The 56,868-nt window shown below is 73.9% G+C and carries 47 protein-coding genes, 1 tRNA gene and 2 pseudogenes; 35 read left to right on the forward strand and 15 right to left on the reverse strand.

Annotated features, from left to right (window positions below):
• Window positions 1-681 (forward strand): annotated as a pseudogene (locus ACZ4W5_RS09260) (tetratricopeptide repeat protein); the annotation flags it as partial.
• A gap of 156 nt (window positions 682-837) precedes the next feature.
• On the forward strand, window positions 838-1,713 hold the full coding sequence (locus ACZ4W5_RS09265) for a tetratricopeptide repeat protein (RefSeq protein ID WP_465653778.1): 876 nt from the start codon (window positions 838-840) through the stop codon (window positions 1,711-1,713).
• Window positions 1,714-1,842: 129 nt separating this feature from the next.
• Here ACZ4W5_RS09265 and ACZ4W5_RS09270 read toward each other — a convergent pair whose 3' ends face one another.
• Window positions 1,843-3,213, reverse strand: a complete 1,371-nt coding sequence (locus tag ACZ4W5_RS09270; protein ID WP_360238487.1) for a DUF1015 domain-containing protein — start codon at window positions 3,211-3,213, stop codon at window positions 1,843-1,845.
• 92 nt (window positions 3,214-3,305) lie between these two features.
• Between ACZ4W5_RS09270 and ACZ4W5_RS09275 the strand changes: the two genes are divergently transcribed.
• On the forward strand, window positions 3,306-3,869 hold the full coding sequence (locus ACZ4W5_RS09275; RefSeq protein WP_465653706.1) for a tetratricopeptide repeat protein: 564 nt from the start codon (window positions 3,306-3,308) through the stop codon (window positions 3,867-3,869).
• A 72-nt stretch (window positions 3,870-3,941) separates the two neighbouring features.
• Window positions 3,942-4,988 carry an HAD-IIA family hydrolase gene (locus ACZ4W5_RS09280; RefSeq protein WP_402479637.1) on the forward strand — a complete coding sequence of 349 codons (1,047 nt, stop codon included), beginning with the start codon at window positions 3,942-3,944 and terminating at the stop codon, window positions 4,986-4,988.
• A gap of 180 nt (window positions 4,989-5,168) precedes the next feature.
• Here the strand turns inward: ACZ4W5_RS09280 and ACZ4W5_RS09285 are convergent, their stop codons facing one another.
• Window positions 5,169-5,516: an alkyl sulfatase C-terminal domain-containing protein gene (locus tag ACZ4W5_RS09285; protein ID WP_360238481.1), complete on the reverse strand. Its 348-nt coding sequence runs from the start codon at window positions 5,514-5,516 to the stop codon at window positions 5,169-5,171.
• 165 nt (window positions 5,517-5,681) lie between these two features.
• Here ACZ4W5_RS09285 and ACZ4W5_RS09290 point away from each other — a divergent pair, with 165 nt between their 5' ends.
• The 4 genes from ACZ4W5_RS09290 (at window position 5,682) to ACZ4W5_RS09305 (ending at window position 8,683) form a co-directional block, all read left to right on the forward strand.
• Entirely contained in the window at window positions 5,682-6,560 is an 879-nt protein-coding gene (locus ACZ4W5_RS09290; protein ID WP_465653707.1) for a hypothetical protein, read from the forward strand.
• Complete coding sequence (locus tag ACZ4W5_RS09295; protein ID WP_465653708.1) at window positions 6,544-6,840, forward strand: hypothetical protein; 297 nt, start codon at window positions 6,544-6,546, stop codon at window positions 6,838-6,840. Before ACZ4W5_RS09290 ends, ACZ4W5_RS09295 begins: the two co-directional genes overlap by 17 nt.
• Window positions 6,841-6,876: 36 nt before the next feature.
• Window positions 6,877-7,683, forward strand: a complete 807-nt coding sequence (locus ACZ4W5_RS09300) for a TlyA family RNA methyltransferase (protein WP_360238501.1) — start codon at window positions 6,877-6,879, stop codon at window positions 7,681-7,683.
• A gap of 91 nt (window positions 7,684-7,774) precedes the next feature.
• Window positions 7,775-8,683 (forward strand): NAD kinase, encoded by a 909-nt coding sequence (locus tag ACZ4W5_RS09305; RefSeq protein ID WP_360238475.1) that lies wholly within the window; start codon window positions 7,775-7,777, stop codon window positions 8,681-8,683.
• A 25-nt stretch (window positions 8,684-8,708) separates the two neighbouring features.
• On the opposite strand, the gene yczR is transcribed toward ACZ4W5_RS09305, so the two are convergent.
• The gene (gene yczR, locus ACZ4W5_RS09310; RefSeq protein ID WP_465653709.1) at window positions 8,709-10,211 is read right to left on the reverse strand and encodes a MocR-like transcription factor YczR; all 1,503 of its coding nucleotides are present in this window, start codon (window positions 10,209-10,211) and stop codon (window positions 8,709-8,711) included.
• Between the two features lie 131 nt (window positions 10,212-10,342).
• Here yczR and yczE point away from each other — a divergent pair, with 131 nt between their 5' ends.
• From yczE to ACZ4W5_RS09325, 3 genes are all read left to right on the forward strand, one after another.
• Window positions 10,343-11,110, forward strand: a complete 768-nt coding sequence (gene yczE / locus ACZ4W5_RS09315) for a membrane protein YczE (RefSeq protein WP_465653710.1) — start codon at window positions 10,343-10,345, stop codon at window positions 11,108-11,110.
• An 88-nt stretch (window positions 11,111-11,198) separates the two neighbouring features.
• Window positions 11,199-12,932 (forward strand): DNA repair protein RecN, encoded by a 1,734-nt coding sequence (recN, locus tag ACZ4W5_RS09320; protein ID WP_360238497.1) that lies wholly within the window; start codon window positions 11,199-11,201, stop codon window positions 12,930-12,932.
• Between the two features lie 181 nt (window positions 12,933-13,113).
• Window positions 13,114-14,280 carry a glycosyltransferase family 4 protein gene (locus ACZ4W5_RS09325; protein ID WP_360238471.1) on the forward strand — a complete coding sequence of 389 codons (1,167 nt, stop codon included), beginning with the start codon at window positions 13,114-13,116 and terminating at the stop codon, window positions 14,278-14,280.
• Between the two features lie 7 nt (window positions 14,281-14,287).
• On the opposite strand, the gene ACZ4W5_RS09330 is transcribed toward ACZ4W5_RS09325, so the two are convergent.
• Window positions 14,288-16,294, reverse strand: a complete 2,007-nt coding sequence (locus tag ACZ4W5_RS09330; protein WP_465653711.1) for a glycoside hydrolase family 15 protein — start codon at window positions 16,292-16,294, stop codon at window positions 14,288-14,290.
• A gap of 719 nt (window positions 16,295-17,013) precedes the next feature.
• On the opposite strand from ACZ4W5_RS09330, the gene ACZ4W5_RS09335 reads away from it, so the two are divergent.
• The 10 genes from ACZ4W5_RS09335 (at window position 17,014) to ACZ4W5_RS09380 (ending at window position 29,801) form a co-directional block, all read left to right on the forward strand.
• Window positions 17,014-18,693 carry a CTP synthase gene (locus tag ACZ4W5_RS09335; RefSeq protein WP_402479622.1) on the forward strand — a complete coding sequence of 560 codons (1,680 nt, stop codon included), beginning with the start codon at window positions 17,014-17,016 and terminating at the stop codon, window positions 18,691-18,693.
• Between the two features lie 104 nt (window positions 18,694-18,797).
• The gene (locus tag ACZ4W5_RS09340; RefSeq protein ID WP_465653712.1) at window positions 18,798-19,445 is read left to right on the forward strand and encodes an NUDIX domain-containing protein; all 648 of its coding nucleotides are present in this window, start codon (window positions 18,798-18,800) and stop codon (window positions 19,443-19,445) included.
• A gap of 220 nt (window positions 19,446-19,665) precedes the next feature.
• Entirely contained in the window at window positions 19,666-21,744 is a 2,079-nt protein-coding gene (locus tag ACZ4W5_RS09345) for a tetratricopeptide repeat protein (RefSeq protein ID WP_465653713.1), read from the forward strand.
• 261 nt (window positions 21,745-22,005) lie between these two features.
• Window positions 22,006-23,121, forward strand: coding sequence for an alanine dehydrogenase (gene ald / locus ACZ4W5_RS09350; protein WP_360238463.1), 1,116 nt, complete (start codon window positions 22,006-22,008; stop codon window positions 23,119-23,121).
• Between the two features lie 436 nt (window positions 23,122-23,557).
• Window positions 23,558-24,625 (forward strand): ParA family protein, encoded by a 1,068-nt coding sequence (locus ACZ4W5_RS09355; protein ID WP_030245868.1) that lies wholly within the window; start codon window positions 23,558-23,560, stop codon window positions 24,623-24,625.
• A complete protein-coding gene (locus ACZ4W5_RS09360) occupies window positions 24,622-25,224 on the forward strand; it encodes a hypothetical protein (protein WP_465653714.1) in 603 nt (200 codons plus the stop codon). The genes ACZ4W5_RS09355 and ACZ4W5_RS09360 overlap by 4 nt, the downstream gene beginning before the upstream one ends.
• Before the next feature lie 127 nt (window positions 25,225-25,351).
• Window positions 25,352-26,230, forward strand: coding sequence for a segregation and condensation protein A (locus ACZ4W5_RS09365; protein ID WP_465653715.1), 879 nt, complete (start codon window positions 25,352-25,354; stop codon window positions 26,228-26,230).
• A 341-nt stretch (window positions 26,231-26,571) separates the two neighbouring features.
• Window positions 26,572-27,165 (forward strand): SMC-Scp complex subunit ScpB, encoded by a 594-nt coding sequence (gene scpB, locus ACZ4W5_RS09370; protein WP_465653779.1) that lies wholly within the window; start codon window positions 26,572-26,574, stop codon window positions 27,163-27,165.
• A 62-nt stretch (window positions 27,166-27,227) separates the two neighbouring features.
• Complete coding sequence (locus ACZ4W5_RS09375; protein ID WP_360238457.1) at window positions 27,228-28,568, forward strand: pseudouridine synthase; 1,341 nt, start codon at window positions 27,228-27,230, stop codon at window positions 28,566-28,568.
• Window positions 28,569-28,793: 225 nt separating this feature from the next.
• Window positions 28,794-29,801, forward strand: a complete 1,008-nt coding sequence (locus tag ACZ4W5_RS09380) for a helix-turn-helix domain-containing protein (protein WP_360238455.1) — start codon at window positions 28,794-28,796, stop codon at window positions 29,799-29,801.
• A gap of 43 nt (window positions 29,802-29,844) precedes the next feature.
• Here the strand turns inward: ACZ4W5_RS09380 and ACZ4W5_RS09385 are convergent, their stop codons facing one another.
• From ACZ4W5_RS09385 to ACZ4W5_RS09395, 3 genes are read right to left on the reverse strand one after another with little or no spacing between them, the layout of a single operon-like run.
• A complete protein-coding gene (locus ACZ4W5_RS09385; protein WP_360238453.1) occupies window positions 29,845-30,207 on the reverse strand; it encodes a DUF952 domain-containing protein in 363 nt (120 codons plus the stop codon).
• Window positions 30,208-30,260: 53 nt separating this feature from the next.
• Entirely contained in the window at window positions 30,261-31,880 is a 1,620-nt protein-coding gene (locus ACZ4W5_RS09390) for a DUF4139 domain-containing protein (RefSeq protein WP_465653716.1), read from the reverse strand.
• 3 nt (window positions 31,881-31,883) lie between these two features.
• A complete protein-coding gene (locus ACZ4W5_RS09395) occupies window positions 31,884-34,154 on the reverse strand; it encodes a DUF4139 domain-containing protein (protein WP_465653717.1) in 2,271 nt (756 codons plus the stop codon).
• Window positions 34,155-34,694: 540 nt separating this feature from the next.
• On the opposite strand from ACZ4W5_RS09395, the gene ACZ4W5_RS09400 reads away from it, so the two are divergent.
• The 5 genes from ACZ4W5_RS09400 to der all read left to right on the forward strand — a co-directional run bounded on the left by ACZ4W5_RS09400 (window position 34,695) and on the right by der (window position 40,887).
• Window positions 34,695-35,780, forward strand: a complete 1,086-nt coding sequence (locus ACZ4W5_RS09400) for a prephenate dehydrogenase (RefSeq protein WP_402479606.1) — start codon at window positions 34,695-34,697, stop codon at window positions 35,778-35,780.
• A 115-nt stretch (window positions 35,781-35,895) separates the two neighbouring features.
• A complete protein-coding gene (locus ACZ4W5_RS09405; protein WP_465653718.1) occupies window positions 35,896-37,014 on the forward strand; it encodes a DUF4419 domain-containing protein in 1,119 nt (372 codons plus the stop codon).
• Window positions 37,011-38,402, forward strand: a complete 1,392-nt coding sequence (locus ACZ4W5_RS09410) for a DUF4419 domain-containing protein (RefSeq protein WP_465653719.1) — start codon at window positions 37,011-37,013, stop codon at window positions 38,400-38,402. The genes ACZ4W5_RS09405 and ACZ4W5_RS09410 overlap by 4 nt, the downstream gene beginning before the upstream one ends.
• A 117-nt stretch (window positions 38,403-38,519) precedes the next feature.
• The gene (gene cmk / locus ACZ4W5_RS09415) at window positions 38,520-39,257 is read left to right on the forward strand and encodes a (d)CMP kinase (RefSeq protein ID WP_402479601.1); all 738 of its coding nucleotides are present in this window, start codon (window positions 38,520-38,522) and stop codon (window positions 39,255-39,257) included.
• A 178-nt stretch (window positions 39,258-39,435) separates the two neighbouring features.
• Entirely contained in the window at window positions 39,436-40,887 is a 1,452-nt protein-coding gene (gene der, locus ACZ4W5_RS09420) for a ribosome biogenesis GTPase Der (protein ID WP_360238439.1), read from the forward strand.
• Between the two features lie 136 nt (window positions 40,888-41,023).
• Here der and ACZ4W5_RS09425 read toward each other — a convergent pair whose 3' ends face one another.
• Both ACZ4W5_RS09425 and ACZ4W5_RS09430 read right to left on the reverse strand, forming a co-directional pair.
• A complete protein-coding gene (locus tag ACZ4W5_RS09425) occupies window positions 41,024-41,779 on the reverse strand; it encodes a hypothetical protein (protein ID WP_465653720.1) in 756 nt (251 codons plus the stop codon).
• Between the two features lie 134 nt (window positions 41,780-41,913).
• Complete coding sequence (locus tag ACZ4W5_RS09430) at window positions 41,914-42,750, reverse strand: hypothetical protein (RefSeq protein WP_465653780.1); 837 nt, start codon at window positions 42,748-42,750, stop codon at window positions 41,914-41,916.
• 636 nt (window positions 42,751-43,386) lie between these two features.
• Between ACZ4W5_RS09430 and ACZ4W5_RS09435 the strand changes: the two genes are divergently transcribed.
• From ACZ4W5_RS09435 to ACZ4W5_RS09465, 7 genes are all read left to right on the forward strand, one after another.
• On the forward strand, window positions 43,387-44,184 hold the full coding sequence (locus ACZ4W5_RS09435) for a transglycosylase family protein (protein WP_465653721.1): 798 nt from the start codon (window positions 43,387-43,389) through the stop codon (window positions 44,182-44,184).
• Between the two features lie 239 nt (window positions 44,185-44,423).
• Complete coding sequence (locus ACZ4W5_RS09440) at window positions 44,424-44,924, forward strand: transglycosylase family protein (protein WP_465653722.1); 501 nt, start codon at window positions 44,424-44,426, stop codon at window positions 44,922-44,924.
• The gene (locus ACZ4W5_RS09445) at window positions 44,914-45,603 is read left to right on the forward strand and encodes an alpha-ketoglutarate-dependent dioxygenase AlkB family protein (RefSeq protein ID WP_465653781.1); all 690 of its coding nucleotides are present in this window, start codon (window positions 44,914-44,916) and stop codon (window positions 45,601-45,603) included. Before ACZ4W5_RS09440 ends, ACZ4W5_RS09445 begins: the two co-directional genes overlap by 11 nt.
• Before the next feature lie 219 nt (window positions 45,604-45,822).
• Window positions 45,823-46,683 (forward strand): acyl-CoA thioesterase II, encoded by an 861-nt coding sequence (gene tesB, locus ACZ4W5_RS09450; protein ID WP_402479592.1) that lies wholly within the window; start codon window positions 45,823-45,825, stop codon window positions 46,681-46,683.
• Window positions 46,684-46,839: 156 nt separating this feature from the next.
• On the forward strand, window positions 46,840-47,628 hold the full coding sequence (locus tag ACZ4W5_RS09455; RefSeq protein WP_465653723.1) for a DUF1684 domain-containing protein: 789 nt from the start codon (window positions 46,840-46,842) through the stop codon (window positions 47,626-47,628).
• A 155-nt stretch (window positions 47,629-47,783) separates the two neighbouring features.
• Window positions 47,784-49,118, forward strand: a complete 1,335-nt coding sequence (locus tag ACZ4W5_RS09460; RefSeq protein WP_465653724.1) for an MFS transporter — start codon at window positions 47,784-47,786, stop codon at window positions 49,116-49,118.
• Window positions 49,119-49,267: 149 nt separating this feature from the next.
• A tRNA-Pro gene (locus ACZ4W5_RS09465) sits at window positions 49,268-49,344 on the forward strand.
• Window positions 49,345-49,436: 92 nt separating this feature from the next.
• On the opposite strand, the gene ACZ4W5_RS09470 is transcribed toward ACZ4W5_RS09465, so the two are convergent.
• Entirely contained in the window at window positions 49,437-50,138 is a 702-nt protein-coding gene (locus tag ACZ4W5_RS09470) for a site-specific integrase (RefSeq protein WP_465653782.1), read from the reverse strand.
• On the opposite strand from ACZ4W5_RS09470, the gene ACZ4W5_RS09475 reads away from it, so the two are divergent.
• Window positions 50,043-50,444 (forward strand): hypothetical protein, encoded by a 402-nt coding sequence (locus ACZ4W5_RS09475; RefSeq protein ID WP_465653725.1) that lies wholly within the window; start codon window positions 50,043-50,045, stop codon window positions 50,442-50,444. The two genes, ACZ4W5_RS09470 and ACZ4W5_RS09475, sit on opposite strands and share 96 nt — an antisense overlap.
• Here the strand turns inward: ACZ4W5_RS09475 and ACZ4W5_RS09480 are convergent.
• Both ACZ4W5_RS09480 and ACZ4W5_RS09485 read right to left on the reverse strand, forming a co-directional pair.
• Complete coding sequence (locus ACZ4W5_RS09480) at window positions 50,439-50,753, reverse strand: hypothetical protein (RefSeq protein ID WP_465653726.1); 315 nt, start codon at window positions 50,751-50,753, stop codon at window positions 50,439-50,441. The genes ACZ4W5_RS09475 and ACZ4W5_RS09480 overlap by 6 nt on opposite strands.
• A 345-nt stretch (window positions 50,754-51,098) precedes the next feature.
• Window positions 51,099-52,247 (reverse strand): hypothetical protein, encoded by a 1,149-nt coding sequence (locus ACZ4W5_RS09485; protein ID WP_465653727.1) that lies wholly within the window; start codon window positions 52,245-52,247, stop codon window positions 51,099-51,101.
• Window positions 52,248-52,672: 425 nt separating this feature from the next.
• On the opposite strand from ACZ4W5_RS09485, the gene ACZ4W5_RS09490 reads away from it, so the two are divergent.
• Complete coding sequence (locus ACZ4W5_RS09490) at window positions 52,673-53,416, forward strand: DUF6083 domain-containing protein (protein ID WP_465653728.1); 744 nt, start codon at window positions 52,673-52,675, stop codon at window positions 53,414-53,416.
• A 289-nt stretch (window positions 53,417-53,705) separates the two neighbouring features.
• Here the strand turns inward: ACZ4W5_RS09490 and ACZ4W5_RS09495 are convergent.
• The 3 genes and pseudogenes from ACZ4W5_RS09495 to ACZ4W5_RS09505 form a co-directional block, all read right to left on the reverse strand.
• Window positions 53,706-54,269, reverse strand: a pseudogene (locus tag ACZ4W5_RS09495) (IS256 family transposase); the annotation flags it as partial.
• 160 nt (window positions 54,270-54,429) lie between these two features.
• A complete protein-coding gene (locus tag ACZ4W5_RS09500; RefSeq protein ID WP_465653729.1) occupies window positions 54,430-55,461 on the reverse strand; it encodes a YihY/virulence factor BrkB family protein in 1,032 nt (343 codons plus the stop codon).
• A gap of 608 nt (window positions 55,462-56,069) precedes the next feature.
• Window positions 56,070-56,417 carry a helix-turn-helix domain-containing protein gene (locus ACZ4W5_RS09505; protein WP_465653730.1) on the reverse strand — a complete coding sequence of 116 codons (348 nt, stop codon included), beginning with the start codon at window positions 56,415-56,417 and terminating at the stop codon, window positions 56,070-56,072.
• Window positions 56,418-56,868: the final 451 nt, after the last annotated feature.

Raw genomic sequence — 56,868 nt, forward strand, 5'->3', positions numbered from 1 at the left:
GGTGGGTTCCGTCGTGACGACCGCCCGAGTGGGTTCCGTCGCGATGACCGTGACGACCGTCCGCGTCGGGATGACCGTCCGTCGTTCCGCGACCGTGACGACCGCGGTGGCGACCGTGGCGGCTTCCGCCGTGACGACCGCCCGCAGGGTGGTGGCTTCAACCGCGACCGCGGTGACCGCCCCCAGGGTGGTGGCTTCAACCGCGACCGTGGCGACCGTCCCCAGGGTGGTGGCTTCAACCGCGACCGTGGCGACCGTCCCCAGGGTGGCGGCTTCAACCGGGATCGTGACGACCGTGGTGGCTTCCGTCGTGACGACCGTCCGCAGGGTGGTGGGTTCCGTCGTGACGACCGCCCGAGTGGGTTCCGTCGCGATGACCGTGACGACCGCGGTGGCTTCAACCGCGACCGCGGTGACCGCCCCCAGGGTGGCGGTTTCAACCGTGACCGGGACGACCGTGGCGGCTTCCGTCGCGACGACCGTCCGCAGGGTGGTGGGTTCCGTCGCGACGACCGCGGCGACCGTCCGCAGGGCGGTGGCTTCAACCGGGACCGTGACGACCGCGGCGGCTTCAACCGCGACCGTGGCGACCGCCCGCAGGGTGGTGGCTTCAACCGCGACCGCGGTGACCGGGGCGGCGACCGCGGTGGCTTCCGCCGTGACGACCGCCAGGGCGGTGGCGGCTTCCGTCGCGACGACCGTCCGTCCTACCGCGACCGTGACGACCGTGGAGGCGAGCGCGGCCGTGGGGACTACGACGACCGTCGTGGCAACTACGAGCCGGTCAAGCGTCTGCCGATCCCGGAGGACGTCACCGGCTTCGAGCTGGACGCGGACGTGCGTCAGGAGCTCAAGAGCCTGCCCAAGACCCTCGCGGACGACGTCGCCCGCAACCTGGTGATGGTGGCCCGGCTGCTCGACGGTGACGCGGAGGAGGCCTACCAGTACTCGCGCGTCGCGCTGCGGCTGGCGTCCCGCGTGGCCGCCGTCCGTGAGGCGGCCGGCTTCGCCTCGTACATGACGCAGCGTTACTCCGAGGCGCTGACCGAGTTCCGCGCCGCCCGTCGGATGACCGGTCGTGCCGACCTGTGGCCCGTGATGGCCGACTGCGAGCGCGGTCTGGGCCGTCCGGAGCGGGCGCTGGCGATGGCCGGCGAGCCCGAGGTGAAGCAGCTGGACAAGGCCGGCCAGGTGGAGATGCGCCTGGTCGCGGCCGGTGCCCGCAGCGACATGGAGCAGTTCGACGCGGCCGTCGTCACCCTGCAGAGCCCGGAGCTGGCCTCCAGCGCCGTGCACCCGTGGACCGCGCGCCTGCGCTACGCCTACGCCGAGGCGCTGATCGCGGCCGGCCGTGGCGACGAGGCCCGTGACTGGTTCGCCAAGGCCGCCGAGGCCGACACCGACGGTTCGACCAACGCCTCGGAGCGCCTGGCCGAGATCGACGGTGTGGAGTTCACCGACGCGCTCGACCCGGAGCTGGCCGACGAGGACGCCGACCAGGCCGAGGCCCCGGCGAAGAAGCGCGGCGGCGACGTCTCCGACGACCGCGTGATCTTCGAGGACGAGGAGGACGTCGAGGAGTTCTACGACGAGGACGACCTCGAGATCGACGAGGACTTCGACGGCGTGGTCCCCGAGCGTGCCGCGGACGCCAAGGCTGACGAGGCCGAGAAGGCTGACAAGGCCGAGGCCGAGGGCGACGCCCAGGCCTGAGCGCCCTGAAACACGCCGTGAGGCCCTGCCGATGCCCCTTCGGGGGAGATCGGCAGGGCCTCACGGCGTCCGGGGGTTCCTGCTGCCCGGCGGGAACGGTCGGAAGGCGCTAGCCCAGGTCGAAACGAGCTAGCCCAGCGGAAGACTGCGCAGCACCAGCCCGGTGGCGGGCTTGGGCCCGAACGAGGTGGACTTGCGCGGCATGGTGACGCCCTGTTCGGCCAGCCGTCGCACCACGCTCTCCCGGACCGGGTGCAGTAGTACGGCGGTGCCCCCGGTGCGGGCGGCCTCGCGCTCGGCGGCCACGGCGGTGTGCAGGTAGCCGATGTCGTCGGGGCCGTCGGGGACGTGCCAGGTGTGGTCGAGCAGGGTCGCGTGCAGCACGGTGGCGTCCAGACGGCGCCACTCCTCGGGCCGGTCGTGCGGCACGGTGGCCCCCAGCAGGGCCTCCTCGGGCTCGCCGAGCAGCCAGAACACGCCGTCGCCGCCGGTGAGGACGAAGCCGTTGCCGCCGTGCCGCTTCTGCTCGGCGAGGGCCTGGAGGGCGGCGGTCAGCGGACCGGGGACCTCCTTGACCTGCCACTGGTCGCCGAGCTTCTCCAGGGCCTCGGCCACCGGCAGCCGGTACAGCACCCGGTGGATGGCCCGGACCCGCAGCGGGTAGCGGGCGGTGTCCACCAGCAGCACCATGCCGCGGTCCCACGGGCTGCGGGGCAGGTGGCGGTGTTCGCGCTGGAGCCGCAGGTACATCTCCCAGCGGTGGTGGCCGTCGGCGATCAGGGCCCGGCAGGTGGCCAGGTCGCGGCTGATCTCGCCGAGCTCGGCGGGGTCCGTGACGGCCCACAGGCGGTGGTGGGTGCCGTCGGTGGTGGCGGTGGAGAGCAGCGGCTCGCCCTCGACGGTCCGCTCGATGACGCCGGAGGCGCCGCCGTTGCCGCGGTAGGTGAGCAGCAGCGGTTCGAGGTTGGCCCGGGTGGTGCGCATCAGTCCGACCCGGTCGGCGACCGGCCGGGGCATCACGTCCTCGTGGGGGAGGACGACGCCGGCCTCGGGGCCGCTCACCGCGAGGGCGCCGATCAGGCCGCGCTGGAGCAGTTCGGGCGCGTCACCGTTGCCGGGGACCCGCTGCTCGTAGACGTAGATGGCCGGCTCCGGGTCGGCGGCGAGGATGCCCTCGCGCTGCCAGGCGGCCAGCAGCCGGGCGGCGTGCCGGTACTTGGTGTCACGGTCGGAGCGGTCGCCGGCGTCCTCGGGCTCCGGGCGGGGCAGGATCAGCCGGACCACGTTGTGCGGATCGGCGGTCTCCAGGTCGAGCCGGCGCCCCGGGTCGACGACGTCGTACGGCGGGGACATCACCGAGGCCAGCGCGCCGACCCGGTCGGGGACGTAGCGCAGGCCACGGAAGGGGGACAGGGACAGGCCTGCGGTGGCGACGTGCCCGGGATCGCCGGGGCCGCCCACGGGAGTCTCGACTCCGTCTTCTGCACTGGGTGTGCTCATTCTGGGCATCGTAACCGGGTACGCGTTGTTGAGAGATCGGAATCCCCGTGCCGAACGGTCGGGCGGGTGTACGACCGAGGGCGAGGTACGGCATGCAGGACGGGCAGGAACAGCTGGACGGCGGTGCGCCGGGGGAGCGCGTGCCGACGGGCGGCGTGCCCGCCCAGGGGCGGCCCGGGGAGCCGGCCGGGGACGTCTACGACTGGTTCCGGCGGGGCGCGGAGCTGCTGGCCCAGGGGCATCCGGCGGCGGCCGAGCAGTTGCTGGCCCGGGCGGCGGCGGCCGAGCCGCACTCGCGCAGCATCCGGGAGGCGCTGGCCCGGGCGCAGTTCGACGCCGGTTCGTACGCGGCGGCGCTGGAGAACTTCCGGGCGGTGGCGCTGGCCGATCCCTCGGACGACTACGCTCAGTTCGGGTGGGGGGTCGCGGCGGCCAGGCTGGGCGACTTCGAGACCTCCGCCGAGCACCTGGCGCTGGCGGTGGCCATGCGGCCGGAGACCGACCACTACCGGGCGGCGCTGCGGCAGACCAGGGCGACCCTGGCGGCCCGCGCCGGAGCCTACGGCCCGCTGCTGCCCGGAGCGCCCGGCTACCGTGAGCCGGGGGTGCACGGGCAGGTCGGGGGAGAGCCGGGCGGCGTCGACGAGGACGCCTGACCGGGCGGGCAGTGACGAGCAGACGAACCGCGGAGAACGCGGACGAACCGCAGTGAATGAGGTAGGGCAGGCATGACCGAGACGGCCACCCCCGCGCGACGGACCGCCCCCGGCGGCAGCGACCGCCCGCTGACCGAGGCGTACGACACGGCGCTGCTGGACCTGGACGGCGTGGTCTACGCCGGCCCGCACGCGATCGAGCACGCGGTGGACTCGCTGGCGGCGGCCCGGACGGCCGGGATGCGGCTCGCGTACGTGACCAACAACGCCTCCCGCCCGCCGCGCGTGGTCGCCGAGCACCTGACCGAGCTGGGCGTGCCGGCCGAGCCCGCGGACGTGATCAACTCGGCCCAGGCGGCCGCCCGGGTGGTCGCCGAGAAGGTGCCGGCCGGGGCGAAGGTGCTGGTGGTGGGCGGGCTGGGACTGGAGGAGGCGCTGGCCGAGCGCGGGCTGGTCGCCGTCCGCTCGCTGGCCGAGGAGCCGCTCGCGGTGGTGCAGGGCTTCGACCCGTCGGTCGGCTGGGCCCAGCTGGCGGAGGCCGCGTACGCGGTGCGCGGCGGGCTGCCGTGGGTCGCCTCCAACACCGACATGACGGTGCCGACGGCGCGGGGGATCGCGCCCGGCAACGGGACGCTGGTGGCGGCGGTGCGGGCGGCGGCCGGAGTGGACCCGGAGGTGGCGGGCAAGCCGCTGCCGCCGATGCACCGGGAGACCGTGCTGCGGACGGGTGCGCGGCGGCCGCTGGTGGTCGGGGACCGGCTGGACACCGACATCGAGGGCGCCTTCAACGGCGGGGTGGACAGCCTGCTGGTGTTCACCGGGGTGACCACCCCGGCGCAGCTGCTGGCGGCCCCGGTCGAGCACCGGCCGACGTACCTGGCGGCCGACCTGCGAGGCCTGCTGGTCGCGCAGCCGGCCGTGACGGCGGTGACGGCGGCGGGCGGCGGTTTCGCGTGCGGCGGCTGGACGGCGGTGGCGGAGGGCGGTGCGCTGCGGCTGACCGGTGCCGGGGACCGCTGGGACGGCCTCCGGGCGCTGTGCGCGGCGGCCTGGACGGCGCTGGACGCGGACGGCGGGCCGGTGGACGGGCGGAAGGCGCTGGCCGAGCTCGGGTTCTGAGGTGGTTCGGGACGGTCGTCTTGGACGGTTGTCCGAGACGACCGTCTGAGTCGTACGTCCGATTAAGACGTCCAGGGCAAGGTGTCCAGGACGGGGCGTCCGGATCGGGCGTCCGACACGGACGTACGAACCGGACCTCGATACGGACGTCCGTCTCAGACGCCCGGCCCGGCCACGACCTCAGAGCAGGGTGCGCAGCCGCAGCAGGTCGCGGAAGCCGGCCTCCAGCTTGATCCGGCCGCTCGCCCAGGCGGAGGCGAAGTTGAGTTCGCCGCCGACCAGGGCGAGCAGGTCGTCGCCGGTCATGGTGAGCCGGATCGCGGCCTTCTCGGCGGGCGAGCCGGGCACGGCGACCACGTCCTGGATCCGGCCGTCGCGCAGCTGCCCGGTGAAGGTCAGGTCGAGGTCGGTGATCCGGCAGCTCAGCGAGCGGTCGAGGGCGGCGGCCTTCCGGACGTCGCCGGTGGCCTTCGCCATGTTCCGGCTGAGCTGCTCCAGCGCCTCCCGGCACTCCTCGGCGTTCGCCACGGCGCTCGCTCCATCCCCAGGTCACTACGGTGCGGACTGCCGGGCCACGGTACCTCAGGAGGGTTTTGGCGGTAGCGTCGTCAGTGGGGTGCCCGGAATCGCCCGGGTGCCGAGGGCGACGGAGCGCGGCGCGCGGGCGCGTGCAGGCGCGGAGGAGGCACCCGGATGCTGCCGAGGACGGTGCGGGGAGCGGTGGCGGCCGCCGCCGTGGTGGTGGAGGAGGTCGGCAAGCGGGTCGTCGACACGGCGGCCGCGGTCCTGGAGAAGACCGGCGTCGACGTGGCCGAGGTCGAGCGCAGGCTGGGCGGCCAGTTCCCGCCGTCGGCGAAGACGCTGCAGACCCTGGCGGAGGAGGCCGTCACCGCCGGGCGGGCCGGGGTGGACCTGGCGGTCGGGGTGGCGCGCAACGAGGTGGAGAAGGCCTTCGAGAAGGTCGGCGACCAGGTGACCAAGGTCGGCGTGGTGCTGGCGTACCTGGAGAGCAAGCTGCGCGAGGTCGAGGAGGATCCGGCCGTGGCCAAGGCCGGGTCGGGCCCGGCCGGGTACCCGGCGGAGGAGCCGGTGCCGGCGCCCCGGGCGGACGACCTGTTCGGGCGCGGCTGGGAGTTCGAGGACGAGCGCGTGGCGGCGGAGCCGATAGTGGCCGAGCGGGTGGAGGTGGACGAGCCGGTCGAGGTCGATCCGCCGGTGGCACCGCGGCGGCCCGTGGCGGCGGCCGGGCACCCGGCGGCGGAGGGGGCGGCGGCGGAGGCGGAGAAGGCCGCAGTGGTGAAGAAGGCCACCGCCGCCAAGAAGACCGCTGCCGCCAAGAAGACCACCCCGGCGAAGAAGACCACCCCGGCCAAGACGGCCACCCCGGCGAAGAAGGCCACCGCGGCGAAGAAGACCGCTGTCGCCAAGAAGGCCACGGTGAAGAAGACGGCCGCTGCGAAGCCGACCGAGGCGGTCGGCCGGGCCGGGACGGCGGCCAAGCGCACGGCGACGAAGAAGACCACCGTCCGCAAGGCCAGCAGCACGAAGAAGCCCGATGTCCGGGACGAGTGAGCCGGGCGCACCGGCCGAGCCCGCCCAGCTCGTAGAGCCGACTGAGCCCGCCCAGCCCCCCGAGCCGGCCCAGCCCACCCAGCCCCCCGAGCCCGCCCAGCCCGCCGCAGCGGTCGGGCCGCTCGGCGTCGAACTGCTGCCCACCGGGCACCCCGGGGTGGATGCCGGGCTGGCCCGGCTGGAGGCTCTGGACGGGGTCCCGGCCGAGGCACACGTCGCGGTGTACGAAGATGTTCACCAGCGGCTCGCCGACGCGTTGGCCGCACTCGACCGGGAATGATCCGCAGGACCCGTAGGAGCTGAAACACCAGTGGCAGTGGCACGACGCCGACTCGACGCGGAGCTGGTCCGCCGCAAGCTGGCCCGGTCGCGTGAGCACGCGTCCGAGCTGATCGCGGCCGGCCGGGTGACCGTCGGTGGCACCACCGCGACCAAGCCGGCCACCCAGGTGGAGACCTCGGCGGCGGTCGTGGTGGCGAAGGACGACAACGACCCCGACTACGTCTCGCGCGGCGGGCACAAGCTGGCCGGGGCGTTCGCGGCCTTCGTGCCGCAGGGCCTGGTGGTCGAGGGCCGCCGGGCGCTGGACGCGGGCGCCTCCACCGGCGGGTTCACCGACGTGCTGCTGCGGGCCGGGGCGGCCCACGTGCTGGCGGTGGACGTCGGCTACGGGCAGCTGGCCTGGTCGCTGCAGAGCGACGAGCGGGTGACGGTGATGGACCGCACCAACGTCCGTGAACTGACCCTGGAGTCGATCGGCGGCACCCCCGTCGACCTGGTGGTCGGCGATCTCTCCTTCATCTCGCTGGGCCTGGTGCTGCCCGCGCTGGCCGCCTGCGCGGCCCCGGACGCGGACCTGGTGCTGATGGTCAAGCCGCAGTTCGAGATCGGCAAGGAGCGGCTCGGCAGCGGTGGGGTGGTGCGCAGCCCGCAGCTGCGTGCCGAGATGGTCCGGCAGGTCGCCGGGCAGGCGTGGGAGCTGGGGCTGGGCGTGCGCGCGGTCACCGCGAGCCCCCTGCCGGGGCCGTCCGGGAACGTCGAGTACTTCCTCTGGATGCGCCGGGACGCCCCGCAGCTGGACCCCGCGGACGCGGACCGGGCCGTCGCGGAGGGGCCCCGATAGGGTGCTCTGCGAGCGTCCGGCCCGTCATGCTGGATGGCGCGGCCGCACCGGGCCGAGGGCGACCCGGCAGGCGTAGGGAGAGGGCAGCGGCATGAGCGATGAAGAACGCACGGTCTTCCTGATCGCGCACACCGGCCGGGAGGCGGCGCTGCGCAGCGTCGAGGCCCTGGTGCACGGGCTGCTGAAGTCGGGGCTGCGGATCAGGCTGCTGGAGGCGGAGGCGGTGGACCTCGACCTGCCGGACGGGGTCGAGAAGGTGGCCGAGGGGCCGGGGGCGGCGGACGGCTGCGAGCTGATCCTGGTCGCCGGCGGGGACGGCACGCTGCTGCGCGGCGCGGAGTTGGCGCGCTCGCACGGGCTGCCGATGCTGGGCATCAACCTGGGCCGGGTCGGCTTCCTGGCCGAGGCGGAGCGGGACGACCTGGCCGTGGTGGTCGAGCGGGTGGTGGACGCCGACTACGAGGTCGAGGAGCGGATGACGATCGACGTCATCGTCCGCACCAACGGCGACGTGGTGCACGAGGACTGGGCGCTGAACGAGGCGTCGATCGAGAAGGCGTCCCGGGAGCGGATGCTGGAGGTGGTGACCGAGGTGGACGGCCGTCCGGTCTCCAACTTCGGCTGCGACGGGGTGGTCTGTGCGACGCCGACCGGTTCGACGGCGTACGCCTTCTCGGGCGGCGGGCCGGTGGTGTGGCCGGAGGTGGAGGCGCTGCTGATGGTGCCGATCTCCGCGCACGCGCTGTTCGCCCGGCCGCTGGTGACCTCGCCGGACTCGGTGCTGGCGGTCGAGGTGCAGCCCAAGACCCCGCACGGGGTGCTCTGGTGCGACGGGCGCCGCTCGGTCGAACTGCCCGCCGGGGCGCGGGTGGAGGTGCGCCGGGGGAGGACGCCGGTGCGGCTGGCCAGGCTGCACCGGGCGCCGTTCACCGACCGGCTGGTCGCCAAGTTCGCGCTCCCGGTGACGGGTTGGCGCGGCCGCTCGAACACCCCCTGCTGACGGCCGGCCGGAGCGTCCGGGCGGCTCAGACCGCCAGCGCCTGGCCCTCGTCGGCCGAGCCGAGCCGGCCGCCCGCCGTGGCGCGGGCGGCCAGCGCGGCCAGCCGCCGCACGGCGGCGGGGACGGCCGGGGCGGGCACGGTGAGCGGGATCCGGATGTGGTGCTCGAAGGCGCCGTCCGAGCCGAACCGGTTGCCGGCGGCGATCCGGATCCCGGCGTGCTCCCCGGCCTGGGCGAGCGCCGCGCCGGACAGGCCGCCGGTGGTCACCCAGAGCGCGAGGCCGCCGGGCGGCAGCCGGAAGCTCCACTCCGGCAGTTGCTCGGGCAGTGCGGCGGCGAAGGCGTGCGCGGTGGCCCGCAGCCGGTCCAGCTGGTGGGCGCGGACGGCGGGGAGCGGTTCGCCCAGCAGCTCGGCGGCGATCAGCTGGTCGAGCACCGGAGTGCCGACGTCGCTGTAGACCCGCTCGGAGGCCAGCCGCCGGACCAGCGCGGGCGCGGCCCGGACCCAGCCGATCCGCAGGCCGCCCCAGAGCAGCTTGCCGGCCGAGCCGACGGTGACCACCTGGGCGGCCCGGTCCAGCGCCGCCACCGGGCGCGGCAGCGGTGTGGACTCCGGTACGCCCCAGCCGAGTTCGGCGGTGGTCTCGTCCACCAGCACGATGCTCCCGACGGCCCGGGCGGCGGCCAGCAGCCGACGGCGCTGGTCCTCGTCGATCAGCGCGCCGGTCGGGTTGTGGAAGTCGGGGATGACGTACGAGACCTTGGGGGCGGCCCCGCGCAGCACCCGCTGCCACTCCTCCAGGTCCCAGCGCCTGCGGGCGCCGGAGGCGTCGTACGGGACCGGCACCAGGCGTGCCCCGGTGAGGCGCAGCGCCTGGAGGGTGTGGGCGTAGCTGGGGGCCTCGACGGCGACCCGGTCGCCGCGGCCGACCAGTACCCGCTGGACCAGGTGCAGTCCGCCCATCGCGCCGGTGGTGACGAGGATCTGGTCGGGGGTGGTGGGCAGGCCGCGCTCGGTGTAGCGGCGGGCCACGGCCTCGCGCAGCACCGGGACGCCGGTGGGGTAGTGGCCGTGCCCGGCGGCGTACTGCGGCAGCAGTTCGACGGCCCGGGCGGCGGCCCGGCCCAGCCAGGGCTGGGGGGCGGGCAGGGCGGCGACGCCGAGGTCGAGGATCCGTTCCTGTTCGTCCGGCGGGACGGGGTGCAGGGCGTTGCTGGGCGGCGGGGCGCCCTCGGGCAGGGCGGTCCAGCTGCCGGCGCCGCGGCGGCTGAGCAGGTAGCCGTCGCCGCGCAGGGCCTCGTAGGCGGTGGTGACGGTGGTGCGGCTGAGTTCCAGGGCGGAGGCGAGTTCGCGTTCGGCGGGCAGCCGGGCGCCGACCGGCAGCCGGCCCTCGGTGACCAGCAGCCGGATCTGCCCGGCCAGGGTGCGGTAGGCGGGGCGGCGGGCGGTGGCCGGTTCGGGCAGTCGCGCGGTGGCGAGCAGCCGGGCCAGCGCGGGCGGGGTGACGGTGGTGTGCCAGTCGGCCATCGCTGATCAGTCCACTTGCTCGGAATTGGCCCTGTCATGAGCCACTTTGGCCTCTTCATGATGGCAGGGCGGCCACCGCGCCGCCACCACCGGGGCCGGCCCGGGGTGCAGCACCACCCGCAGGAGCAGCAGTGGCCAGCACGACCGCGTCCACCTCCCCGTCCACCTCGACCGCGTCCACCTCGACCGAGCCTGCCTCGACCGCGCCCGCCTCCCCGACGGCCGCCGCGTCCGGCGCCCCCGGTCCGCAGCCCGCCCGGCCGGGCCTTGCCGTCCGGATCCTCGGCGACACCCACGCGCTGGGCCGCCGGCTCCCGCAGCTCGCCGTCGGCCTCGCCCTGTACGGGACGAGCATGGCGCTGATGCTCCGCTCCGGCCTCGGCCTCGACCCCTGGGACGTGTTCCACCAGGGCCTGCAACGTGTGTTCGGCCTCACCGTGGGCGCCTGGGTGACCATCTGCGGCGCCCTGGTGCTGCTGCTGTGGATCCCGCTACGCCAGCGCCCGGGCGTGGGCACCGTCGCCAACGTGCTGGTGATCGGCGCGTCGATGGACCTCACCCTGCGGGTGGTCGACGGCCCGCAGGGCCTGCCCGCCCGGGCCGCGCTGATGGCCGCCGCGGTGCTGCTCAACGGCGTGGCCTCCGGCCTCTACATCGGTGCCCGGCTCGGCCCGGGCCCGCGCGACGGCCTGATGACCGGACTGCACCGGCGCACCGGGCGTTCGCTGCGGCTGATCCGCACCGGCATCGAGGTCACCGTGCTCGCCGTCGGACTGCTGCTCGGCGGCACCGCCGGGGTCGGCACGGTGGTGTACGCGCTGCTCATCGGTCCGCTGGTGCAGTTCTTCCTGCCGTGGTGCACGGTGCCCACCACTGCCGAAACGCCCCGGAAGGAGTGAACCCGGCGGCACGGAGTTGCCGCGCGCCGTTGCCGCTCGTCGCGCTCCGGGGGCGGAACCTCGTAAGGTCGTCTCCGTGTTGGACGAGATGCGGATACGGGATCTTGGGGTCATCGACGACGCGGTGGTCGAGCTGGCTCCCGGCTTCACCGCCGTGACCGGTGAGACCGGCGCCGGCAAGACCATGGTGGTGACCAGCCTCGGCCTCCTGCTCGGCGGCCGCGCCGACCCCGGCCTGGTGCGCCACGGGGCCGGCCGCGCCGTGGTGGAGGGCCGGCTGGAACTGCCCGCGGACTCCCCGGCGGCGGTCCGGGCCGTCGAGGCCGGGGCCGAACTGGACGACGGAGCGCTGCTGATCAGCCGGACCGTCTCCGCCGAGGGCCGCTCCCGGGCGTACGTCGGCGGGCGGGCCGTCCCGGTCGGGCTGCTCACCGAACTCGGCGAGGACCTGATCGCCGTGCACGGCCAGACCGACCAGCAGCGGCTGCTGCGCCCGGCCCGCCAGCGCGGCGCGCTGGACCGCTACGCGGGCGCGGCGGTCGCCGAGCCGCTGGCCCGCTACCGGGAGACCTACCGGGCCCTGCGCGAGGTCGCGGCCACCCTGGAGGAGCTGACCACCCGGGCCCGCGAGCGCGCCCAGGAGGCCGACCTGCTGCGCTTCGGCCTGGACGAGATCGCCGCCGCCGAGCCGGTGGCCGGGGAGGACGTCGAGCTGGCCGCCGAGGCCGAGCGGCTCGGCCACGCCGACGCGCTGTCCTCCGCCGCGACCCTCGCCCACGCCGCCCTGGCCGGCGACCCGGCCGACCCGGAGGCGCTGGACGCGGGCACCCTGCTCGCCCAGTCCCGGCGCGCCCTGGAGGCCGTGCGCCACCACGACGAGCGGCTGGCCGCCCTGGCCGACCGGCTGAACGAGGTCGGCTACCTGCTGGCCGACGTCGCCGGGGACCTCGCGGGCTACGCCGACGACCTGGACGCCGACCCGGTGCGCCTCGCCGCGGTCGAGGACCGCCGGGCCGTGCTGGCCCAGCTGCTGCGCAAGTACGGCGGCGAGCGGAACGACCTCGCCGAGGTGATCGCCTGGGCCGAGGCCGGCTCCGCCCGGCTCGCCGAACTCGACGGCGACGACGAGCGGATCGACCAGCTCGGCGCCCAGGAGACCGAGCTGCGGGCCGAGTTGGCCGAGCTGGCGGCCGAGGTGTCGGCCGCCCGGCAGGCCGCGGCCGGGCGCTTCGCCGAGGCCGTCTCCGCGGAGCTCGCCGAACTCGCCATGCCGCACGCCCGGGTGACCTTCTCGATCACCCGGGTCGACGACCTGGCCGGCATCGAACTGGACGGCCGTACCGTCGCGTACGGGCCGCACGGTGTGGACGAGGTCGAGGTGCTGCTCGCCCCGCACCCGGGCGCCCCGCCGCGCCCGATCGCCAAGGGCGCCTCGGGCGGTGAGCTGTCCCGGGTGATGCTCGCCGTCGAGGTGGTCTTCGCGGGCGCCGATCCCGTCCCCACCTACCTGTTCGACGAGGTGGACGCGGGCGTCGGCGGCAAGGCCGCGGTAGAGATCGGCCGCCGGCTGGCCAAACTGGCCGAATCCGCCCAGGTCGTGGTGGTCACCCACCTCCCGCAGGTGGCCGCGTTCGCGGACCGGCACCTGGTGGTGGAGAAGACCGTCGACGGCACCGTGACCCGTTCCGGGGTCAAGGTGTTGAACGACGAGGAGCGAGTGCGGGAACTCTCCCGGATGCTGGCCGGCCTGGAGGACTCGGAGCTGGGCCGGGCCCACGCCGAGGAGCTGCTGGCCACCGCCCGGGCCCCTCGCCACCGGTAGCCCGAACCGGCGGCCCTCCCCGTCGGGACGGCGACGCGCCCCCGGTGGCGCCGACTGTCCAAGAGGGCCGCCGACCTGGCATGGTGGCGGCTGGACACTGGCTTTCCAGTCCCGAGCGCCGCCGGGCGGGCAATCCTCGCGAAGCGGCGCGCGAACCTGATCGAGTCGGATGCGAGACGACGTGGACCATTCCGCTGCCCGGGCCACCGCGGCCGCCCCGGAACCGGGGCAGCTGCACGTGGTACTCGTTCTGGCCGCCAGCACCGGCGGCATCGGTGCGCACGTGCGTTCCCTGGCCCAGGGCCTGGTCGCGCACGGGGTGATCGTGACGGTCTGCGCACCGGCCGGTACGGACGCGCTGTTCGGCTTCTCCCGCACCGGCGCGCGGTTCCACACCGTCGACATCACCCCCACCTCGGGGGCCCGCAGCGACGCCACCGCGATCGGCGAGCTGCGCCGGGCCTTCACCGGCGCCGACGTGGTGCACGCCCACGGGCTGCGGGCCGGCCTGCTGTCCGACCTCGCGCTGCGCACCGCCGGCCGCTTCCCGGGCCTGCGCCCGGAGACCCCGCTGGTGGTCACCTCGCACCACGCGCTGCTGGCCACCGGCATGGAGCGGCGGCTGCAGCGGCTGATGGAGCGCCGGGTGGCGCGCGCCGCCGACCTGGTCCTCGGCGCCTCCTCCGACCTGGTCGCCAGGGCCCGCGAACTGGGCGCCACCGACGCCCGGCTGGGCCCGGTGGCCGCCCCGCCGATGCCCGAGGGCCGGCTCGGCCGGGCCGAGGCGCGGGCCGCGCTGCTCGGCGACGGCCCGGACCGCCCGCTGGTGCTGGCGGTCGGCCGGCTCGTCCCGCAGAAGGCCTTCGGGGCGCTGCTGGACGCCACCGCCGAGCTGTCCGCGCTGGACCCGGAGCCGCTGCTGCTGCTCGCCGGGGACGGCCCGGAGGCGGGCCCGCTGCGCGAGCGGGTCGCCGCCGAGAAGCTGCCGGTGCGCCTGCTCGGCTACCGCACCGACGTACCCGACCTGTTGGCCGCGGCCGACGTGGTGGTGGTCTCCAGCCGCTGGGAGGCCCGTTCGCTGGTGGTCCAGGAGGCGATGCGGGCCGGCGTGCCGGTGGTCGCCACCGCCGTCGGCGGCATCCCCGAACTGGTCGGCGACGCCGCCCTGCTGGTGCCGCCCGGGGATCCCGCGGCGCTCGGCCGGGCGGTGCGCGGGCTGCTCGCCGACCCGGCCCGCCGGGAGCAGCTGGTGGCGGCCGGCCGGCAGCAGGCCGAGACCTGGCCGGACGAGGCCGCCACCGTCGCCCAGGTGCTCAGCACCTACGACGAGTTGGTGCAGCGGGGCTGAGCAGCCCTCAGACGCTCGCCCGCTCCACCCGCTCCGCGGCCCGGTCGGTATCGGCGCCGTCCGGCTGGGCCGACAGGTACGCGGCGCCGCAGGCGGTCAGCCGCAGGGCGGTGTCGATCAGCGGGACGTGGCTGAACGCCTGCGGGAAGTTGCCGACCTGGCGCTTGAGCCGGGGGTCCCACTCCTCGGCCAGCAGCCCGAGGTCGTTGCGCAGGGAGAGCAGCCGGTCGAACAGCTCGCGGGCCTCCTGCACCCGGCCGATCATGGCGAGGTCGTCGGCGAGCCAGAACGAGCAGGCCAAGAAGGCGCCCTCGTGGCCGGACAGGCCGTCCACGTTGTTGCCGGACTCGTCGTGGGTCGGGTAGCGCAGCACGAAGCCGTCCTCGGTGGACAGTTCGCGCTGGATCGCCTCGATGGTGCCGATCACCCGCTTGTCGTCCGGCGGCAGGAAGCCGACCTGGGGGATGAGCAGCAGCGAGGCGTCCAGCTCCCTGCCTCCGTAGTACTGGGTGAAGGTGTTGCGCTCGGGGTCGTAGCCCTTCTCGCAGACGTCCCGGTGGATGGTCTCGCGCAGGACGCGCCAGCGCTCCAGGTGGTTGTCGGAGGGGGCGTCCTCGGGGGTCTGCTCCAGCAGCTTGATGGTGCGGTCGACGGCGACCCAGGCCATCACCTTGGAGTGGACGAAGTGCCGGCGCGGGCCGCGGACCTCCCAGATTCCCTCGTCCGGGTTCTGCCAGTGGTCCTCCAGGTACTCGATCAGGCGCAGCTGGAGGTGGAGGGCGTGGTCGTTGCGGACCAGGCCGGTCATGTGGGCCAGGTGCAGGGCCTCCACCACCTCGCCGTAGACGTCGAGTTGGAGCTGCCCGGCGGCGCCGTTGCCGATCCGTACGGGCAGCGAGCCCTCGTAGCCGGGCAGCCAGTCCAGCGAGGACTCGGTGAGCTCGCGCTCGCCGGCGATGCCGTACATGATCTGCAGGTTCTCCGGGTCGCCGGCGACCGCGCGCAGCAGCCACTCGCGCCAGGCGCGGGCCTCCTCGCGGTAGCCGGTGCGCAGCAGCGAGGAGAGGGTGATCGCGGCGTCGCGCAGCCAGGTGTAGCGGTAGTCCCAGTTGCGTTCGCCGCCGATGTCCTCGGGCAGGGAGGTGGTGGGGGCGGCGACGATGCCGCCGGTGGGGGCGTAGGTGAGGCCCTTGAGGGTGATCAGCGAGCGGACCACGGCCTCCCGGTAGGGGCCCTGGTAGGTGCACTGGTCGGCCCAGTCGTGCCAGAACCCGGCGGTGGCGTCGAGCATCGCCTCGGCGTCCGGGACGGCCGGCGGCTCCAGGTGGGAGGCCTGCCAGGTGAGGGCGAAGGCGATCCGCTCGCCGGCCCGGACGGTGAAGTCGGCGTAGGTGGTGAGGTCGCGCCCGTAGGTCTCGGCCTCGCCGTCCAGCCAGACCGAGTCGGGCCCGGCCATGGCGACGGTGCGGTGGCCGCCGTCGGCCTGCTCGACCCGGTGCACCCAGGGGACGATCCGGCCGTAGGAGAAGCGCATCCGCAGCGCCGAGCGCATCCGCACGGCCCCGGCCACGCCCTCGACGATCCGGATCATCTGCGGCACGGAGTCCTTGCCGGCCAGCGGGCGGGGCGGCATGAAGTCGATCACCCGGACGGTGCCGCCCTGGGAGTCCCACTCCTGCTCCAGGATCAGCGAGTCGCCCCGGTAGCGGCGGCGGGCGGCGGGCACGGCGGGGGCGGCGGCGGTGGGCGGCGGGACGCGCAGGGCGGCGGTGTCGCCGAGGCGGGGCAGGGCGGCCTCGGCGGGGGCGGTGGCCGGGGCGGGGAGATCGGTCGCCACGGCCTCGGCCGGTCCGATCCGCCAGAAGCCGTGTTCATCGGTGCCGAGCAGGCCGGCGAACACCGCCGGCGAGTCGAAGCGGGGGAGGCAGAGCCAGTCCACCGCCCCGTCCCTGCTGACCAGGGCAGCGGTCTGCATGTCCCCGATGAGTGCGTAGTCCTCGATACGGCCGGCCACGTGGATCTCCAGTTCGCAATGTGGTCAGGGCATCGGCGAACCAGGAGCGAGCGGGGCTGCGGGGCCGGAGGTTCACCCCGGGACGTCCGGCCCGCCGGGGGGTGCTGGCGGGCCTTGCTGGAGTGTCCGCGCGGGGCTCGGTCGAGCCCCTGGGGTTGGGTGGGGAGGAGCTGGATTACGGGGAGGTCCGGTCGCGCATCGGGGACCGGGAGTGTCCTGACGCTCCCACGCCCTCCGCGTGCTCGTGCTGTCGCGATGCGTTCGTGCAGCTTACGACGGACGAAAGGGGCGAAGCACGCGGGCGCAGCCTCGTGTGGCGCCGCAATTCGGCGGAAATGCCGTGCATCGCGGGGGCGCGGCGCAGGATGGTCCGGAAGGATCAGCTCCGGGTGGCCGTAACGGACGGGCTGGCATGGCCCGGTCGGAGCGCCCCGGCTGGCCCGGTCCGGTGGGTGGTGCGACCGGTGTGACGCGTGCGGCGGATGGTGCGCCGGTGGTGCGCCCGGCGCACGCTCCCGGAGTGCCGAGCGCGGGGCGAAAGGCGTCCCGGTCAGGTCACTGTTACCCTGGTATCCCGTGGACCGGCGGGATCAAACGCCCCGGACCAGCCGAACCGACGACCCTTCGAGCGCCGCGCACCTGCCGGCCTCCCGTCGCCCGGCGAGCCGCGAGCCTCCCGCCCACGTCACTTTCGACACGCGACCCACGGGAGCCCCCTCTTGGCACAGCCCCATTCCGGCAAGGCAGCGAACGGCCGCGCCGTGACGACCAAGCACCTCTTCGTCACCGGGGGTGTCGCCTCTTCGCTCGGAAAGGGGCTGACCGCCTCCAGCCTCGGCGCGCTGCTCAAGGCCCGCGGCCTGCGCGTGACGATGCAGAAGCTCGACCCGTACCTCAACGTGGACCCGGGCACCATGAACCCGTTCCAGCACGGTGAGGTCTTCGTCACCGACGACGGCGCCGAGACCGACCTGGACATCGGCCACTACGAGCGGTTCCTCGACACCAACCTGCACGGCTCGGCGAACGTCACCACCGGCCAGGTGTACTCGACGGTCATCGCCAAGGAGCGCCGCGGCGAGTACCTGGGCGACACCGTCCAGGTCATCCCGCACATCACCAACGAGATCAAGTCCCGGATCCGCCGGATGGCGACCGAGGACGTCGACGTCGTGATCACCGAGGTCGGCGGCACCGTCGGCGACATCGAGTCGCTGCCGTTCCTGGAGGCCGTCCGCCAGGTCCGCCACGAGGTCGGCCGGGACAACGTGTTCTTCGTGCACGTCTCCCTGCTGCCGTACATCGGCCCCTCGGGCGAGCTCAAGACCAAGCCCACCCAGCACTCCGTCGCCGCGCTGCGCAACATCGGCATCCAGCCGGACGCGATCGTGCTGCGCGCCGACCGCGAGGTCCCGCAGGCGATCAAGCGCAAGATCTCGCTGATGTGCGACGTGGACGAGGAGGCCGTGGTCGCGGCCATCGACGCGAAGTCGATCTACGACATCCCGAAGGTGCTGCACGGCGAGGGCCTGGACGCCTACGTGGTGCGCCGCCTGGACCTGCCGTTCCGCGACGTGGACTGGACCACCTGGGACGACCTGCTGCGCCGCGTCCACGAGCCGCAGCACATCGTCAAGGTCGCCCTGGTCGGCAAGTACATCGACCTGCCGGACGCCTACCTGTCGGTGACCGAGGCGCTGCGCGCCGGCGGCTTCGCCAACAACGCCCGGGTCGAGATCAAGTGGGTCACCTCGGACGACTGCGAGACCCCCGAGGGCGCCCGCGAGCAGCTCGGCGACGTCGACGCGATCTGCATCCCCGGCGGCTTCGGCGACCGCGGCGTCAACGGCAAGGTCGGCGCCATCACCTTCGCCCGCGAGAACAAGGTCCCGCTGCTGGGCCTGTGCCTGGGCCTGCAGTGCGTGGTCATCGAGGCCGCCCGCAACCTGGCCGGCCTGCCCGAAGCCAACTCCACCGAGTTCGACGCCGCCGCCAAGCACCCGGTCGTCTCCACCATGGCCGAGCAGCTGGCGATCGTCGACGGCAAGGGCGACCTGGGCGGCACCATGCGCCTGGGCCTCTACCCGGCCAAGCTCGCCGAGGGCTCGATCGTCCGCGAGGTCTACGGCGGCGAGCCGTACGTCGAGGAGCGCCACCGCCACCGCTACGAGGTCAACAACGCCTACCGCGCGGACCTGGAGAAGACCGGCCTGCAGTTCTCCGGCCTCTCGCCCAAGGGCGACCTGGTCGAGTACGTCGAGTACCCGCGCGAGGTGCACCCGTACCTGGTGGCCACCCAGGCCCACCCGGAGCTGAAGTCCCGCCCGACCCGCCCGCACCCGCTGTTCGCGGGCCTGGTCAAGGCCGCCATCGAGATCAAGACCGCGGCCTCCGAGTAGTTCCTCACTTCGGCCTCGGTGGTTCACCGGACGGCGGCCCCGCGATTCCCGCGGGGCCGCCGTTCGGCGTTAGATTGTGTCGCACTGACGAAAAGGGGAGAGCGATGGACGAGCGGAGCGACCTGGTGATCGCCGACACGGCCGAGGAGTGGGAGGTCCGGGCGAGCTCGACGCCGTTCCAGGGCCGGGTCACCGGCGTGCGCAGCGAGGAGGTCCGGATGCCCGACGGCAACTGGTCCCGGCGCGACTACCAGACCCACCCCGGCTCGGTCTCGGTGCTGGCCCTGGACGACAAGCAGCGGGTGCTGGTGCTGCGGCAGTACCGCCACCCCGTCCGCCAGCGGCTCTGGGAGCTGCCGGCCGGCCTGCTCGACGTGCCCGGCGAGAACCCGTGGCACGCCGCCCAGCGCGAGCTGTACGAGGAGGCGCACTGCCGGGCCGACACCTGGCGGATCCTGGCCGACTACTACACCTCCCCGGGCGGCACCGACGAGGCGCTGCGGATGTTCCTGGCCACCGACCTCGCCGAGGCCGAGGGCGAGCGGTACGAGGCCGAGGGCGAGGAGCAGGAGATCGAGGTCGCCTGGGTGCCGGTGCCCGAGCTGATCCGGCTGGTCCAGGCCGGGCTGCTGCACAACCCGACCCTGGTCACCGGCGTCCTCGCCGTGCACGCCGCGCTGACCTCCCCGGACGGCCTGGACGGGCTGCGCCGCCCGGACGCGCCGTGGCCGGCCCGCCCCTTCGAGGCCTGAGCGCCCGTCGGGGCGCCGGCCCCGTTCGGGGCGTGGGCGAACCAGCGGGGTTGATGCCTTGGGGTGATTCGCCGGTTCGTACGACCGGATGTCACCTCCGATCAGTCGGACGGTCGAACTACGCTTCGCAGACAGGGCGCCCGTCCCGGGCCGCCTCCGCCGAGCGCAGCGGGCCGACCGGCCGGACGCCGGGCGCGGGATGACGTCGGGAGTGGCACGGGTGGCGAGGAAGACGGCGACGATGGACCCCGGCCCCGACGCGCCCGCCGGCGCCGTTCCGGGGCTCGACCGGCTGCCCGCCGGGCCCGCCCTGTTCGCCGGGCGGCGCACCGAACTGGCCGCGCTGCGGGCGGCCGCGACCCGCCGGGTGAACGGCCGCTGCCCCGTCCTGGTGCTGGCCGGGCGCCCCGGCTCGGGCCGCACGGCGCTCGCCGCCCGCTTCGCCCGGACCGTCGCCGCCGACTACCCGGACGGCGTGCTGTTCGCCCGGCTGTCCGCCCCGGACGGCGGGCGGGTGCCGCCGGGCCGGGCCGCCCGGCTGCTGCTGGAGCAGCTCGACCCGCAGGCCGCCGTGCCGCTGCCCGGCGTCGTCGAGCACGGGCGGGACGAACCGGGCGGCGTGGCCCTGCGGGAGGCCCTGGCGGGACGCCGGGTGCTGCTGGTGCTGGACGACGTCCGGGACGCCGGGCAGCTGTGGCCGCTGCTCGCCGACGAGCCCGGCTGCCTGGTGCTCGCCACCACGGCCGGGCCGCTCACCGGCATCGAGGACATCGACCCGGTGATCCTCGGCGGGCTGGACCGGCAGGCCTCCGGGGAGCTGCTGGCCGACCTGGTGGGCGGCACCCGGGTCTCCTGCGACCCGGTCGGCGCGGCCGACCTCGCCGAGGCCTGCGCCGCCGGGCCGGCCGCGCTGCGGCTGATCGCCCGGTGGCTGCGCGGCAACCCGAAGATCGCGGTCACCGACGCGGTGCGCGAGCTCACCCGGGCGGTGGGGGAGGAGTCGGAGGCCGCGGGCGCCAAGGGCGCCGGCCGCGGCCGGGCGGGGAAGGCCGCGAAGGGCGCGAAGACCGCCAGGGCCGGCCGGACGCCGGGGACCGACGCGGCACCGGAGAAGAAGGAGGAGGGCGCCCCGGCGCAGGACGGCGCCGCGGAGCCGGTCGCCGGGCCCGAGCCGGCCGGCGACCCGTCGACCTGGGTCAAGCCCGGGCCCGCGCCCGCCGAGCCGGTGCCCGTCCCCGACAACGACCCGCTGCTGGGCGCCTTCACCCTGCTCTACCGGGGGCTGCCGGCCGCCCAGGCGCGGATGCTGCGCACCCTCACGCTGGCCCCGGCGCAGACCGCCGACCCGCGCACCGCCTCCGCCCTGGTCGGCTGCCCGGTGCCGGAGGCGGCTGCGACGCTGGCTGCGCTGGCCGAGCTGGAGCTGCTCGGCGAGGAGGCGTCGGCCGCCGACGGCACCCCGCGCTACCGGGTGCCCGGGCGGCTCTACCAGCGGCTGGTCCGGCTGCGGGAGCAGGAGGACCGGCCCGCCGAGACCGAGCTCGCCCGGGCCCGGTTGCTGGAGCGGCTGGTCCGGCTGACCGAGTCGGCCCGCGCCCTGCTGGACCCGGCCGACGGTCCGGCCCCCGACCCGCTGCCCGCCGCGCTGCGGCTGGACTCGGCCGGGCACGCCCGGGACTGGCTGTCGGGGGAGCGGGAGCTGCTGCTCGGCGCGGTGGCCGACGCGATCGGCCAGGGGGACCTGGACGGCTCGGCCGGCCGGCTGGTCACCGCGCTGCTGCGGGCACTGCCGCTGACCGGTACGGCCGCCCCCGCCGACCTCTACCGGCTGCACGAGCTGGTGCTCACCGTCGCCGAGCGCAACGGGCGCCCCCGCCGGGCCTCGGCGGCGCTGCTCAACCTGGGCGACCTCCAGGCCTCGGCGGGCCGCTGGGAGCAGGCCGCCGGGCACTACCGGGCCGCCCTGGAGCACGCCCGCGCGGTCGCCGACGAACCGCTCTGCGCCCGGGCCCTGGAGGGCGCGGCGGGCTGCCACCGGGCGCTCGGCGACGCGGTGCGCGCCGCCGACTGGTACGGGCGGGCGCTCGGGCTGCGGCAGTCGCTGGGCGACCACGCGGCCGAGGCCCGGCTGCTGGCCCGGGTCGCCGAGGCGCACACCGCGCAGCGCCGTTTCGAGGAGGCCGACCGGGAGTACCGGGCCGCGCTGGCCGTGCTGCGCCGGATCGGCGACGAGCGCGGCCGGGAGGCGATCGGCACGGCCCTCGCGGACCTGCGGGAACGCGTCGACGGCGGGTGGTGAGGGGGGTTTCGGAGGTATCGTCGGAAGTGCCCTGATACGGCACTTATGACAGGTAGGTTCCAGTGGAAGCCTACGAACCTGCCAATGTCTTCGGCGAAATTATTCGATTTGGAAGGCTGACAGGCCGCCTGGGCTTCATTACACTCGAACTCAGTCGCGCAGCGATCCCCTGCCCCGGCATGCCCGGAGGCTTCCCCACGTGCGCGTCGCCCACCGGTCTTCTCCGGTCGGGACCCCCATGGCAAGAGGACGTGTTCAGTCGTGAAGGTCGGCATCCCCCGCGAGGTCAAGAACCACGAGTACCGCGTGGCCATCACGCCCGCCGGCGTGCATGAGCTGGTCCGCAACGGCCACGAGGTCTACATCGAGGACAACGCCGGTCTCGGCTCCTCGATCCCCAACGAGGAGTACGTGGCCGCCGGCGCCACCATCCTCCCCACCGCCGACGAGGTGTGGGCCACGGCCGACCTGCTGCTGAAGGTCAAGGAGCCCATCGCCTCCGAGTACCACCGGCTGCGCAAGGGCCAGACCCTCTTCACGTACCTGCACCTGGCGGCCGACCGGGCCGGCACCGACGCGCTGGTCGCCTCCGGCACCACCGCTATCGCCTACGAGACCGTGCAGCTGGGCAACGGCGCGCTGCCGCTGCTCGCCCCGATGTCCGAGGTCGCGGGCCGGCTGGCCCCGCAGGTCGGCTCGTACCACCTGATGCGCCCGGCCGGCGGCCGCGGCGTGCTGCCCGGCGGCGTGCCCGGCACCCACCCGGCCAAGGCCGTCGTCATCGGCGGTGGCGTCTCCGGCTGGCACGCGGCCACCATCGCCATCGGCATGGGCTACGACGTGACCCTGCTGGACCGCGACATCAACAAGCTGCGCGAGGCCGACCGGATCTTCGGCACCAAGATCAAGGCCATCATGTCCAACTCCTTCGAGCTGGAGAAGGCCGTCCTGGACGCCGACCTGGTCATCGGCGCCGTGCTGATCCCGGGCGCCAAGGCCCCGAAGCTGGTCACCAACGAGCTGGTCTCCCGGATGAAGCCGGGCTCCGTGCTCGTCGACATCGCCATCGACCAGGGCGGCTGCTTCGAGGACTCGCGCCCGACCACGCACGACGAGCCGACCTTCCAGGTCCACAACTCGGTCTTCTACTGCGTGGCCAACATGCCGGGCGCCGTCCCGAACACCTCCACCTACGCGCTGACCAACGCCACCCTGCCGTACGTGCTGGAGCTGGCCAACCGGGGCTGGAAGGAGGCGCTGCGCCGTGACGCGGCGCTCGCCAAGGGTCTGAACGTCCACGAGGGCCAGATCACCTTCCCGGCCGTGGCCGAGGCCTTCGGCCTGGAGTCGGTCACGCTGGAGACCGTGCTCGCCTGAACCCCCTGACCGCGCGGCGGTCGTTCGCCCCCGACCCGATGCCCTCGGGTCGGGGGCTTCCGCGTGCCCGTGAACAGCGGGTGGACCGGGTGGGTCGCTCTGTCGTCAATTTCCGTCGGTGGTGTCACCCGACCCTCGGCGTCCCGCAGAAACGTTAGGGTCATGGGCCTGCTCATCCCTTGACAGCAGCCCGCCCGATAGTCGACACATCGTGCCCACTACCGTGGATTGTGTTGCTGCGAACGCCTTGAACGGCCTAGAGTCGCAAACCGTCGGCATGCTGCCACGCTGACGAATCGACATAGAGTCCTGGATCCCCAAGGAGGTAAGACGACTTGTGAATGAGTCGACAATTGCTCCCGGGGGTGGTCAGCCAGGACTGGCGGAGCTCACCGCCGGCCAGCCGAGTGAGGAGCCCGGGGCCCGGCAGGCATCCGTGGGCTCGGCCGAGGTCGGCTCGGTCGCACTCCGCACCTTCGAAGCACGCCAGAACACAGCACAGGTGACCACGGTGACCGATCACGACGCCGACTTGGCGGCCTACGGCCTGGCCTACGGCGAGTTCGCCTACGGCGCCTACGACGACCCGGACGCCGAGTACGAGCCGGACCCGGAGTACGCCGCCACGCTGGCCCCCGACGCCGCGCGCCAGCGCCGCGAGCGGGTCGGCCCGACCGGCCGTCCGCTGCCGTACTTCCCGATCCCCGCGCCGGTCGCCGAGCACGGCCCCGCCCAGATCATCGCCATGTGCAACCAGAAGGGCGGCGTCGGCAAGACCACGTCGACCATCAACCTGGGCGCGGCGCTGGCCGAGTACGGCCGCCGGGTGCTGCTCGTCGACTTCGACCCGCAGGGCGCGCTCTCGGTCGGCCTCGGCGTCAACCCGATGGAGCTCGACGTCACCGTCTACAACCTGCTCATGGAGCGGGGCCTGACGGCCGATGAGGTGCTGCTCAAGACCGCCGTCCCGGGCATGGACCTGCTGCCCTCCAACATCGACCTCTCCGCCGCCGAGGTGCAGCTGGTCAGCGAGGTGGCCCGGGAGTCCGCGCTGGCGCGCGCCCTCAAGCCGCTGCTGCCGGACTACGACTACGTCATCATCGACTGCCAGCCCTCGCTGGGCCTGCTGACGGTCAATGCGCTGACGGCCGCTCACAGCGTCATCGTCCCGCTGGAGTGCGAGTTCTTCGCACTGCGCGGCGTCGCGCTGCTGACCGAGACCATCGAGAAGGTGTGCGAGCGGCTCAACCCCGAGCTGCGCCTGGACGGCATCCTCGCGACCATGTACGACTCGCGCACCGTGCACAGCCGCGAGGTGCTGGCGCGGGTCGTCGAGGCGTTCGGCGAGCACGTCTTCCACACCGTCATCGGGCGGACCGTGCGCTTCCCGGAGACCACCGTCGCCGGCGAGCCGATCACGACCTACGCCACCAACTCGGTCGGGGCCGCCGCCTACCGCCAGCTCGCCAGGGAGGTGCTCGACCGGTGCCGCCCCGCCGAGTGAGTCTCCCGGGTGCCGACGAGCTGTTCCGGACCACCGGCGGGATGGCGCTGTCGCCGTCCCTCGCCCCGCGTCCGGCCGCCGAGGCATCCAGACCGGAGACCGCGCGGCCCGTCAACGGCACCGAGGGCCCCGAGGCCGCCCAGGGGCCCCAGGACGACCGGCAGGCGCCCCAGGAGCAGCAGCCCGCCGCCGCGGTGCCGCCGCCCGGCCAGCCGCCCGTCCAGCGGGCCGCCGGGGGCCAGGGCGCCGCACCGGCCGCGGCCACCGCGCCCGGCGGCCGCGGCACCGCGCCCGCACCGGCGGGCCGCTCCCACGCCGGCGCCGCCGAGGAGCAGGCCGGCGCCGCCGGACGCGCCCGGCCGCGCGGCCGGGCGCCGCGCCGCCCGAGCGGGCGTGAGCGGCACGACGAGAAGATCACCGTGTACGTGTCCGCCGAGGAGCTCATGGACCTGGAGCACACCCGGCTGGTGCTGCGCGGCGAGCACGGCCTGGCCGTGGACCGCGGGCGGATCGTCCGGGAGGCCATCGCGGTCGTCCTGGCGGACCTGGAGCAGCGCGGTGAGGCCTCGATCCTGGTCCGGCGGCTGCGCGGCCGCTAGGGCCCGTCCGCTGGGCGCCGCGGCGGCGTGCCGCCGGTCCGTGGCGGGCCGGTCGTCGGCGTGTCGGCGGCGTGTCGGTGGGCCCCGTGGCCGGACGGCCGGTGCGGGCGGGTGAAGATGGACCGCCATGCCGAGCACCGTCGAACCAGCCGCCAGCGCCGTGAACGCCACCGAGGAGGAGTCCCGGGGCGGCTTCCGGGTGCGGCTGGACAACTTCGAGGGCCCCTTCGACCTGCTGCTCGGCCTGATCGCCAAGCACAAGCTGGACGTCACCGAGGTGGCACTGGCCACCGTGACGGACGAGTTCCTGGCGCACATCCGGGCGATGGGCCCGGACTGGGACCTGGACGCGGCGACCGAGTTCCTGGTGGTGGCCGCCACCCTGCTCGACCTCAAGGCCGCCCGGCTGCTGCCGGTGGCCGAGGTCGAGGACGAGGCGGACCTGGCCCTGCTGGAGGCACGTGACCTGCTGTTCGCGCGGCTGTTGCAGTACCGGGCGTACAAGCGGGCGGCGGCCGTGTTCGGCGAGCGCTGGGCGGCCGAGCTGCTGCGCCGCCCCCGGACCGTCGGGCTGGAGCCCCGGCACGCGGAGCTGCTGCCCGAGGTGGTCATCACCGTCGGCGCGGAGCGGCTCGCCCAGCTGGCGGCCAAGGCGATGGAGCCCAAGCCGAAACCGGTGGTGTACGTGGACCACATCCACACCCCGCCGGTCAGCGTGCGCGAGCAGGCCGCGCTGGTGGTCGGGCTGCTCACCGAGCTCGGCGAGGCCTCCTTCCAGCAGCTGGTCGCGGACGCGCCGGACACCCTGGTGGTGGTCGCCCGGTTCCTGGCGCTGCTGGAGCTGTACCGGGAGCGGGCGCTGGACTTCGAGCAGCCGGAGGCGCTCGGGGAGCTGCGGGTGCGCTGGGTGGCCGAGGAGGGCCGGGGCCCGGTCGAGGTGACGGACGAGTTCGACCGGCCCGCCGGCGGTGCGGAGCGGGCCGAGGAGGAGGACGGGCGGCGATGAGCGGCGGGCAGGACGGCGGGAAGGACGGCGGGCGGCCGGTGCGGCGCCCGCTCGGGCTGCCGGGGCAGCCGCGGGCGGAGGAGTGGCTGGAGCCGGCCTTCGTACTGCTGCCGGAGCCGGTGGTGGCGCCGGTAGCTGCTCCGGTGGTTGCTCCGGAGCCGGGGGACGGCGAGCCCCGGGTGGTGCACCAGAAGTCGGCCCCGTCGACTTCCGGTGCGCCGGATTCGGTCGGAACGGATGCGGCCGGGGCGGATTCGGTTGCGGCTGATTCGGTCGGGGCGGATCCGCTCGGGCCCGGGCCGGTCGGGCCGGGGCTGCGGGCCGAGCTGGAGGCGATCCTGATGGTCGTCGACGAGCCGGTCGGCGAGGAGCGGCTGGCCGGGGTGCTGGAGCGGTCGCGGGCCGAGGTGGCCGCGGCACTGCGCGGCCTGGCCGCCGAGTACACCGCCCAGGGGCGCGGCTTCGACCTGCGGCTGGTGGCCGGCGGCTGGCGGTTCTACAGCCGGGAGACCTGCTCCGAGGCGGTCGACCGCTTCCTGCTGGACGGCCAGCAGGCCCGGCTCACCCAGGCCGCGCTGGAGACCCTGGCGGTGGTCGCCTACCGGCAGCCGGTGTCCAGATCGCGGGTTTCCGCCGTCCGCGGTGTGAACTGTGACGGCGTGATGCGTACCCTGGTACAGCGAGGACTGGTGGAAGAGGCCGGATCCGAGCCCGAAACAGGTGCGATCCTGTATCGGACGACGAACTACTTCCTGGAACGGATGGGGCTCCGCGGCTTGGACGAGCTGCCGGAGCTTGCTCCCTTCCTGCCCGAGGTCGACGACGTGGAAGCGGAGTCCCTGGAGGGCACGATGATCGCGGAGGCGGTCTCCGCCGCTGCCGCGCAGGCCGCGGACGGCAGTGGCGAGGCCGATCGGGCAACGCCTGATCGGTAGGGGGAGGTGAGGTCGGCCGAGACGACCGCACATCCCAGACGGAACGACGTACGGACACTTTGATGCGTAGCAGTGGCAACGGCAGGAACGGCAGCGGCGGCGGTAGCGGTCGCGGCGGACAGGGCGGGGGTCGGGGCGGCTCCTACGGCGGCGGCAGCGGCGGCGGTCGCGGCGGGTCGGGCTCGGGTTCGGGCTCGGGTTCGCGCGGCGGCTCGTACGGCGGTGGCTCGTACGGTGGCGGTTCGTACGGCGGGGGCTCGGGTTCGGGTTCGCGCGGTGGCTCCTACGGCGGCGGCTCGGGCTCCGGCTCGCGCGGCGGTTCGTACGGCGGCGGCTCGGGTTCCGGCTCGGGCTCGCGCGGCGGTTCGTACGGGCGCGACGGCGGCCGTCGGGACGACCGGCGCGACGACCGCCGCTTCCCGGACCGCCCGCTGCGGCCCGAGGAGCGCAGGTACGACCGCCCCGAGTTCGGTGGCGGCCCGAACGCCACCCCGGCCCGCGGCGGCTTCACCGGCCGGCGTCCCGGCCCGGCCCCGCGCCCGCGCCGGGAGGGCCAGGGCGCCCCGGGCGACCCGCGCCGCCAGCCGCAGCGCTCGCGCGAGCTCCAGGCCAAGATCGAGGACGCCGTGCTGGCCCGGCACGACAAGCCGGCCGTCAAGCTGCCCAAGACCTTCGGCGAGCCCGAGGGCGAGCGCCTGCAGAAGGTGCTGGCCCGGGCCGGCGTCGGCAGCCGGCGCGCCTGCGAGGAGCTGATCGAGCAGGGTCGGGTCGCGGTCAACGGCAAGCAGGTCACCGAGCAGGGCAAGCGGGTCGACCCGGAGAAGGACGAGATCAAGGTCGACGGCCTGACCGTCGCCACCCAGTCCTACCTGTTCTTCGCGCTCAACAAGCCGGCCGGCGTGGTCTCCACCATGGAGGACCCGGACGGCCGCCAGTGCCTGGGCGACTACGTGACCAACCGGGAGACCCGGCTGTTCCACGTCGGCCGGCTGGACACCGAGACCGAGGGCATCATCCTGCTCACCAACCACGGCGAGCTGGCCCACCGCCTCACCCACCCGAAGTACGGCGTGACCAAGACCTACCTGGCCGCCATCCAGGGCCCGATCCCGCGTGACCTGGGCAAGCAGCTGGCCAAGGGCGTGGAGCTGGAGGACGGCTACGCCCGCGCCGACAGCTTCAAGGTGGTCTCCAACGTCGGCAAGAACTACCTGGTCGAGGTGACCCTGCACGAGGGTCGCAAGCACATCGTCCGCCGGATGCTGGCCGAGGTCGGCTTCCCGGTCGAGAAGCTGGTGCGCACCCACTTCGGTCCGATCGCCCTGGGCGACCAGAAGTCGGGTTGGCTGCGCCGCCTGACCAACCCCGAGGTCGGCCAGCTGATGCGCGAGGTCGGCCTGTAGGACCCGGGCCGGACGGCCGCTGTTCGTCGGAGGGTCCCCCGCCCGTGGTGGCGGGGGGCCCTCCGGCGTGTGTGTGAGCCGGGACGCAACCGCTGGTCACGGCCTTGTCAGCGCCATGATCCGTGGCCGAGGATGGCCACCGGAGCACGGCCCCGCCGCGTGGCGGGACTGCGCCAGCACGGGCGCCGCAGGGGTGTTCCGGAGCGAACAGGGGGAGACGGCGTCGTGTCCGATGCAGCACTGGGGCGGTCCGCCGGACACGCGCTCGGCCCGTTGGGACTGGCCGAGCCGGACGGGCAGGTGTACGCGGCACTGGTCGCCAACCCGCAGTCCACGGCGGCGGAGCTGGCCGAGAGCTGCGGCCTGACGGTCCAGCAGGGCGTGCGGGCGCTGGACCGGTTGGCGCAGCAGGGGATGGCCACCCGGGCCCCGGTGGACCGGGAGCGCTACCTGCCGGTCGCCCCGGACGTGGCGATAGGGACCCTGATCGGCCACCGGGAGTCCGAACTGCGCAGCGCCCGGGCCGAGATGCACCGGCTGATGGACGCCTTCCGGGAGGCCTCGCGGTACACCGACCCGGCGCACTCGGTGGAGGTGCTGACCGGCGGTGAGGCGATCGCCCAGCGGCTGGAGCACATCACCGGGACCAGCCAGTACCAGGTCCGCGGCTTCGACCGCCCGCCGTACATCCAGGACCCGGTTTCGGCGATGCCGTTGCAGCGGCGGCGGCTGCGGGAGGGCCTGCGGTTCCGGACGATCTACGACCGGGAGGCGGTGGCCTGGCCCGGCCGCCTGGAGCGGAATATCCTGGTCGGCGTCGCGGACGGCGAGGAGGCGCGGGTGCGGCCGACGCTGCCGATGAAGATGATCATCTCGGACGACCGGATGGCGATCATCCCGATCAGCGTCGGTGACAGCGTGCTGGACGCGGCCTACGTGATCCACCCCTCGGCGCTGCTCCAGGCACTGGACACGCTGTTCGAGGCCGAGTGGGAGCGGGCCGTGCAGTTGCAGGCCGCGATCGGCACCGGGGACGCCTCGCCGGAGCCGGACGCCGACCACCGCAAGCTGCTGGGGCTGCTGGCCGCCGGGCTGACCGACGAGTCGATCGCCCGCTCGCTGGGCTGGAGCGCCCGGACCACCCAGCGGCGGTTGCAGGCCCTGATGCGCTCGCTGGGCGCCACCACCCGCTTCCAGGCCGGTATGGCGGCCCGGGAGCGGGGGTGGCTGTGAGCCGGGGTGGCTGTCGACCGGGTGACGGGCTCCGGTCGGTCCCTCAGCTCCACGGGCTGAGCGAGGCCCAGCGGCCGTCCGGGCCACGCTCGACCTTCTCCAGGCCGACCACGGCGGAGCGGTTCAGCCGCCCGTAGATGTGCGGGAACAGCACGCCGGGGGTGGCGCCGGGCGGTGGGGCGCCGTGCGGGGCCTCCCACTTGACCATCGGCTCCACCAGTGCCTCGTCGATCAGCAGCACCATCAGCGGGTCCGGGGTGTCGGCGAAGAAGGTGTTGGCCACCGCGAGCGCCGTCTGCTCGTCCGCCGAGCAGTGGATGAACCCGTCGGTGAGCAGCGACGCGGTGGTGTACGGGCGGCCGGGGTCGGACAGCCAGTCGTCCAGGGGGGCGAGATGGAGGATCATGTTCCTTTTCTACCCGCTTTCCGGTTCTGAGCGGCCGTCACGGGGCTCCGGCGTCACAGCCCGGCCACCTTGGCGGCGGCGGACACCTCGTACACCAGGGTGAGGCTGCGGCGGGCGCCCGGGCCGAGCGGGACGTCCCAGCGGACGATGCCCTCGGTGTCGAAGGCGTCCGGCGCCGGGGAGCACTCCTCCTTGCGCAGCCGCACCTCGACCTCGGCGACCTCGGAGACCGGCACCCGCTCGCGGACCGTGACCAGCTGCTCGTCGTGCTCCTCCGGGCCGGAGAAGCGGGACAGGTGCAGCCGGACGGTCCGGGTGGTGGTCCGGCGGCCGCTCAGGGCGGTGGTGCCGCTGCGCTCCTCGGTCTCGCGGACCACCCGGTAGCCGTCCGTACTGCCGAAGGACAGCTCGGCGTCGGCGCCGGCGGCAGTGAAGCGCAGCTCGCCGCGGCCGGTGAAGCCGCTGCCGCGGACCAGCTCGACCGGGCCGGCCAGCAGCGGGTGCCCGGCCGCGTTGCGGAACCGGACCACCCGGGTGACCAGCGGGGACAGCTCCGGGGCGCAGGCGAACTCGCTGCTCGCCGGGCCGGTGAAGGCGCCCAGCGGGACCCGGTGGGCGCGGCCGTCGGAGGGGACGGTGGCCGGCGCGGGGGCGGGCAGCACCCGGACCTCGCCGCCGTCGTCCAGGCCGGGGACGGCGGCGTCCGGGCCCAGGGTGCTGACCTCCTCCTCGCGCAGCTCGACCTCGACCGTGCGGCGCTCCTCGTCGGTGCGTTCGCGCAGGACCAGCCGGTCCTCGGTGAGCGCCGGCGGGTCGGTGGCCAGGGCGGAGCGGGCGGTGGAGAAGGTCAGCCGGGCGCCGGTCCAGTCCTCGCCGGTGCGCTGCCAGACCACCGCCTCCGACTCCAGGCGCAGGCTGCCGGCGTCCAGGGTGGCGCGGTACGACGGGCGCCACAGCGCACAGGGCACCAGGTGGTGGACGGTCAGCTCGGCCGGGCCGGGGTGTTCGGCCTCGACCGTGAGCTCCAGGTGGGCGTGCAGCTCGGCGGGCTCCTCCTCGGCCTCGTCCAGGGCCAGCAGGGCCTGGGAGCGCTCCTGGTCCAGGCGGCGCAGCCGGGACCGGGTCGCGCGCAGCTCCTCGCCGTGGCGCTCGCGCTCGGCGTCCACCCGGTCCAGCTCGCGGGCCCAGCGGGTGCGCTCGATCTCGCCGACGCCGGCGCCCTCGCCGACCTCGCGCAGCAGGTCCGCGGTCAGCTGGGCGAGCAGGGCGAGCCGGGCCTCCAGCCGGGCGCGGGTCTGGTCGGCGAGGCGGTACTCGGCCTCCAGCCCGTGCAGCCGGTGGCGCAGCGCGGAGTCCGCCGGGCCGGGCGGCAGCGGCGCGCGCGGGGACCAGGAGCGCACCAGCCGGGCCTCCAGCACCCGGGTGCCGGGAGTGGCGGACTCGGCGCGCAGGGTGCGGTCCACGGCGAGGGCCGTGAGCGGGCCCAGCCGCAGCCGCTGGACGCCCGCGGTGAGGTGGACGGTCACCGAGCGCTCGACCTGGGCGCGGTCCTCCAGGCAGGTGACGGCGGTGACGGGGAGGGGGAGAGGAACGGGGGCGGGGGGAGAAACGGGAACGGGAGGAGGGACGGGAACGGGAGGAGGGACGGGGAGGGGAACGGTCTCTTCGGTCATCTGTCAGTTCCTCCGGTTTCCGCCGACGATGGCCTTTCCGGCCGGGATCTTGATCTGGTAGCCGCCGTCCAGCTCGGTGCGGCCACCCGGCGCCAGCTCGACCCGCCAGAGCCGGGTGCCGGCCGGGTACTCCGGGGCGGGGACGGCCGGGGCCTGCCAGTCCGCGCGCTCCTCGATCCGGATCTCGGCGTCCGAGGCGACCGGCACGCGCTCGCGCACCTCGACCGTGACGGGGCGGCCGAGCCGGTTCGCCAGTTGGACGTGCACCCGGTGGTCGAGCACGGTGCTGTTGCCTTTCAGCATGCCGGTGGCGGACTCGCGCAGCTCGGTGCGGCGCGCCACCTCGACGCTCTCGGTGACGCCGATGCCCAGGCTCCGGGTGCCGCCCGGGGCGAGGGTCGGCAGGGCGGCGGTGAGCAGGAACTCGTCGTCCACGGTGACCTCGACCGGGCCGGCCAGGACGGCGCGGTCGGTGCGGTTGGCGAGCACCAGGGTCGCGTACACCTTCTCCTCGACGGCCGGGACGGTGACGTACTCGGGGCTGACGGAGAGCGGGATCTCGTCCACCGTGACGGTGTGCCAGGTGCCGTCGGAGGGGACGTCGGCGCGGGCGGCGGCGTCGAAGCGGTGGTCGAAGGAGCCGGCCGAGACGCGGGGCGGGACGGCGTGGCGGGGGAGGGCGAGGCCGGTCAGGCGGGTGCCCGGGTGGATCCGCTGTCGGGTGTCGTGCTCCAGCCGGGCCGGGGCCGGGCGCAGGGTGCCGCGGCGGTCGGCGGGGGCGTCGGGGCCGGCCAGCTGGAGGTCGGGGTAGTCGAGCAGGTCGGCCGCCGGGACGAAGCCGGTGGCGGGCGGCGGGGTCGCGCCGCGGCGGCGGCCGCCGCGGCGGGCCTCGGCCGGCGGGGCGCCGCCGAAGGCCTGCGGCATCGGGGCGGCGGCGGGGGCCGCGGCGCCGGGGGCGCCGGGGGCGGGCGGGGCGCCGTAGCCGGCGAAGCCCGGCGCCACGGGGGCGGGGGGTACGGGGGCGCTGGGTGTGGAAAGCGCCGGGGCGGGGGGCGGCTCCGGGACGCTGAGCATGCCGCCGCCGGACGGGCCGGAGGGCGCCGCCTCGTCCGCGAGGAACTCGGCGCGGGGGCCGGCCGGGCGGGCGCCGCCGACCCGGGCGGAGAAGCGCGGGCCGGGCTTGGGTGTGCCGGGTGGGACCGGGAGCGGGACGTTGCGGCGGCGGGGACGGCGGTCGGGGCGGTCGGCCGTGGCCGTGTCGTAGCCGGTGAAGAGGTCGGACAGGCCGGCCGGGGGCTCGCGCCAGCCGGAGGGCGGCGGGGCGGGCTGGCTGCGGCCGATCCGCAGGGAGGCGAGGCGTGGGAGGTCGGTGCGGCGGTCGAGGTCGGCGGTGGACAGGGCCAGCCGGACGCCCGTCCAGTCCTCGCCGGTGTGCTGGGCGACGGCGGCGCGCAGGACCAGGTGGGCGGTGTCGGCGCCGGTGCGGTGGCTGAGGCGGTAGGCGGGGACCCAGCGGGCGGTGGGGACGCCGTACTCCAGCTCCAGTTCGATCCGGTCGGGAGCGGGGGCGGGGGTGGTTTCAGGGGTGGGGGTGTCGGGTTCGGGGGAGGTTTCGGGGGCTGGGATGCTTGCGCCGGTGGTGAGGGTGAGCAGGACGGTTTCGGTGGTGCCGACCGGCTCGGTGCGGTCGGCGGTGGATGCCCGGTCCAGTCGGTCGGCGGCCAACTGGCGCTCGTGGTCTGCGAGTTCGATCTCCCGGGTGAGCTGCTCGGAGCGCTCCTGGAGCCGGGCCAGCCGGTCGTCGACGAAGTCGGCGAGCTCCAGCCAGGCGTCCGCCGGGGTGCGGCGCAGCGGCTCGTCGGGGCGGCGCTGGGGCGGGACGGCGCGCAGCGCGGCGGTCTCGGCGATCGCGGCCAGGACCAGCCGGTGGCGCTCGGTCAGGGCGCCCTGGCGTTCCGAGGCCTCGTCCAACTCGCGCTGCAGCTGCGTGAGTTCACCGGGCTCGTGGAGTTCGGCGAGGGTTTCGAGGCGGGCCTCGACCACCGTGGCGCCGGCCGGGCCGGAGAGCACCCGGGCACGCAGCGAATCGGCGCGCAGCGAGTCGGGCAGGCCGGTCAGCCGCAGCCGACCGCCCGGGGGGACCGGAACGGTGGCCCGGCGCCGGCACACCGCGCCCTCGGCGTACACCACGACGGCGTCCAGGACGGACGGGTGGGCCGGTACGGTGGCCGGCCGTTTCGACGGCCCGGTGTGGCTGCTGTGCTGATCGTCCATGCGCATCCCCTTCGTTCGCGTCCGGTCGTCCTGCCGGCCGGCCGTCCGGTGTGCCGCGGCTCGCCCCGTCTGTCCCCCGGGCGGCCAGTCTGCCCCGCCGGGGGCCGGGCGTCGCCGGATTTCCCGGGGCACGGCGTGTGCACTGGGTGGGACGGGGTGCGGGGCGCGTCGGTTGCCGGGGTGTGGCGGTTGGCGGGGTGCCGGGGTGCCGGGGTGCCGGGGTGCCGGGCGCGGGGTGTGTTGGTTGCCGGGGCGTGGCGGTCGGTGGGGGCTTTGGTTGCCGGGGCGTGGCCGTTGGCGGGGTCGGGGGTCGGCGGGGGTCGTCGGGTGGGAGGATGGGGCGCGGGCGCGCCCGGTCGGCTCCGGCGCTTCGTCGCGCCCTCCGGCACCCGCTGAGCACCGCCCGAGGTCGAGCACCGTCCGTCGTTGCGCACCGTCCGCCGTTGTGCAACACCCGTCGTTGCGCAGCACCCGTTCGTCGAGCACCGCCCGTGTGAACCCGTCCCGTCGAGAAACCGTGATCGAGGAGAGCCACCCGCCATGCGCACTGCCGTCGTCGTCGGCACCGGACTGATCGGCACCTCCGCAGCCCTGGCCCTGGCCGCACGCGGGCTGACCGTCCATCTGGAGGACGCGGACCCGGACGCCGCCCGCACCGCCGAGTCGCTCGGCGCCGGCACCACCGAGCCGGCCGAGGGCCCGGTCGACCTGGCGATCATCGCCGTCCCGCCGGCCCTGGTCGGCAAGGTCCTCGCGGACTGCCAGCGCCGCAACCTGGCGCACTGGTACACCGACGTGGCCAGCGTGAAGTCCGGTCCGGGCAGCGAGATCGCCGCGCTGGGCCTGGACACCGTCCACTACATCGGCAGCCACCCGATGGCCGGCCGCGAGCGCTCCGGCCCGCTGGCCGCCCGCGCCGACCTGTTCGAGGGCCGCCCCTGGGTGCTCACCCCGACCGCCGACACCGACACCGACACGCTCAATGCCGCGCTGGAGCTGGTCGCGCTGTGCGGCGCGGTGCCGATCGTGATGGACGCCGAGGCCCACGACCGGGCCGTGGCCCTGGTCTCGCACGCCCCGCAGCTGGTCTCCTCGCTGGTCGCGGCCCGGCTGGAGCACGCCGACGAGACGGCCATAAGGCTCTCCGGCCAGGGCGTGCGCGACGTGACCCGGATCGCCGCCTCGAACCCGGGGATGTGGGTCGACATCCTGTCCGCCAACGCGGGCGCGGTCGCCGACGTGCTCGCGGAGGTCGCCAACGACCTCGGCGAGACCGTCACCGCGCTGCGCGCCCTGGCGGCCGAGGAGGCGGGCACGCGCCGCGCCGGTGCCGAGGGCATCGAGGCGGTGATGCGGCGCGGCAACACCGGCCAGGCCCGGATCCCGGGCAAGCACGGCGCTCCGCCCACCCGGTACGAGACCGTCGCGGTCGTCCTCGGCGACCAGCCGGGCGAGCTGGGCCGGCTGTTCGGGGAGGTCGGCGAGGCCGGGGTCAACATCGAGGACGTCCTGATCGAGCACTCGGACGGGCAGCAGGTCGGCTTTGTCCAGCTGTCGGTGGCGCCGATGGCGGTCAAGCGGCTCACGGCGGCGCTGCGCGCGGGTGGGTGGAGCGTCCGGGACTGACGCTCCCGGGCGGTGTCCGGGTCGGTCCGGGCTGTGTCCGGTCGGGGCGGCGCCCGGGTCGGGGTGGTGCGGGGGAGCAGACGGTGCGGGGAGCAGGCGGGGAGGGGGAGCGGGCGTGATCATCGAGTTGCCGCTGGGGGAGACCCGGCACGGGTTCGCGGGCGAGCCGGTGGACCTCGGGAACGAGCGCTTCCTGCGGGCGGTGGTGGGCGGGGACTTCCTGGTCCGCCACCGCAGTGTGGCGGCGATGGTCGAGCGGCCCCGGCCGCAGCCGGTCCGGGCGGAGTTCTTCGACCCGGAGTCCGCCGAGCCCGAGCCGACCTGGAGCCTGCTGCTGCGCGCCGCCCACGCGGCCTTCGCCGACCACCTGCCGCTGAGCCTGTCGCCGGACGTGCTCTGGTACGCGGTGGTGCACGAGGTCGCGGTGCACGTACGGATGTACCCGCCGCGCTACCGGGCGCTGTTCGGCGCGGCGGACCGCTCGCGGGCGCTCGTCGTGCGGGACGACTCGCTGGTGCCGGGCGGCTCGCCGGTGGGCGGGGACGCCGACTGGGCGCGGTCGGTCCGGCTGGTCCGGGAGCCACTGACGGCGGCCCTCGGGGCGGAGCTGGTCGAGCTGTTCCGGCCGGCCTTCTCCACGACCACGCCGGACGACGAGGCCTCGGCCCTGGTCGCGCTGATGGACGTGGTCAGCCCCTACTACGACTTCCGCTGGGAGACCCGCTGCGGCATCCCGCGGATCCGGCTGGAGGGCACCGCCGGGGACTGGGCACTGCTCGCGGACCGGGTGGACGTGCTGGCGGAGCGCTTCGACTGGCTGGTGCCGTGGTTCGACGGCCTGCGCCCGGTGTTGGCGGAGATCGCGGCGACGGCGGCGGGCGGCCCGGTGGACGAGGGCTTCTGGCGCTCGCTGTACAAGTGGGAGTCGGTGTCCGGCGGCCCACTGGTGACCGGCTGGCTCACCGCATTCTTCGCCCACACCCAGACCCCGGACGGCCCCCGGCTGCGGCAGACCTTCGGCTGGCGGGAGGCGGCGGGCACCTCGTACCACCCGGACGCCTTCGCGGTGAACGACTTCCCCTCGCACCTGTCCGCGGTGCCGTTCGTCTGGGACCTCCTGGGCGTCGAGCGGCCGATGCTCCTCGTCGGCGGGGTGCTCGGGATCGAGTGGGACGGTGACTTCCTGCGGCCCCGGCTGGGGCACGCGGTGCTGGAGAGACGGGGTGGGCTATGACGATCATCGATGTCGCGCTCGGGGACGGGCAGCAGCCGGGCGACGCGGCGCGGCTGGAGACGGTCGGGAACGACGGCTTCCTGGCGGCCGTGGTCGGCGGGGAGTTCAGCGTGCTCCACCGCAGTACGGGGACGCTGACGGCGGCGCCGAAGACGTACGAGCCGCGGGCGAAGCAGCCGGAGCCGACCTGGAGCCTGCTGCTGCGCGCCGCGCACACCGCCTTCGCCGAGCACCTGCCGCTGAGCCTGTCGCCGGACGTGCTCTGGTACGCGGTGGTGCACGAGGTCGCGGTACACGTACGGCTGAACGCGGAGCGGTACGAGGGGCTGTTCAACGCCACCCCCGGCGGCGGGAAGCGGACCGTCCAGGTCAGGGACGACAGCCTGCTGGACGCAGACGCGGACTGGGCCCGGTCGATCCGGCTGGTCCGGGAGCCGCTGGCGGCGGAGATCGGGCCGGAGCTGGTGGAGCTCTTCCGGCCGTCGTTCTCGACCACCACGCCGGACGACGTCTCCTCGGTGCTGGTCGCGCTGATGGACGTGGTCAGCCCGTACTACGAGTTCCTCTGGATCACGATGTGCGGCATCCCGCGGATCCGGCTGGAGGGCACCGCCGGGGACTGGGCGCTGCTGGCCCGGCGGGTCGGCGAGCTCGCGGAGCGGTTCGAGCCGCTGGTGCCGTGGTTCGACGGGCTGCGGCCTGTGTTGGCGGAGATCGCGGCGACGGCGGCGGGCGGCCCGGTGGACGAGGGCTTCTGGCGCTCGCTGTACAAGTGGGAGTCCGAGTCCGGCGGGGACTTCGTCTCCGGCTGGATCACCGCCTTCTTCGCCCACACCCAGCGACTCTCGGGGCCGCAGCCGCGCACGGACTTCCGCTGGCGGGACGGACGGGTGCGGTTCGAGGAGAACGCCTTCCCCTCGCACGTGTCCAAGGTGCCGTTCCAGTGGCAGACCCCGGTCGGGACGCGGTCGATGGCCTTCCTCGGCGGGGTGCTCGGGATCGAGCTGGACGGCGGGTACCTGCGGCCCCGGCTCGGGAACGCGGTGCTGGAGGTGCTCCGGGAGCCCGTGGACCCGGCGGCCGAGCAGGCGGCGCTGGCGGCCGCGCAGCTGCCGGCCGGGTGGACGGTCGAGCGGGTGCGGGAGGTCAGCGGGGCCGAGGGCGCCCGGTTGCTCAGCACCGACGGGATCCGGGCCGTGGACGCCATGACCGGGGCGGAGATGGGGCGACCGACCGCCCTGATCCGGTTCGGGATCGGCTGCGTGGTGCGGTTCGACGCCGACGGCCCGTGGCACGTCGGGATGCTGAACCCGCGTGACGGCATCGTCGGCTGCGAGGGTGCGCGTGGGCCCGAGCTGGCGGACGTGCTGCCCGGGATGGGGTGGTGACCGCCTCGGTGCTGGGGTGGTGACCGGACTGGGACGGGGTTCGGCGGCGGTCCATTAACCTTGAGGGAGAAATCCCCGGCCGCTCGCCCCCGTAGGCGCCGGCTTCCATGCGTCAGCATGCTCAGAGAGAGGTTCGGCCCCGTGGACACTGCCGACCGAGCGCACGCCCCGGTCGTCGTCGCCATCGACGGACCCTCCGGCTCCGGCAAGTCGACCGTCTCGCGGGCGGTCGCCGCCCGGCTGGGCCTGAGCTTCCTGGACACCGGCGCCATGTACCGGGCGATGACCTGGTGGATGCTGGCCAACGACGTGGACGTCGACGACCCGGAGGCGGTGGCCGTCGCGTGCGGCAAGCCCGTCATCGTGTCCGGTACGGACGCCGACGGGCCGACCATCACGGTGGACGGTCAGGACGTCTCCGGCCCGATCCGGGGCCCCGAGGTGACGGCGCACGTCAGCGCCGTCTCCGCGGTGCCGGCGGTGCGGGCCCGACTCGTGGAGCTGCAGCGCGGCTGCGCCGAGGTCGCCGAGCGCGGCATCGTCGCCGAGGGCCGGGACATGGGGACCGTGGTGTTCCCGCGGGCCACCGTCAAGGTGTTCCTGACCGCCTCCGAGGCGGCCCGGGCCGCGCGCCGGGCGGCCGAGCTGCGGGCCAAGGGCGTGGACGAGGCGACCATCACCGCGATGGCCGCCGACCTCGCGCGCCGCGACGCCGCCGACTCCTCCCGGGAGACGGCGCCGCTGGCCCAGGCCGCGGACGCGGTGCTGGTGGACACCAGCGAGCTCACCCTGGAGCAGGTGATCGGCCGGATCACCGCGCTGGTGGAGGAGCGGGCAGGACTTTCGTCGGTCTGACCGATCGACCCTCGTGAGTCCTGGCGACTCCGGGGTCCGGTCGGCCGGTCCGGCCGACCATCGAACGAACCGCGGGCCGTCAGGCGCCGCGGGAAGAAACCATCGCGCTGCCCCAGCGGGGCAGGTACGCACGGCACGCCCCTGGGAAGGGCCGGGCCGGGAAACGGAACAGACGAACATGACCGCAGACCACTCCGCCGGGCCCGGCGAGCTGGACGCCGCCGACTACGCCGAGTACCTGGCCCTCGCGGCCGAGGAGGGCTTCGACCTCGACGGCTTCGACGGCGAGGACGGCGCCGAGCACGTCCGACTGCCGGTGCTGGCCGTCGTCGGCCGCCCGAACGTCGGCAAGTCGACCCTGGTGAACCGCATCATCGGCCGCCGTGAGGCCGTCGTCGAGGACAAGCCGGGCGTCACCCGCGACCGGGTCACCTACGAGGCCAGCTGGAACGGCCGCCGCTTCAAGGTGGTCGACACCGGCGGCTGGGAGATCGACGTCCTCGGCATCGACGCCATGGTCGCCGCGCAGGCCGAGCTGGGCATCGAGCAGGCCGACGCGGTCCTGTTCGTCGTGGACGCCACCGTCGGCGCCACCGACACCGACGAGGCCCTGATCAAGCTCATCCGCCGGGCCGGCAAGCCGACCGTCCTGTGCGCCAACAAGGTCGACGGCCCGTCCACCGAGGCCGAGGCCGCCTACCTGTGGTCGCTCGGCCTGGGCGAGCCGTTCCCCGTCTCCGCCCTGCACGGCCGCGGCTCCGGCGACTTGCTGGACGCCGTCATGGACGCGCTGCCCGAGGCCCCGCCGCAGACCTTCGGCGACGCCGCCCCCGGCGGCCCGCGCCGGATCGCGCTGATCGGCCGGCCCAACGTCGGCAAGTCCAGCCTGCTGAACAAGGTCGCCGGCGAGGAGCGGGTGGTCGTCAACGAGCTGGCCGGCACCACCCGTGACCCGGTCGACGAGATGATCGAACTCGGCGGCAAGACCTGGAAGTTCGTGGACACCGCCGGTATCCGCCGCCGGGTCCACCTGACCGCCGGCGCCGACTTCTACGCCTCGCTGCGCACCTCCGCCGCGCTGGAGAAGGCCGAGGTCGCCGTCGTCCTGATCGACGCCAGCGAGACCCTGGCCGAGCAGGACACCCGGATCATCTCGATGGCCGTCGAGGCCGGGCGCGCCGTCGTCGTCGCCTACAACAAGTGGGACCAGCTCGACGAGGAGCGCCGCTACTACCTGGAGCGCGAGATCGAGCGCGACCTCGTCCAGGTGCAGTGGGCCCCGCGCGTCAACGTCTCGGCCAAGACCGGCCGGCACATGGAGAAGCTCGTCCCGGCGATCGAGACCGCGCTGGAGGGCTGGGAGACCCGCATCACCACCGCGCGCCTGAACGCCTTCCTCGGCGAGCTGGTCGCCGCCCACCCGCACCCGATCCGCGGCGGCAAGCAGCCGCGCATCCTGTTCGGGACCCAGGCGGGCATCCGTCCGCCGCGCTTCGTGCTGTTCGCCTCGGGCTTCCTGGAGGCGGGGTACCGGCGCTTCATCGAGCGTCGTCTGCGGGAGGAGTTCGGCTTCGTCGGGACGCCGATCTCGATCTCGGTGCGGGTGCGGGAGAAGCGCAAGAAGAAGTAGGTAGAGGCTGCGGCCGCAGTTGTGGCTGTGGCTGGGGCTGTATGAGCTGGAGGGCTCCGTCACCGGTGGTGGCGGGGCCCTCGGGCGTTTCTGCCGCCGGTGGTGTGCGTGGTCGGTCCGGGCGGTCAGGGCCCGGTTAGCGGTGGTCGCCGGTGCGGCCCGGGGGGAGCGAGAGCATCTGGCGGTGGCGGCCGCCGGTCGGGGCGGGGGCGGTGGCGAGGCCGGTGGCTGTGCCGAGCAGCGGGGCCGGGGCCGGCGGTGGGGCGGGCACGGTGTGCTGGACCGCGCCGAGGTAGCCGGCGGCGACCCAGCCCTGGCCGTGGCCGTCGCTGGTGGCGGCGGCGGTGGGGGCGGGGGCCATGGCGGCGGTGGGCTCGGGGTGGGGGGGTGCGTGGGTGTGCGCGTGGGGGTTCGGCTGGTGCTGGGGGTGGACGTGCGCGTGGTGCTGGGGGCTGTGGTGCTGAGAGGTCTGGTGCTGCGGGGTGTGGTGCTGGGGGGCGTGGTGCTGAGAGGTGTGGTGCTGGGGGGCGTGGTGCTGGGTGGTGTGCTGCTGGGGAGTGTGGTGCGACTGCGCCGGCATGAACTGGGGGAGGCCGGACGGCTGGCCCGCGTAGGTGTGGAAGGCCTGCTGCTGCGCCGACGGGTACGGGCGCTGCTCGCCGAGCAGCGGGTGGCCGTCGCGGATCGCGAAGCCGGTGAACCGCAGGTCCTCCTCGCCCGAGCGGTCGCCGGGCAGGGCGCGGAACAGTCGTCGGTACTCGGAGTACAGCTCGTCGTAGATCGGGGTCGTCGAGTGCGGGTGCTCCGCGTCGTACGACGGGCGCATGCCCGGGATCGAGCGGGGGGCGGTGGTCGACCGTCCGGCGGGTGCGGAGACGTCGTAGCTGTACACGTAGGGGCCAACGAGTGAGAGGCGGTGGGGATGCGGGGGCGTTCGGCGTACCGATTCGGCGTACCGGGTGGGCGGAGGAGGGGCGGACGGTCCTCCTCCGCCCCTCCTCCGCCTCGGCACGCCGGGCGGCGGGATCAGGTGCCGGCGAGCGGAAGGGAGGCGGCGACCACCTGGCCCAGCGCGACCGCCCGCTCCAGCGCCTGGCGCAGCAGGTCCTCGCGGGGCTGGCGGCCGACCATGCCGGCCGGGACGGCGTACATGGTCACCTCGGAGAGCTGGCTGGCGGCCATCCGCCAGGCGTCGGTGACCTGGAGCGGCTGGTGGGCCTGCCACCAGCCGGTGCTGCCGCCGGCCGCGGCGGGCTGGAGGATCGCGTGCAGCTTGCCCATGGCGACCAGGACCGACCAGCCGGGCAGTTGCTCCGGGGTCTCGTCGAGGTCGGCGACCGGCTGGAAGCCCGCGTCCTGGAGCAGGTCGAGGAACTCGTCCTCGCCGGAGGTGCTGCCGGGCCGCCCGACCGGGCCGGTGGGCTCTACCACGAGGGAGGCGTGGCCGACCTTGCCGTGCAGGACGAGACCGCAGGTGATGCCGAGGATGGCGGCCTGGCCGGGGGCGGGCGGCTGCGCGGCGGGGGCGGCGGGGGTGGCCGGTGCGGGGAGGGCGAGGTCCGGGGCGGGGACGGTGAGGCCGGGGGCGGCGGGCTGCGACTGGTTGATGCTGCGGACGGCGCCGACCAGCTGCTCCTCGGCGACCGGCACCACCTGGGAGGGGATGCACCGGGCGTGGGCGAAGGCCAGGACCGCCGTCTCGTCGCCGACGAACAGCACGGTGCTGGTGGGCTCCACGTGGGTGTCGCCGGGGGTGCGGCAGGAGGTGCATTCGTAGCTGTCGGGGGCGCGGTCGCCGCCGAGCAGGCGGTCGGCCTCGTCGTCGCCGATCTCGGACCGGACCTCGTCGCTGACGTCGAGCATGCGCGGCACGGGTTCTCCTCGGATGGGTGCGGGTGGGGTCAGGGGCGGACGCGGGGGCGGGCACGGGGCGGGGCATGGGGGCGGGCATGGGGAGGTCGCCATGCCCAACGGGCCCTTGTGTCAGGCGTCACGGGTGCCCGGCGAGGCTGACGGGAATTGCCCCGGATCCGACCGCGCCGCGTGTTCTCGTGGTCGCAATCTGTCGATGTCGGTGACAGGACTGCCGGAATGAAGCGGTGAGGTGAGTCACGCCGACTTGATGTTTGATCTAGGAATCGATGGCCAAAGCGGACATTCCGGGCAGGAATGTGTGGCTATTACCGCCGGTAACCCTTTGCTGAGCTGGGCAGACCGGTGGTGTTTTGGTTTCCCCGCCGACCGACCCCTAGCTTTCTTGGCGGCGCAACGAGCGCCACCCGGGTTCACCCCCGACGCACCGCTCCCCGGCTCCGCCGGGCGCGGCAGGTGCCCGCCGACGCGATCGCTCGAACAGGTCGCCGGCGAGCGGCTGGGTGGCCAGGACGGCAGCGGCACGTCCGACACGTGCACGGCCGTCCGACGGACGCGGCAAGCGAAACGCGGCCCTCCCCAGGGTCTGGTTCCGCATGCCCGCCCGGGGCTGTCGAGAGGAACCCCATGACCTTCCGTAACGAGAACGCCGCTGCCACCACCACCGCCGCCACCAAGCGCAACCGCGTTCGGATGGCCGTCGTGGCGGGCGCCGCTGTCGCGGCCCTGCCGGTGGCCGGCCTCGTCACGGCCACCTCGGCCTCCGCCGCCCCCGTCTCCACCTGGGACGCCGTCGCCCAGTGCGAGAGCGGCGGCAACTGGGCCATCAACACCGGCAACGGTTTCTACGGCGGTCTGCAGTTCACCTCCAGCACCTGGGCCGCCTTCGGTGGCACCGCGTACGCCGCGCAGGCCAACCAGGCCAGCAAGGCGCAGCAGATCGCGGTCGCCGAGAAGGTCCTCGCCTCGCAGGGCCCCGGCGCCTGGCCGGTCTGCTCCGTCAAGGCGGGCCTCACCAAGGGCGGCGCCCCGGCCGCCGTCGACACCTCGGCCGGCACCTCCGCCGCCAAGCCGGCGCAGACCCCCGCGCCGAAGGCCGCTGCTCCGAAGGCCGCTGCCCCGAAGGCCGACGTTGCGCCGAAGGCTGCCGCCCCGAAGGCCGCCGCGCCGAAGGCTGACGCCGCGCCGAAGACCGACGCCCCGTCGAAGCAGGACGCCGCGAAGTCCTCGAACGCTCCCAAGTCCTGGAACTCCTCCAACGACGCCAAGCCGGCCAAGGGCAACTACACCGTCAAGTCCGGTGACACCCTGAGCTCCATCGCCGCCGCGCAGGGCCTGGACTGGCACGACCTGTACAAGAACAACGCCAAGGTCGTCGGTGGCAACCCCGACCTGATCTTCCCGGGTCAGACCCTGAGCATCTGAGGCATGCTGAGCTGACCTCTGGTCGCTCTGCTGTTCGTCACGGCCGCTCCTCCGCCACGCGGGGGAGCGGCCGTCGGCGTTCCCGGCGTGGCGGGGTGGGGTGGTGCCCGGGCTCCCTAGGGTCGGCTGCTGTGTCGCGTTCGTCTGACGTGTTGTGCGGGGGCGCCTTGTTGTGCGGGTGCGGGTGCGGGTGCGGATGCCGGCGGCCGGGTGGGTGTGATGGTCGGACGGTCCGGGCCGTGATCCGGGCGGGCGCTGCCGTGGCGGTGGTGCTGGCCGTGGTCGCGGGTGGCGTACGGGCCGGTGCGGCGACGCGGGTCGCGGACCTCGTCTGGGACCAGCTCGCCGACTGCGAGAGCGGCGGCGACTGGCAGGCGGACACCGGCAACGGCTACTACGGCGGCCTGCAGATCCGGCCGACCACCTGGGCGGAGGCGGGCGGGCTGCGCTTCGCCGACCGGCCCGACCACGGGAGCCGGCGGGAGCAGACCACCGTCGGGGAGGAGATCCTGCGGCAGCAGGGGTGGGAGGCCTGGCCGGCCTGTGCGCGGGAGCTGGGGATGATCGGGCCGGGGGTGGGGGCGGGGCCGACATCGGGGCCGGGGGTGGGGCCGGGGCCGGGCTCCGGGGTGGAGGAGCCGGAGCCCGAGTCGGAGTCGGAGCCGGAGCCGAACGGAGGCGGGGGAGCGGCTCGTACCGGGGCAGGGGCTGCGGGAGGATGGTGGGGTGATCCAGGGTGAGCTGTTCGGGGAGCCGTCCGGCGAGCAGGCTGTTCGGGGGCGGTCCGAACCGGCTCCCGGGGCCGTGCTGCTGCCCGGCTGGCTGGACCGGGCCGCCCAGCAGCGGCTGGTCGCCGCCTGCCGGGAGTGGGCCCGCCCGCCGGCCGGGCTGCACAGCGTGCGGATGCCCACCGGCGGGCTCATGTCGGTGCGGATGGTGAGCCTCGGCTGGCACTGGTACCCCTACGGGTACGCGCGGACCGCCGAGGACGGCACCCCCGTCAAGCCGTTCCCTCCCCTGCTGGGGGAGCTCGCCCGGCGGGCGGTCGCGGAGGCGTACGGCGAAGCGGTCGGCGCGATCGCGGGCGCGGCGGCCTACGAGCCCGACACCGCGATCGTCAACCACTACCCCCACGGCGCGAAGATGGGCCTTCACCAGGACCGCGACGAGCGCGCGGACGCGCCGGTGGTCTCGTTCTCGCTCGGCGACACCTGCGTCTTCCGGCTCGGCAACACGGAGACCCGGACCAGGCCGTGGACGGACCTGGAGCTGCGCAGCGGGGACCTGCTGGTGTTCGGCGGGCCGGCCCGGTTCGCGTACCACGGGGTGGTGCGGACGCTGCCGGGGACGGCGGATCCGGGCCTGGAGCTGGTCGGGCGGCTGAACGTCACGGTGCGGCAGTCGGGGCTGGTGGCGTAGCCGGGGCGGGTGGCGTGGCCGGGGTGGGCGGTGTGGCCCGGGTGGGCGGTGTAGCCGGGGCGGGTGGCGTGGCCCGGGTGGGCGGAGGGGCCCCGGGTGGTTCGCTTACTCGTTCGAGTGAATCGGCGGGTGGGGGTCGGTGAGCGGGAATGCCCCGGGTCGCCGGAGAATTCGAGTGAGCTGGAGAACTGGAACGGAATCACGAGAGGGAGCGCGCGCATGGGTACCCCCGTCGACGACCTCGTCGATCTGCTCGACCTGGAGCAGATCGAACTGAACATCTTCCGCGGGCGCAGCCCCGAGGAGGCCCTGCAGCGCACCTTCGGCGGCCAGGTCGCCGGGCAGGCGCTGGTCGCGGCGGGGCGCACGATCGACGACGCGCGCCCCGTCCACTCGCTGCACGCGTACTTCCTGCGCCCCGGGGTGCCCGGCGTGCCGATCGTGTACCAGGTCGACCGGATCCGCGACGGCCGCTCCTTCAGCACCCGCCGGGTGCTCGCCATCCAGGGCGGCCGGTCGATCTTCTCGCTCACCGCCGACTTCCACAGACCGGAGGAGGGCAGCATCGAGCACCAGTACCCGATGCCGGAGGTCCCGGCCCCCGAGAGCCTGCCCAGCGCCCTGGACGAGGTCGGCTCCCGGCTCGGCGAGCTGCCCCCGTTCATCAGCCGTCGCCAGCCCTTCGACATCCGCTACGTCGAGCGGCTGCGCTGGAACAAGGAGGACCTGGTCGACGTAGAGGCGCGCAGCGGCGTGTGGCTGCGCACCAACGGTCCGCTGCCGGACGATCCGCTGATCCACGTCTGCGCCCTCACCTACGCCAGCGACATGACGCTGCTGGACGCCGTCCGTGCCCCCGTCGAGCCGCTCTGGGGCACCCGGCACTTCGACATGGCCTCGCTCGACCACGCGATGTGGTTCCACCGGCCGTTCCGGGCCGACGACTGGCTGCTCTACCAGCAGGAGTCCCCGATCGCCCACGGCGCGCGCGGCCTGGCCCGCGGGCAGATCTACGACCGGAGCGGGCAGCTGGTGGTGTCGGTGGTGCAGGAGGGGCTGTTCCGGCCGTTGAAGGGCTGACCGCTGTGTTGCCGCGGCATTGCAGTCTCCTTGCGGGGCCGACGGCTTGCCGGGAGCCGGGAATGATCCGCACCGGCGGGCGGCGTTGTGCAGGATGACCGATACGGACGGCCCGAACAGCGGGCCGTCCGCGGACCGGACCGGGAGGGTTGACCGATGACGGCGACGGCCGCGGAGGACTGGAAGCACTGGAGCGACGGGCGGGCGGCGTCGGTGAGCGCGCCGCACGGCCAGCTCGCACTCACCGGCACGCACTGGCTGGAGCCCGAGCCGGCCGAGGTCCCGGGCCTGCCCGGCCTCTGGTGGGCCGACGCCGAGGGCGTCCGGGTACGGGCCACGGCCGCCGACGGCATCACTGTCGACGGCGCCGACGGGCCGGTCGACGGCGAGGTGCTGCTCCGCCCGGACACCGACCCGGCCGCCGACACCGCCACCCTGGGCGACCTGCGGCTCGTCCCGATCGAGCGGGAGGGCGAGCTCGCCCTGCGGGTCTTCGACCCGGCCGCGCCGGCCCGCACCGCCTTCGCGGGCATCGCCGCCTACCCGTACGCGCCCGAGTGGGCCGTCCCCGCCGTCTACACCCCCTTCGAGGAGGAGGGTCAGTCGGTGCTCGTCCCGAACGCGGACGGCAAGGACCGGCCGCTGGCGGTCACCGGGCGGATCGAGTTCACCGTGGCCGGCGAGCACCGCACCCTGACCGTCGGCCGCTCCGGCCGGAACCTCACCGGCGTCATCGCCGACGCCACCAGCGGCATCGACACCTACCGCTTCCGCTTCATCACCCTGCCGGAGCCGGACGACGAGGGCCGGACGGTCCTCGACCTCAACCGGGCCTACCTGCCGCCCTGCGCCTTCGCCGACCACTTCATCTGCCCGTTCCCGCCGCCGGGCAACCGGCTGGACTTCGCGGTGGAGGCGGGGGAGAAGCAGGTGCTCACCAGGTAGTCCGGTGTTCCTTTCGTTCGCGGGGCTCCGCCCGTGGTGCCGCGTCGGCTCGGCGGGCCCGTCGGGCGGGGCTGCGGGCGCTGTTCCTGTGTCGTCGGGCGTTCGAGGGGCCCCGGTGTCGGGTGCGGCGGAGGCCGGGGCAACCATGGACTGTTGTGACCACCAACCAACCCCCTGATACCCCGACCGCCGACGCCCCCGCCGCTGCCGTCCCTGCTCCTGCTACCGCCGCCGCTCCGGCCGTACCGGTGCACGTGCCCTGGTACCGGCGGGCCTTCGCCGACCTCAGCCCGCTGCGCGAGAACGCCGACTACCGCCGGGTCTGGTCCGGGCAGGCGGTGTCCTCCATAGGCCAGCAGATGACCGCGGTGGCCGTCTCGGTCCAGGTCTACGACCTGACCGGCTCCGCCTTCGCCACCGGCCTGGTGGGCCTGTTCTCGCTCGTCCCGCTGGTCGCCTTCGGCCTGTACGGCGGCGCGATCGCCGACACCGTCGACCGCCGCAAGCTGGGCCTGATCGGCTCGGCCGGCCTGGCCACCGTCTCCGCCCTGCTCGCCGCCCAGGCCCTGGCGGGCCTCAGCCTGGTGGCCGTCCTCTACGCCGCCGTCGCCCTCCAGGCCGGGTTCTTCGCGATCAGCTCGCCCGCCCGCTCGGCGATGGTCCCCCGGCTCGTCCCCGCCCACCAGCTCCCGGCGGCGAACGCGCTGAACACCGTCAGCATGAACCTCGGCCTCACCGTCGGCCCGATGCTCGGCGGCGTCCTGATCGGCGCCTTCGGCGCCCAGGCCGCCTACCTCGTCGACACCGTCGCCTTCGCCGGCACCCTGTACGCCGTGTGGCGCCTGCCCGCCATGCGGCCGGAGGGCGAACGCAAGGGCCGCGCCTCCGTCCTCGACGGCCTGCGCTTCCTGCGCGAGCAGCCCAACCTGCGCACCAGCTTCCTCGCCGACCTCGCTGCGATGATCTTCGGCATGCCCCGCGCCCTCTTCCCGGCGATTGCTGTCACCTTCTACGCCGGCGACGCCCGCACCGTCGGCCTGCTCGTCTCCGCCCCGGCCGTCGGCGCCCTGATCGGCGCCCTCTTCTCCGGCTGGGTCGGGCGCGTCCACCGCCAGGGCGTCGCCATCCTCGCCGCCGTCTCCGCCTGGGGCCTCGCCATCGCCGCGTTCGGCGCCCTCCACAACCTCTGGCTCGGCCTCCTCCTGCTCGCCGTGGCCGGCTGCGCGGACACCGTCAGCATGATCTTCCGCAACACGATGATGCAGGTCGCGGCCCCCGACGAGATGCGCGGCCGCCTCCAGGGCATCTTCATCGTCGTCGTGGCCGGCGGCCCCCGCCTCGGCGACTTCGAATCCGGCGCCGTCTCCGCCCTCAGCAACCCCGCCACCTCCGTCATCACCGGCGGCCTCGCCTGCGTCGCCTGCGTCCTCCTCCTCGCTGCCCGCCGCCCCGCCTTCCTCACCTACGACGCCCGCCGCCCCACCCCCTGACCCCCCTCCCCACCCACCCCCGAAACCTGGCAGCGAGCACCCCCCGACGTGCTGTATTGTTTTCCACGTCGCCGGGACAACAACCGGAGACAAGGTCGAGAAGCCGACCGGCAAGGCCCCCCAGGCCCCACCGCAAGGCGCCGAGACCACGGGACGTGGCGCAGCTTGGTAGCGCACTTGACTGGGGGTCAAGGGGTCGCAGGTTCAAATCCTGTCGTCCCGACCAGCGTTTTCGCAGGTCGTAGGCCGTTTCCGCTTCTGGCGGGAGCGGCCTTTCTGGCGTTTTGTCAGCTGGTGGTCGCATGGTGGTCGCACCGGTCACAGCGGAATGGGTGCGTGAGCTGGGCGTTCGCGGTGGGTTCGGCGTTGGCGGTTGGTGAGGTGGTCGCGGAACTGGGCGATCAGATTCCGTGGCTGGTCCGCTCGTCGGGCGGTGTGGAGGGCGAGTTCGGCGCTGTCGAGGAGGCGGGCGATTGCGTCGACGGCTTCTCGGGCTGCCTGGCGGGTGAGGTGGCTGTAGATGTTCGCGGTCGTCGACAGGGTCCGGTGACGCAGCGTCTTGGACACGATCACGAAGGGGACGCCGCCGTTGAGCGCGAGGGTGGTGGCGAGGTGGCGCAGGTCGTGGACGGCGATGCGGGGGACGTCGGCCTGGTCGCACAGTTTGTGGAAGTGGTTGAGGACGTAGTGGGGGTCGAGGGGGCGGCCGTGGCGTTGGAAGACGTAGCCGTGGGCGGGGATGGCGAGGCCGAGGAAGTGGTGGTCGGCCTGGTCTTCGAGGGCTCGGCGGGCGCGGTTGTTGATGGCGATCCAGGTGAGGCTGCTGGTGGTCTTGGGGGCGGTGAGGACGGTGTAATGGTTGTCGACGGAGGAGAGGGTGTAGCGGACGAACAGGACGCCCTCGTCGAGGTGGACGTCGTCCCAGTGCAGGCCCAGGGCTTCGCCCTTGCGCATGCCGGTGTTGATGATCAGCTCGACGAGGTGGGCGAACAGCGGGTCGTGCTCGTGCGCGTACTCCAGGAAGCGGACCGCCTCGTCGGGCGTCCAGATCCGGCGCTCGGGCGTGGGTGGTCGGGGGATGACGGCGGGTTTGGCGGGGTTGTGGCCGAGGCGGTGGCGGATGACGGCCGCGCCGAGGGCGCTGGAGAGCGTGGCGAGGATGCGGTGGACGGTGACGCGGCCGCGGCCGGCTTTGAGCTGGGCGCGGGCGTAGTGGTCGATGTGTTCGTAGGCGAGGTCGTCGAGGAGGATGTATCCGAGGGCGGGGATGAGGTCCTGGTGGACGTAGGCGCGGTAGCGGGCCAGTGTGGTGGGCTTGAGTCATAGCTCCTGGGCGGTGAGCCAGGCGATCAGGTAGTCGCCGAGAGTCTGGCGGGGGTCGGGGTTGTAGCCGTAGGCGTGGCCGTCGAGGAAGCGGCGCAGGTCGTTGCGGGCCGCGTCCTCGTTGGGGTAGCCGCCGCGGCGCACGGTGTGGCGGCGCTGGTCAGGCCAGGGGACGTCGACGGCGTACGTCCAGGTGCCGTGGCCGGGATCGGCGGAGAGGTGGGGGCAGCGGGCGCCGAGCTGTCGACGCTGGGTATCGCGGCACCCGCAGCGCCGGTAGACGCGGCCACGGTCGTGGATCGAGGTCGGCATGGTGATCGCCTCAAGGGCTCGTGCGGAGGGGTTTCCCTCAGTCTCGCCCCGGGCCGCCCTTGACGCCGCGCCAAGGGATCGTCGCAGGTCAAGCGCCGATTCCAGCGCTGGTGAGCGCACGGTGGTCGCGGCCGAGCCGTCTTCTGAGCGGCAATCGGGGACGCCGCCGACCGGGGGACGGTTCCGTTGCCGGGATGGAGGGCCCACTGCGGCGGCCCGTTCCTGCTTCTCGTCGCGGAGAGTGACCAGAAGCAGGAGGGAGCCCAGGAATGCCACCGCGGGTTCGAAGTCACCGTAGGTGATTGACTACGTCCAGTCGGAGCTGCGGGGCGCGTACGAGCGAGGTCAGATGAGCCGGTCGCGGTGTGCAGCGGTTTCGCGGACGAGCTGGGCGAAGCGCTCGCGGCTGCGCCGCTGGTACTGCTCGGCCTGCTCGTCGTCCCAGTCCTCTACGTCACCGTCGAGGTCGTCCTCGTCGTCGAGCTCTTCGTACTCGCTGTGGAGGAGCCAGCAGCCGTAAATGCCGGTGAGGAGGTCTTCGAGGAGGTCGCGGGCCGGCCGCCTGGGGTCCAAGGGGGTGAGCCGCAGTGCGACGTCGGCGAGGTCGGGCTCCTCGTCGCCGGTGTACTCGGGGACGGTCTCCTCCAACTCGTCGAGCTGTTCGCGCAGGGCGGTGGGGTCGGGCAGGAGGCCGTCGGTGATGTGCATCGCGTGGCGCACGAGGCCGGTTACGGCGTCGTGCGGGGTGGCACCGTCTTCGAGGAGGCCGAGGATGAGGGTGGGGGTCTCGTGGGGGAGGGCTTCGATGTTGTCGGCTTCGAGGACGACCTGGGTGGGGTTCTGACCGGAGGCTTCGGCGGTGACCTCGGCCGCGACGGCGAGCCAGTGCGCCGCGGCGACGGCGGCGGCGGTCGGGTCGATATCGGAGAAGAGCTCGGCCGGCCCGAACGGGTCCTGCTCCAGGAGGCTGTTGGCTGCGGCGACCTGGACGGGGGAGGCGTCTTCCCGGCTGAGGAGCACGGCCTGCTGGGCGCGGCCGGTCAGGTCGCCGAGTTCGGCGCTCTCAACGGCGGCGAGTTCGGTGGCGGCCTCGGCGAGTACGGCCTCGTCGAGCTCGGAGTCGTCGAGCTCGTGCAGGGCGCGGCCGACACGATTCGCGGATTCGATCAGGCGGCAGTAGGAGACGACCATCGAGCCGCCGCTGGGGAGGTTCGGCTTGGCGATCGCGTCTGCGACCTCGGCGAAGTGCTTGCGTTCCTCCTCGCGGCGCCAGCCCTCGGTGTTGGGCTCCAGGGAGCCGGCGGCGCTGGCGGGATGCGTGTAGGTGCGCCACGCGGCCTCGGACAGCTGGGTGAGCGCGCGGGCCAGGCCCAGGAGTACGGAGGTCTCGGCCTCGGCGGGGAGGGAGGCGGTGCGGGTGGCGAGATCGCCCTCGCCCGTTCCCCAGGTGGCGATCAGCTCATGTCGTGCGGGGTCGATGCTGTAGCGGGTCAAGGGGGCTCTGCCTCCGGAGTCTCTGCGTGGGCCTGCTCGAGCGTTCGCTAACAAGTCTGGTGCATCGTCAGGAAGGTGGAGGCCACATCGTCGGGCGGAGCGATGCGCACAGATGCCGGCGGCGCTGAGCAAGGCCGAGGTGATGGAACGATGACGCACGGATCTTCCCCGGAATCTTGATCAACTTTCTGTCTGTACGGGTCAGGGTGCTGCCCATTGTCGAGGGCGGCGGTGGGCCGGCTGAGAGTGGCGCGCCAAAACCCTCTGCCGACGGCGTCAACCCGGCAGTTGCGCGTTCGATGGCTACCCGCCGGACGCGAAGGGCGTCGCCGGTCTGTGCGCGATATCTCCATATTGTCGCAACGGTCGCTTATCCTTCTGCTGACGCGCTTTTGATCAAACGTCAGAAACGTGGGGTGTCGGAAATGGCCAGAAGTGATGACGGTGGCGACGCCCGCAGGCAGGCCCTGGAGACCTGGGCCAGCGCGATCGGCAAGCCCGTAGGAGAGAACTACACTCCCTACTCGCGCTGCAAGGAGTGCTTGACCACGGTCGAGTGGAGGATGTCCACCGGAGGCAAGTGGATCCCCCTGCAGCCCAAGGATCTGCCCAGCTATCGCGTGCCGGCCAGGGTCGCCTGGCATGAGGACGACGAAGGACTGGTGCGTCCCGGCCGGAAGGCGGGGCGGTGCCGAGTGATCCACTACGCCGTGTGTCCTGCCAGGGTTGGCACCTTGGAGCCCGAACTCGACGAAGTGCGACGGATGCTCGGGGTTCGGGGTCGCAGCTACCGGATCACTGCCGGAGAGGACACGCCGTTGAACCTCGCCCCCAATGAGTACGGCATCTCCCCGGCCGCGGAGCAGGAGGGCGCGCTCTTCACCGAGAACGAGGTCGACGATCGCGATAGCACGCTTGTGGAGGTATCGCGGTGGGACGACTGGCTCCAGCTCCAGGCCGCCGACCCCGGTGAGCTGACCAATCCGATCTACGTCGCCCTCAATCGCATGGGCGAGCGCGCCGGCGGAACCTGGCTGATTCCGCGCACCCCGAAAAACGAAGGCCAACTGCGACGACTCGCAACCCGGAACGACTGGCGCTGGACCGACCTCCCCGGCGCCGGCCCGGACACACCCCCCGTGCCGCACCCCCGTGCCGGAGGCAGTTGATGTGGGTCAGTGTTTGTGTCAGGTGGGTGGGGTCGGTTGAGTCGTGAGGTGCCCTTTCGGCAGTTGGAAGCATGCGCGCGGCGGGCCGGTGGCGCATCGGCCCCGAGCTGTTGGCCAAACTGCGAAGCTCACCAGGACAGGCCGACACCCACCACTCCCGCATGTTCGGCGAGCTCGATCCGGCCCGGGATCTTCGACGACACCCCGGTCCGCGGGCGCTGGCCGCTCACCGCGGATCATCTGCGTCTGCTGCGTTCGATGCGGCCCGCTGCCGCCGACGAGCTGTACATCGTCTTCTCGACGGACGGCGGAGTGTGTCTTTTGGGGGAGTTCTCGTCGAGTACACAACCCTCCTTATCGCGGGCGGGAACGCGAGGTAGGGCGTGAACTCGCTCCAGGCCGCCCGCCAGGTGCGGACCACGGCCGGGTAGCGTTCGCCCAGGTCGGAGGCGGCAAGCTCGTTCAGGGCCTGCTCGGCGGCCTGCTCGGTCGGCGCGGTGTAGATCGCCCGCAGGGCCGGCACCAGCGTGGCGTGGTCCCTGGCCGAGGACAGCCGCGGCGAGGCGCGAATCAAGTGAATTACGCACGTCTGCACGTGGGTTGCCCGGGGCTAGGTGGCGGTCACCGCCTCCGGCAGCCCCTTCAGGCCGTCGCATCAGACGATGCACGCGTCCTCGCTGCCCCGGTTACGCAGTTCCGACAGCACCGCCATCCACGTGCTGGCGCCCTCGCCCTCGGCGCCCACCCACAGGCCCAGCACGTCCTTGCGGCCGTCCATGTCGACCCCGACCGCCACGTAGACGGGCTTCGAACTCACCGCGCCGGAGCGGATCTTCACCCACAGCGCGTCGACACGATCTTTCGGACACGCTCCCGAAGACCGTACAGACCCCACCGGCACGAGAACAGCACCGCGAGCATCGTTGATGCGGCGCGAAGGCAGCTCACGACGGTGGCGGGTGACTCCCTGCGTGGTGCCGAACCGGAGCAAGATCCCCGACAGCGTCAGACACTCAGCGACTGGGTCTGTCGTGATGGTGTGGGGTGCCGGGCGGTGGTTTGCGGGTGTCGCGGGGTTCGGGGTGGGGCTCTTCCTCGGGTGGGTGACCGGCTTCTATCGCGCGTCCGCGTTCCAGCTCGAAGTTGAACTCGAGGCCCAGCAGGATCGCGAGGTTGGAGACCCACAGCCAGAGGAGGAAGAGGATCACGGCTCCGATGCTGCCGTAGGTGCTGTTGAGGCTGCTGACGTTGGCGACGTAGAGGGCGAACGCGCCGGATGCGATGATCCACAGGGCCACGGCGACCAGGCTTCCGGGCAGGATCCAGCGCAGCTTGGGTCGTTTGGCGTTGGGGGCGGCCCAGTAGAGCAGGGTGACCATCGCGATGACGATGATGATGAGGACGGGCCATTTGGCGATGCCCCATACCTGTACGGCGTTGTCGCTGACTCCGAGGATCTTCCCGGTCTTGGTGGCCAGTGTGCCGGTGAAGACGACACCGGTGGCGGTCAGGGCGAGGAGCCCGACGAGGACGATGGTTAGGGCGAGCCGGGTGGGCAGGGTCTTCCATGGCGGGCGGCCTTCGTCGATGCCGTAGACGTTGTTGGCGGCGCGCATGAAGGCCGCGACGTAGCCGGAGGCGGACCACAGGGCGAGTGCGATCCCGATGGCCAGTGCGATGCCTGCCTTGCCCTGGGCGTTCTGGAGTTGCTGCACGACGGTGGTGAGGATCTGGCGGGCGGATCCGGGGCCGAGGTTGCGGATGTGATCGAGCAGCGGCTTGGTGGCGGAGCTGCCGATCAGCCCCAGGATCGACACCAGCGCGAGCAGGGCGGGGAAGATCGCCAGCAGGCCGTGGTAGGTGAGCGCGGCTGCGGCGTCGCTGAGGCTGTCGGCCTTGAACTGCTTGGTGGTGCGTTTCAGGACGCCCCACCACGACCTTTGGGGCAGGTCGGTCGGGCTCTCGGCGGGGCCGGCGCCACGGGTGGCGGCCCTGGTCTCGTCAGCTGTGCTTGTGTGCCGGTGTTCGTTCTCGTGTCGTGACATGGGTGCCAACCCGGCGTGTGGAGTGCCTGTGTTTGGGGCGGGGCCTCAGTCCTTGACCACCTGCCGCACAGCTGGAGGAGGAAGGCCAGAGCGCCTTCATGCTCGGGCCGTCCTGATCAGCACTGCCAGGAACGGCAGGACCAGGCACAGCAGCACCAGAAGGACCTTGGCCATGATCATCCCTCGTTTCGAGGTGCGATGGCCGGCGGCACGGTAGCCGCTTCTTCATCGTCTCACCGCTGGCCGCCCGGCGGGGAACCGGCCGAGCTGGAACGGCGGGTACACGTGCGTGGACGGGGATGCACGGATGCTTCGGTGCGTGGCCTGCCCAGCCGGGTCGGTGAACGTGTCCGGCCCGATGGCGAAGGCGACGGCGTCCGGGTGCTCTCAGCGCGCGGACGGTGAGGCCATCGGCGGGTCCTGGATCCGTGCTGGAAGGCCGGCTTTGAGTGGGAAGCTGCCGCACCGGCCGCCCGTGGGCACACCGCGCTGGAACGGACGGCGCAACCCCGCACATCCGGGGGTCCCGGTGCGAGGGCTCCGGGGCCCGAGCCAGCTGCGGCGCGGCCGTAGGGCTGGAAGGAGCTGTGGCCAGGTTGCCGGGCGGGTCAGGTGTCCGTGGTGGGCTCCTGGTGGTGTTGGGTGCGGCGGAGCTGCTCATTGAGGCGTAGGGCTTCTTCGAGTTGGTCTTCGAGGATGATGATGCGGCAGGCGGCTTCGATGGGGGTGCCCTGGTTGACGAGGTCGCGGGCGCGCATGGCGATGCGTAGTTGGTAGCGGGAGTAGCGGCGGTGGCCGCCGTCGGAGCGCAGTGGGGTGATGAGGCGGTGTTCGCCGAGGGCTCGTAGGAAGCCGGGGGTGGTGCCGGTCATCTCGGCGGCGCGGCCCATGGTGTAGGCGGGGTAGTCGTCGTCGTCGAGTTTGTCGGGTGTGTTGGGGCTGGTCGTTGTAGTCACTGCACCTCTCTGGTTCTCGGGGAGAACGCGTCGAGGGGCCCCGGGGCCGTGTCGGCTCCGGGGCCCCGAAGGGTAACAACACCATCTACCGGCCTGGGCCGGTCCTGTTACTTCCGCACTGCCCCGGGGGGGTGTGCGGGGATCGCGTATGCGTGACCGGAAACCACCGTCCTTGCGTTGGGGTCTGCGGTGTCCGCCCGGGTGAGTGTTCACGGGCCGGGCGATCCTGATGGCGCTTGCGCCCTCCGTTCATCCTCTGTACTGAACTGTCACTTTCGTACTGCTGGTACTGCTCTCACTGAATTGCGTAGTGCTAGGTACTGCTGGTGGCGGCCCCTGATACCTGCGGGCCGCCCGGTCCGGCAGTCAGCCCCGTCGCCGTCCTGCATCTGTCTGGCTTCGGCACTCCACTGCCGGACCGTCCTGCGAACTTCTGTCCAACAACGTCGGC

This window comes from Kitasatospora sp. NPDC029367, assembly GCF_055569135.1.

Excerpts from the sequence above, each read along its gene's own strand:
- ACZ4W5_RS09390 (WP_465653716.1), bottom strand. The coding sequence starts at position 31,880 with ATGACCGAAGAGACCGTTCCCCTCCCCGTCCCTCCTCCCGTTCCCGTC.
- ACZ4W5_RS09295 (WP_465653708.1), top strand. The coding sequence starts at position 6,544 with ATGTCCGGGACGAGTGAGCCGGGCGCACCGGCCGAGCCCGCCCAGCTC.
- ACZ4W5_RS09275 (WP_465653706.1), top strand. The coding sequence starts at position 3,306 with ATGCAGGACGGGCAGGAACAGCTGGACGGCGGTGCGCCGGGGGAGCGC.
- der (WP_360238439.1), top strand. The coding sequence starts at position 39,436 with ATGACCGCAGACCACTCCGCCGGGCCCGGCGAGCTGGACGCCGCCGAC.
- ACZ4W5_RS09305 (WP_360238475.1), top strand. The coding sequence starts at position 7,775 with ATGAGCGATGAAGAACGCACGGTCTTCCTGATCGCGCACACCGGCCGG.
- yczR (WP_465653709.1), bottom strand. The coding sequence starts at position 10,211 with ATGGCCGACTGGCACACCACCGTCACCCCGCCCGCGCTGGCCCGGCTG.
- ACZ4W5_RS09490 (WP_465653728.1), top strand. The coding sequence starts at position 52,673 with ATGGCCAGAAGTGATGACGGTGGCGACGCCCGCAGGCAGGCCCTGGAG.
- ACZ4W5_RS09410 (WP_465653719.1), top strand. The coding sequence starts at position 37,011 with ATGACGATCATCGATGTCGCGCTCGGGGACGGGCAGCAGCCGGGCGAC.
- cmk (WP_402479601.1), top strand. The coding sequence starts at position 38,520 with ATGCTCAGAGAGAGGTTCGGCCCCGTGGACACTGCCGACCGAGCGCAC.
- ACZ4W5_RS09435 (WP_465653721.1), top strand. The coding sequence starts at position 43,387 with ATGACCTTCCGTAACGAGAACGCCGCTGCCACCACCACCGCCGCCACC.
- recN (WP_360238497.1), top strand. The coding sequence starts at position 11,199 with ATGCGGATACGGGATCTTGGGGTCATCGACGACGCGGTGGTCGAGCTG.
- ACZ4W5_RS09375 (WP_360238457.1), top strand. The coding sequence starts at position 27,228 with ATGCGTAGCAGTGGCAACGGCAGGAACGGCAGCGGCGGCGGTAGCGGT.
- ACZ4W5_RS09280 (WP_402479637.1), top strand. The coding sequence starts at position 3,942 with ATGACCGAGACGGCCACCCCCGCGCGACGGACCGCCCCCGGCGGCAGC.
- ACZ4W5_RS09395 (WP_465653717.1), bottom strand. The coding sequence starts at position 34,154 with ATGGACGATCAGCACAGCAGCCACACCGGGCCGTCGAAACGGCCGGCC.
- ACZ4W5_RS09455 (WP_465653723.1), top strand. The coding sequence starts at position 46,840 with ATGACGGCGACGGCCGCGGAGGACTGGAAGCACTGGAGCGACGGGCGG.
- ACZ4W5_RS09270 (WP_360238487.1), bottom strand. The coding sequence starts at position 3,213 with ATGAGCACACCCAGTGCAGAAGACGGAGTCGAGACTCCCGTGGGCGGC.
- ACZ4W5_RS09430 (WP_465653780.1), bottom strand. The coding sequence starts at position 42,750 with ATGCTCGACGTCAGCGACGAGGTCCGGTCCGAGATCGGCGACGACGAG.
- ACZ4W5_RS09400 (WP_402479606.1), top strand. The coding sequence starts at position 34,695 with ATGCGCACTGCCGTCGTCGTCGGCACCGGACTGATCGGCACCTCCGCA.
- ACZ4W5_RS09500 (WP_465653729.1), bottom strand. The coding sequence starts at position 55,461 with ATGTCACGACACGAGAACGAACACCGGCACACAAGCACAGCTGACGAG.
- ACZ4W5_RS09385 (WP_360238453.1), bottom strand. The coding sequence starts at position 30,207 with ATGATCCTCCATCTCGCCCCCCTGGACGACTGGCTGTCCGACCCCGGC.
- ACZ4W5_RS09340 (WP_465653712.1), top strand. The coding sequence starts at position 18,798 with ATGGACGAGCGGAGCGACCTGGTGATCGCCGACACGGCCGAGGAGTGG.
- scpB (WP_465653779.1), top strand. The coding sequence starts at position 26,572 with ATGGTCGTCGACGAGCCGGTCGGCGAGGAGCGGCTGGCCGGGGTGCTG.
- ACZ4W5_RS09290 (WP_465653707.1), top strand. The coding sequence starts at position 5,682 with ATGCTGCCGAGGACGGTGCGGGGAGCGGTGGCGGCCGCCGCCGTGGTG.
- ACZ4W5_RS09365 (WP_465653715.1), top strand. The coding sequence starts at position 25,352 with ATGCCGAGCACCGTCGAACCAGCCGCCAGCGCCGTGAACGCCACCGAG.
- ACZ4W5_RS09480 (WP_465653726.1), bottom strand. The coding sequence starts at position 50,753 with ATGCCGACCTCGATCCACGACCGTGGCCGCGTCTACCGGCGCTGCGGG.
- tesB (WP_402479592.1), top strand. The coding sequence starts at position 45,823 with ATGGGTACCCCCGTCGACGACCTCGTCGATCTGCTCGACCTGGAGCAG.